The sequence below is a fragment of the Duganella paludis genome, assembly GCF_054461335.1.
Genome location: NZ_CM136922.1, coordinates 3,455,507 through 3,513,177, shown reverse-complemented (window position 1 = coordinate 3,513,177; position 57,671 = coordinate 3,455,507). Strand labels below are relative to the sequence as shown.

Genomic DNA, 57,671 nt, shown 5'->3' with positions numbered 1-57,671 from the left:
CGGCAGGCTGAAGTCGCCGGCGACACTGTGGCCACCCTTGAACATCAGCACCTGGTGGATGCCGCGATAGCGCCGCTCGGCATTGATGCGGCCGGCGATCCGCAGCTCATTCGGGAACACCAGCTTGCGATGCGCGACGGTGCGCAGCTTGTCGCCGTCACGGATTTCCTCGGTGTAGGGCAGCACCAGCACCGGGCCGATCACGGTTTGCTCGCGCACGGAGTCGGCGGCGATGCTTTCCACGGCCTGCTGGTGAAAGCGCATGCGCTCGTTGATGGTGCCGTCGATCATGATCAACGGCACCCCGATCAGCAGCATCAGCGCGACGATGATCAGGCATTTATAGAGCAGCTTCTTTTGCATGGCGATTCCTCTGGTTGAAAGTGCAACCAGTCTAGAAAAGCAATGTGTGTTCTTGATGCGTTCTGTGTGAAGTCAAAGAATCAATGGCAATGGCAGGCGCAGTTCGGCGCGGCAGCCTCCCTGCTCCGCATTGCCGACGCTGACCGTGCCGCCATGCAGCGCGGCCACTTCGCGCACGAACGGCAAGCCCAGGCCGGTGCTCTTGCTGCCGCCGGGACGCGGCAGTGAATAGAAGCGCTCGAACAGGCGCTCCTGTGCATAGACGGGAATACCTGGGCCGCGATCGGTCAGGCTCACCACCGCGCAGCCGTCAGCGACCTGCAGCGCCAGCAGCAACTCGCTACCCAGCGGCGCGAAGCCGATGGCGTTGTCGAGCAGGTTGCCGAGCGCCTGGCGCAGTAACAGCGCGTCGCCGCGCACCTGCACCGGCGCCTCCGGCACATCGATCCGCACCGATAGGGAGCGCGCTCCGAGCGGGCCGGCGGCGTCGGCCACCACCAGCTTGAGCAGCGCGCCCAGCGTCACCGTCTCGGCCGCCTCCAGGCCCTGCTGCTGCTCGACGCGCACCAGCGCCAGCAGCTTGTCGATCAGCTGCTTCTGACGCGCGTTCTGGCTCAGGATGTTACCGAGGAAGTGACGGAACTCCTGCGGCGGCATATCCTCGGACAGCAGCTCGGCCGAACCCTGGATGGCGGCGATCGGGCTTTTCAGTTCATGCGCCAATGTGTGCATCAGCTGCTCGGCGTATTCCTTGCCTTCGAGCCGCGTGCGCATGGCGTGCAGCGCGCGCGCCAGCGTGCCGATCTCGTTGTTGCCGAGCGACGGCGGCACCGCCTTACGGCCGGCCTCCACTTCCGACACGTAGTGCATCAGTTGGCGCAGCGAGCGCGCCAGCCACCAGGCGAAGCCCAGCCCGATCAGCAGTGATAGCACCAGCAGCAGCACACCGGCGCGCAGGATGCTTTGCTGGCTGCGCTCGACGAAGGCCTGCACGCTGGCGTTGGGCTTGGCCACGGTCAGCACGCCGATCAGCTTGCCGTTGGCCAGGATAGGCGCCGCCACGTGCATGACGGTGCTGGCCTCGTCGTCCGGATTGGAGCGGGTGCTGCGCGCGCCGTACTTGCCGCGCAGGGTCAGGTAGACGTCGTTCCAGCGTGAGTAGTCCTTGCCGGCGTCGCGGCCGTCGCTGTCGAACAGCACGACGCCGTTGGCGTCGGTGATATAGAAGCGGTAGTCGAGCCGTTCGCGGTCGATGCCGCTGACGTTGGCGCGGATCGGGCCGCGCAAGGCCGCCTGCACACGCTCCAGCACGCCCGACGACAGCAAGGTGCCGGCCTGCATGTCGCCGGCCACCGCCGCCGCCAGCATGTGCGCAGTGCCGACCAGCGTGTCCTCCTGGGTGGCGCGCACGCCGGGCTTAACCTCCGCCATGAAGACGTTCAGCAGGAACCATGCGGCCAGGCCGACCACCAGGAAGTAGCCGAGCAGGATGCGCAGGCCGATCTTCATGCGGACAGGCTGTAACCCATGCCGCGATGGGTGAGGATGGGATCGGCATCGGCGTCGATCAGGCGCAGCTTGGCGCGCAGCGACTTGATGTGGGCGTCGACGGTGCGCTCCAGCGTGTCCGGGGCGTCGGTCCAGACGCGGTCCATCAACTGGGCGCGAGAGAGCACGTGGGCCGGATGTTCCAGGAGCGTCTTCAGCAACAGGTATTCGTAGCGCGTGAGGTCGAGCGGCTGGCCGCGGAACAGGATGCGGGCTTCCAGCGCGCGGTGCTCGAAGGCGGAAGCGGCGCCGGTGGCGGAGGCGGCAGGCGCACCGGCGATTGCGGCTGTTGCGCCTGTTGCGGCGGTATGCGGTAGGGCAGTTGCTGCGGCCGTGGCGGCCGGCGTCATGCGACGCAGGATCACGCGGATGCGCGCCACCAGTTCGCGCGGCGAGAACGGTTTGGTCACGTAATCGTCGGCGCCGATCTCCAGCCCGACGATGCGGTCGATCTCGTCGCTGCGCGCGGTCAGGAACATGATGGGCGCATCGGAAAACTGGCGCAGCCGGCGACACACTTCCAACCCGCTCATGTCCGGCAGGCCGACGTCCAGCACCACCAGCAACGGCGCCGGCACGGCGCGCATGGCCACCAGCGCCTGCTCGCCCAAGGTCACATGCAGCGGCGTGAAGCCGTCGGTGCGCAAGGCATAGGCGATGCTGTCGGCAATCGCCTGCTCGTCTTCAACAATGAGGATGGTCTTGGGAGGATTCTGCATCGGGCCATTGTAGCGTGTCCAAATGCAAACAGGGCCGGCCGACCGCATTGCTGCGGCGGGCCGGCCCCAAGGCTCAGCTAGTCAAACAGATCAGAACTTGTAGCTTGCGCCCAGGCCGATCGTGCGGAACTGCGGCTGGTAGCCATCACGCCACTGCACCGGTGCATCCTGCTCGAAGATGTTGTTGATGTACAGGTTCAGCTTGATGTGGTTGATGCCGCTGAAGGTCAGGTTGTAGTCGACGGTGGTGTTGCTGCCGGTGCGACCGCAAGTGTCCATGTAGGCGGCGGCCACTTTCTGCGTCACGCAGTAGTTCGGCGAACCTTCGTCGTTGTTGCTGTAGCCGCTGCGGTAGTTGACCGTCGCACCGTGGTCCCACGCGCCGTTCTTGAGCGACATGCGGAACTTGGCGTTCAGGCGCGACTGGCCCAGGTAGCCACTGGAGAAGGTGTTGTTACCGGCAGCGTACATACCTGCGGTGTTCGGGCCGTAGGCGCCGTCCGCGACCGAGTAGGTCTGGTATTTCCACAGGTAAGCGCCTTCCAGTTTCAAGCGCACTTGGCCCAGCTCGGTGTTGAAGCGGCCCGATGCGTCGAAGTCGAAGCCCGACACGCGGGTGCGGCCGCTGTTGACGTACGGGTTGTACGCCAGGCCCAGTTTGCCCACGCCGCCGAAGTTGGTGGTGGTGCCAGGCGCGTACTTGTTGGCCAATGCGATGAACTCGGCGTCGGTTGCGGCGTTGTCCACGCGCACCAGCTGACCGGCCGGCAAGCTGGCTTCGCCCTTGAGGATGTCGGTGGTGGCGCGGGTGCCGATTTCGTTGCGGCGCTCGATGAAGAAGTAGTCGATCGCGGCGGTCCAGTTCTTGACTGGCTCGATCACGAAGCCGGCGGTCAGCGAACGCGAGGTTTCCGGCTTCAGGTCCGGGTTGGACGCGACGAAGCTAGGCAGCGAACCGACGCAATCGCTGAGGCGGTAGTTGTTGGCCAGCACCTTGTCGCCTGCGGTAGCGGTCGGCGAGTTCTGCACCACGTTGTTCAGCTGGTTGGCGATCGGGCAGCGGCGTGGATCTTCCACCGAGGTGGCGACCGAGCTGCGGCCCAGGCCGTTGCCGGACTCGACGATGTTCGGTGCGCGGAAACCGCCGGCGGCGGTGGCGCGCAGCAGCAGGCTGTCGGTCACGGTGTAGCGCAGACCGAGCTTCGGCGACATGTGGGCTTCGCTGCCGGTCGATTTGTCGGCGCGCAGCGCGGCGCTCAGTTCCACCTTCTTCACCACCGGAATGGTGGCTTCGGTGAACACGGCGTAGTGATCGACCGAGTCTTTCACCTGCAGGCCGAAGATGCCGACCAGCTCGCCGTTCAGCACGTTGTCCGAGCTCTTCATTTCATACGCTTCGCGGCGGATGTCGGTGCCGACGGCGATCGACAGCGGACCGGCCGGCAGTTGCATCAGTTCGCCCGACACGGTGACGTCGAAGAAGGTGACCTTCGATTTGCCATCGGTGGTGCGGACCGGGAACATTTTTTCCAGCAGCGCCGGATCGTTCTGCTGGCCGAACTTGTAGGCGCCGGTGACAATGGCGTTGGTGTAGCCGGTGGCGCTGACGGCGCGGGTGGCCTTGGAAGCGGTCGACTCCATGTGGCCGAAGGCCGATTTCCAGTCGAAGCCGGCGATTTCACCGGTCAGGTTCAGCATGGCGCGGTACTGGTCGGATTCGGTACGGTTGAAGTTGAAGCCGTTGCCGGTGTCCATCAGGCTGGCGCGGTATTCCACCGGCACCGAGTACGGATTGTTCGGGTGGCCGACCGGCAGCTTAGGATAGCTGAACGGGCCGACCATCTTGCCGGCGTAGACGTTGTACCAGATGCTGGTGGCGGCGGTGGTGCTGCCGTTGCTGGTGCGCAGCGGGGCCACCAGGTAATCGTTGGCGGCGCTGGCGTAGGTCAGCTCGAAGTTGGCGTCGATCGCCTTGCCGATGCGGAAGTGGGTATTGCTGGCCATGGCGTAACGCTTGGCGTCGGTGGTCTGGCCGGCGTACGGCAGCAGATCGGCCTTGCATTGCTTGTCGGCCGGATCGATCGCACCGTCCGGGCAGCCCGGTGCGGCGACGAGATTGGTGGCGCTCAGGAAGTAGTTGCCGGTCGGCGAGAACGCGCTGCGGGCATCCCAGCTCGAACGGCCCGGGGTCAGGCGGTGCCAGTCCGGCACGTGGCTGCGCAGGTCGTCGGTGGTGTAGCCGTCGCTCTTGTAGGCTTCATAGGTCAGGTAGGTGTTGAAGCCGTTGTCGTCGATGTCGCCGTAGCCGACGATGCCGGAGACGCTGCGGTTGCGCAGGTCGCGGAAGCCGTCCGCTTCGCGGTAGTTGGTGCTCAGCTTGGCGCCCTGGAAGTCCTTCAGCAGGATGATGTTGATCACGCCGGCAATCGCGTCGGAACCGTAGATGGCCGAGGCGCCGTCTTTCAGGATCTCGATGCGGTCGATGGCGGCGGCCGGGATCGCGTCCAGGTTGGTGAAGCTTTGCTGGGCGCCGTCGGACAGGCCGTACTGCGCAATGCGGCGGCCGTTGACCAGCACCAGGGTGGCGACCTTGCTCAGGCCGCGCATCGAGGCGGCCGAGGAACCGGTGGCGAAGCTGCCCGAGCTGCTGTTGGACGAGCTGATGTCGGTGCCCATGGCGGCCGACGAGCTGAGGATGCCCAGCGCGGTGGTTTCACCGGTGCGCTCGATATCTTCGCGGCCCAGGACCTGGATCGAACCGGCGGCTTCAGCGGCGGTGCGCTTGATGCTGGAACCGGTGATTTCAACGCGTTGGATTTTTTCTTCTACCGCTTGCTGTGCGGAGGCTTGGTGGGCGAATGCCATGGCGAGCGCCAACGACAGCGCGCTCTTTTTAAAGAACTGCTCTTGTTTCAAAACTACTCCCTGATTGCTATTCCTGTAACTCGCTTCTTAGCGGGGCCATCTACGTGGAACCCTCACTTTTAACGCCGAGGCTGGAATTTCGCACAACATGGATAGTCACACAAAGGAAAAAGTCACGTTCTTTATTGCAATTACAACTTTATTTCGCATTTCTGTTGTTTTATGGCGAAAAAAAACAGGCCGCCGGAACGGCGCGGCCTGTGCAAGTGTCGGGGCGGCACGACCCGCCCCTCCCCCTCTCAGTACTGCAGAGACTGTAAAAACCTTGCGGCGGCGGCTAGCGGTTCAGCCGGTTCAGCAACTGGGCCCGCAGCATGCGCGCGCCGGCCTCGTCCAGCGGCGCCAGCACGCCGCGCGCGCCCGGCGCGATGTGTTGCGCCGCGCCGCCGTCGGCCTCGAACACGTAGTGGCGGAACAACTCCTGCCACGCCGCGCGCTGGGCCGGCGGCAGGTCGCGCATGGTCATCAGGCCCAGCAACAGCGCGTTGAACGGCGTATCCATCCAGGCCGGCGACTGCCGCCACCAGTAATTGATCAAAATATTGAACGCCTCCAGCCCCTCCACGTGGTGCCACCACATGCTGGGAATGAACAGCGCGTCGCCCGCTTCCAGCGTGGCCGACTGCGCATGCGCCAGCGCCTCGGCGAACAACGGGAAGCGCGCCAGGTCCGGCTGCGCCAGGTCGACCATGCTGACCGACTGGCCGGCCGGCGTGAAATCGAGCGGGCCGACATACAAATTCTTCAGCTGTTCCGGCGGGAACAGGGTAAAGCGCCGCCGCCCGGCCGCCACGCAGGCCAGGTTGTCCGGCACATCGTAATGGGCCGGGATGCGGGTGCGGTTGCCGATCCAGATGCTGGCCAGCGGGTCGCGCTCGCCGAAGTCGAGATCGTTCTCGGCGCGCATGCCGGGCAGGCAGGTGTCGACCGTGGTCGAACCCACATACAGGGTCGGCGGCTTCGGATCGTCGAGGTGCGCGGCCAGGGCATCGAGCACCTGGTCGAAGCGCACCATCTGCGAACTGAAATTGAAACCGCTCAGGTCATCGTTGTAAAAAATGCGGCCGTCCGTGCCGGGCGGGCTGTGGCTGGCCAGCACGGTGGCGTCGCGGTGGAAGCGGCGCAGATAGGCGTCGGCGTCGCGCGGCGAACGGCGCGCGGCGTGCACCAGGGGCCAGTGCGCCACCAGGCCGCGCAACACCAGCGGCACCGGCGAGGCCAGGATCTCGTCGGGCAGCGTCTGGCCGCTCTCGCACGTGATCTCTGCTATGGCTGCTACGTTCGGCGACATGAATTCTCTCAAGAAAACAGGCCGTCGCCTCGGCGACGGCCTGCGGTACTGCACCTTACATTACATTAGAACTTGTAGCGTGCACCGACCATGTAACGCGGACCGGCTTGCGTCACGTTCAGGGTCGAGCGCTCGGTACGACCGAACTGGCGCTGGGTCGAATTGGTCAAATTGATCGCCTCGACCTGGAAGCTCAGGTTAGGCGTGTAATTGTAACCAATGCTGACGTCGGTCTGACCATACTTGTCGGTGTACACCGGCGCCGCACGGCCGCCGCCATCCACCGTCGAGGCCAGGAAGCTGTCGCGCCAGTTGTAGGCCACGCGCACCGACCACTTGGCATCTTCATAGATACCCACCAAGTTGGCCGAATTGCTCAGGCCCAGAATGGCGAACTGGTCGTTGGTGTTGCCGTTGTCGTACTTGGTCGGCGAGCTCACGTAGGTGTAGTTGGCCTGGACGCCGAAACCGCTGCGGCCAAACATGTGCTGCACGTTGATCTCGGCGCCCTTGACGGTGGCAGCCTTCTGGTTGGCGTAGGTGGTGGTGACGAAGTCGACCAGCGGATCGGTCGGCAGGCCGGTGATGTTACCGTTCAGATTGCCGTCGGCCTTGACGCCGGTCTTCACGACGCCAGGCTGGCCGTCGAAGTTGCCCAGGATGTAGTTGCGGATGCAGTTGGTGTCAGCCACCGTGCAACCGGACGCCAGCGCCTTGTTGTAGTAGGCGCCGCCCTTCGGCGTGTGCAGGTTGTACAGGTTCTGCGTCACCAGCGTCTGGCCCGCGTAGTTGTCCATCTTCTTGTGGAAAGCGGCCAGCGAGAACACGCTTTGCTGGTCGTAATACCATTCCCACGACAAGTCCAGATTCTTCGACTTGACCGGTTTCAGCGCAGGATTGCCGACCGAAGCGGTGCCGCCGGTGAAGTAGTTGACGATGGTGCCGAGCGACAGGCCGCCCTGCAGCTGGTCGTAACGCGGACGGCCGATGGTCTCGCCGGCGCTGGCGCGCACCTTCATGTCCGGGCGGACGTCGAAGTCGAGGTTCAGGCTAGGCAACACGTTGTTGTAGGAGGCATCCTTGGTGCTGTACGAACTGCCGGCGAAGGTGATCGGCAATTCATTCTGCGAACCCCACACCACGGCGGTGCCCGGCAGTACCTGGGCCACCGAGGTGACCTTGGTGCGTTCGAAGCGCACGCCCACGGACGAGTGGAACGGAATCGCGGTGTCCCAGTCGGTACCGAAGGAAACGTAGCCGGAGGTCGATTTTTCTTTCAGCTCGCGGTCGGTGTCGGCGCTGGCGAAGTTCGGCAGGTAGGCCGCTTCGTTGCCGACGGCCTTGGCGGTCACGGCGCGCAGGGTGGCGAAGTCGAAGGTGTACAGCGAACCGAACAGTTCAGGCGCGTTGTGGCCGCCCAGTTCCTGGAAGTACGAACCCAGCGGATTCGCCTGGAAGATGTTCGCAGGATAGTCCGACGCTTTGGTGGCGCCGCCCCAAGTGTTGTTCTGCACGTTGGAGTAGGTCGAACGGCTGGTCGAGTCGGTGTAGCTGACGCCGAAGTTCAGGTCGGACGCTTCCAGCAGCTTCAGGCTACCTTTGGCCTGGGCCTGGTTGATGGTGGCTTTCTGCCAGCTGTTGTGGAACCACGAACCGGCGGCCTGGATCGGCTGCGCGGCCAGGTTGGCGGCCGGCATGCTCAGCACCGGCAGTTCCTTGGTGAAGTCGATCTTGGTGGTGCCGCGGCTGAAGCTGGCGTTGGACAGGTTGTTTTCGCTGCCGAACGGGCTGTCGGCGCCGGACTCGGCGGTCGAGTGGTGCAGGTCGAGCTCCAGGCGCAGGTCGGCCGAGGCTTTCCACACGGTGTTGAAGCCGATCGACTCGTTCTTGGTCTTGGTGGCGTAATCGCCGCCCACCACCGAGATGTCCTGCGGCGTTTGGTAGACTTCCTGATAGGTCAGCGGCGACTGCACGTGACCGCCCGGCCAGGTGCTGGTCGAGGTCGGGGTCTGGCCGAACCATACGCTCAGCTCATTGCGGCGGGTGTGGATCTTCTGTTCCGAGTAGGTCAGGTCCAGGGTGGTGGTCAGTTCCTTGACTGGACGGAATTGCAGCACCAGTTGGCCGTTGGTACGCTCACGCTCGATGGCGTTGACGCTGTAGCCGAAGTTCTGTGGAATCGAGTACAGATCGGTCGGACCAGGACGGTTGGTGATGTTTTGCGAACCAGCTTCGCCAGGCTGCGGCAGCGTTTCGCCGGCCTTGACTTGCGAACCCAGGTACGGACCCTGGTAGCCGTTGGCCAGGCCCGCGCGGTTGAAGCCGGAATCGCGTTTCTGGTGGCTGCCGCTGACGGCGACACCGAAGCGGCCGTCGGCGCTGGTGTTGCTGTAGATGCCAGAGATTTCAGGGGTGACGCTGTCGCCCTTGAGCATGCCTGGCAGGTGGTCGTTCGAGGTGTCTTTCAGCGCCTTGACGCCGACGCTGGCGCGCATGCCTGGATTGTCCAGTGGACGCGCGGTCATCACGTTGATGGTGGCGCCGATGCCGCCGGTCGGGCTGTCGGCACGGCCGGTCTTGTAGACCTGCAGCTGCGAGATCGCTTCCGACGCCAGGTTGGAGAAGTCGAACGAACGGCCGGACAGGTCGCTCAGGTCGGTGGTCGGCATCTGGCGGCCGTTCAGCAACACCAGGTTGAAGTCCGGGCCCAGGCCGCGCACGGTGACTTTTTGGCCTTCGCCGTTGCTGCGGTCGATCGACACGCCGGAAATACGCTGCAGGGACTCGGCCAGGTTGGTGTCCGGGAACTTACCGATATCGTCGGCTACGATACCGTCGACGATGCCGTCGGCATTGCGCTTCATGTTCAGCGTGGACTGCATACTGGCGCGGATACCGGTAACGACCACGGTTGGAGCGCTGGTGGTGCTATCGGTTGCACTGGCGGTGTCCTGGGCGTGGGCTGCACCGAATGCCGCGCAGGCGCCGGCCACTGCCAGACTGATCAGACGGCGCTGTCGTGGCGCCTTTGAAAACGTTTTCATAGAGGTACGCACTTAATCTCCTTATTTTATGATTTATTCCGGCGAGCGATTTGCCGGACGTGATTCCTACACAAACTGACTGCTGGGTAGTTCTGGTACTGGTGCCGCATAATACGGTGACGGTGTGATGCCCGTCTGGGATGCATGTTCGATCCGGTGCTATGACTGAATCGACAAGTTGAGGATATGAGAAACGTATCCATTCGTCAATCGGTCGAACAAACTACGCACCGATTCCGCGCATAGCTGTTGTAATGACGCACCACTACGGCCCAAACCACGCCGCTAAGTCATTGATAGTCGATGTGACAAGCTTCGTGTATGATCTTTGCACGCCCCATTTTGGAATTCCGGACCATGATCGTCGCTGGCGACCAGCAATTACTCAAGCAAATCAACCGCATGGCACTGGTACGCCAGCTCTGTAGCGAACCGGGCCTGTCGCGCGCAGCGCTGGCCGAGGCCGTCGGCCTGACCAAATCCACCGTCAGCCTGCTGGTACGCGAGCTGCTGGACGAGGGCTGGCTGGCGGAAAACGACATCCGAGTCACCGGCGCGCTGGGCCGCCGCGCCACGCCGCTGCAGCTCGACGGCGAGCGCCTGGCGCTGCTCGGGGCCGACCTCGGCATCGGCATGGCGCGCATCGTCGCCACCAACCTGCTGGGTGAGGTGCTGGCCGAGCAGGAACTGCCCTATCTCGACCCGGCCGACACGGCCGGCTGCATCGCCCTGATGGCGCAAGGCCTGGTCGAGCTGGCCGACTGTCCGGCGCTGGCCGGGCGCACGGTGCGCGGCGTCGGCGTCGGCCTGCACGGCGTGGTGGACGACGCCACCGGCGTGCTGCACCACGCGCCCCACCTGGGCTGGCGCAACGTCGACGTCGCCAGCCAGCTGCGCGCGCACTTCGACGGCACGCCGCTGGCCGAGCTGCCGCTGTTCATCCAGAACGAGGCGAACGTGGCGGCGCTGGCCGAGCTGGAGTTTTCCGGCGAGCACGGCGCCGATCCGCTGATCTACCTCAGTCTCAACTACGGCGTCGGCGCCGGCATCATCGTCAACGGCCGCCTGCTGACCGGCCTGTACGGCTTTGCCGGCGAAGTCGGGCACACCATCCTGCAACAGGGCGGACCGGTCTGCTCCTGCGGCCGGCGCGGCTGCGCCGACGCCCTGATCGGCCTGCAGGCCCTGCTCGACGAGGTCTACGGCCGGCAGCATCCGGCCACGCCCGAACAGCTGGAACAGCTGTTTTCCGAAGCCGAAGCGGGCGACGCCCATGCCGCACAGGCGGTGGAGACGGCCGGCCGCAACCTCGGCGTGCTGCTGAACAATCTGTGGGTGGCGTTCGACCCGATGTGCATCGTCATCGGCGGCGCCGCCTTGCGCCTGGGCGACCGCCTGATCGGGCCGGGCCGCCAGGTGCTCGACGACTGCGCGCGCGCCACGCAGCTGCAGGCGCCGACCGTGCGCACGCCGCGCTTCGGCCACAACGTCATCGCCATCGGCGGCGCCGCCATGGCGCGCCACTACCTGATGCGCCCCTTCGTCGACCAGGGTCCGGCGCGGCGCGGCAACGCCAAGCTGGCCGAACTGCCACCGGCGGTCACCGCCGGCCTGATGGCCTGGAATTAAAAAAGGGCCGGACGTTTGCACGTCCGGCCCCTCTTCAGCAGGCAGCCGAGGCTGCCAACTTAAAATTGATTACTGCAGTTTGATTTCGACATCAACGCCAGCTGGCAGGTCCAGCTTCATCAGTGCGTCAACGGTCTTGTCGGTTGGGTCGACGATGTCCATCAGGCGCTGGTGGGTGCGGATTTCGAACTGGTCGCGCGAGGTCTTGTTGACGTGTGGCGAACGCAGAACGTCGAAACGCTGGATGCGGGTTGGCAGTGGGACTGGGCCTTTGACAACGGCGCCGGTGCGCTTAGCGGTGTCAACGATTTCCAGTGCGGACTGGTCGATCAGCTTGTAATCGAAAGCTTTCAGACGGATGCGGATTTTCTGGTTTGGTGCGGACATGATAATTCCTCAAAAGAGCGAACTGGCAACTTTGTAGCGCCAGCAATTTTAAAAAGAACGAGTTTTGCAAAACAAGGCCGACATGGTATCACACCATATCGGCCCTGTTTCAATCCCAGCTAAAAATTAGGCCAGGATTTTTGCTACAACGCCGGCGCCGACGGTACGGCCGCCTTCGCGGATTGCGAAGCGCAGACCTTCTTCCATCGCGATCGGGTTGATCAGCTTAACGGTGATCGACACGTTGTCGCCTGGCATAACCATTTCTTTGTCCGCTGGCAGTTCGATCGAACCGGTCACGTCGGTGGTACGGAAGTAGAACTGTGGACGATAGTTGTTGAAGAACGGGGTGTGACGGCCGCCTTCATCTTTCGACAGAACATAGATCTCGCCGGTGAAGTGGTTGTGCGGCTTGATCGAGCCTGGCTTCGCCAGAACTTGACCACGTTGCACGTCTTCACGCTTGGTGCCGCGCAGCAGCAGACCAACGTTGTCGCCTGCTTGACCTTGGTCCAGCAGTTTGCGGAACATTTCCACGCCGGTGCAGGTGGTTTTGACGGTGTCGACGATACCAACGATCTCGATCTCTTCGCCAACTTTCACCACGCCACGCTCAACACGGCCGGTCACAACGGTACCGCGACCCGAGATCGAGAACACGTCTTCCACTGGCATCAGGAAGGCGCCGTCCACTGCGCGCTCTGGCGTAGGGATGTACGAATCCAGTGCGTCGGCCAGAGCCATGATGGCTTGCTCGCCCAGAGGACCGGTGTCGCCGTCCAGTGCTTTACGCGCCGAACCTTTGATGATAGGCAGGTCGTCGCCTGGGAATTCGTACTTCGACAACAACTCACGAACTTCCATTTCAACCAGTTCCAGCAGCTCTTCGTCGTCGACCAGGTCGCACTTGTTCAGGAACACAACGATGTATGGAACGCCAACTTGACGGGCCAGCAGGATGTGCTCGCGGGTCTGTGGCATTGGGCCGTCGGCTGCGGAGCAAACCAGGATCGCGCCGTCCATCTGCGCAGCACCGGTAATCATGTTTTTGATGTAGTCGGCGTGGCCTGGGCAGTCAACGTGGGCGTAGTGGCGGCCGGCGGTTTCGTACTCAACGTGGGCGGTGTTGATGGTAATACCGCGTGCTTTTTCTTCTGGTGCAGCATCGATCTGGTCGTAAGCTTTAGCTTCGCCGCCGAATTTCTTCGACAGAACGGTAGCGATTGCAGCGGTCAGGGTGGTTTTGCCGTGGTCGACGTGACCGATGGTGCCTACGTTGACGTGCGGTTTAGTCCGCTCGAACTTTTCTTTTGCCATTTTGATTCTTCCTTAGAACAATGTTTTAAATATGCGGCCGGATGATCTACCCGGCCGCAAAAATACCAGAATTACTTAGCTTTCGCGGTAACGATAGCGTCGATAACGTGCTTAGGCGCCTCGGAGTAGTGCTTGAACTCCATGGTGTAGGTCGCACGACCTTGCGTTGCGGAACGCAGGGTGGTCGAGTAACCAAACATTTCCGACAGCGGTACTTCGGCTTTGATGATCTTGCCGCCGCCGCCTGGGATTTCGTCCATGCCCTGCACCATGCCACGACGGGACGACAGATCGCCCATCACGGTACCGGCGTAGTCTTCCGGGGTTTCCACTTCCACAGCCATCATTGGTTCCAGGATGACTGGGCTGGCGCGTTTGCACGCTTCCTTGAATGCCATCGAACCGGCCATGCGGAATGCATTTTCGTTCGAGTCAACATCGTGGTACGAACCGAAGGTCAGGGTGACTTTAACGTCCACCACTGGGTAGCCCGCCAGAACACCGTTGCTCAGGGTTTCGCGCACACCTTTTTCAACCGCAGGGATGAATTCGCGTGGAATCACACCGCCCTTGATCGCGTCGATGAACTCGAAGCCTTTGCCTTGTTCCTGTGGTTCCAGGGTCACCACTGCGTGACCGTACTGACCACGACCGCCCGACTGCTTAACGAACTTGCCTTCCACATCGGAGACCGATTTGCGGACGGTTTCGCGGTATGCAACCTGTGGTTTGCCCACGGTCGCTTCCACGCCGAATTCGCGCTTCATGCGGTCAACGATAATTTCCAGGTGCAGCTCGCCCATACCACCGATGATGGTCTGGCCCGACTCTTCGTCGGTTTTCACGCGGAACGACGGATCTTCCTGAGCCAGACGGTTCAGTGCCAGACCCATTTTTTCCTGGTCGGCCTTGGTCTTTGGTTCCACAGCCTGCTGAATCACCGGCTCTGGGAACACCATGCGTTCCAGGATGATGATCGACGATGGATCGCACAGGGTTTCGCCGGTGGTCACGTCTTTCAGACCCACCGCGGCGGCGATGTCGCCGGCGCGCACTTCTTTGATCTCTTCGCGCTGGTTGGCGTGCATCTGCAGAATACGGCCCAGACGCTCTTTACGACCTTTGACCGAGTTGTACACGGTGTCGCCCGAATTGATGGCGCCCGAGTACACGCGGAAGAAGGCCAGTTGGCCGACGAACGGGTCGGTCATGATCTTGAATGCCAGCGCCGAGAATTTCTCGTCGTCGGCTGCCTTGCGGGTGGTCGGTGCTTCGTCTTCGTCGGTACCTTTAACGTCGGCGATGTCGATCGGCGATGGCAGGTATTCGATGACGGCGTCCAACATGGCCTGTACGCCCTTGTTCTTGAAGGCGGTACCGCACAGCATAGGAACGATTTCGGAAGCGATGGTGCGATCGCGCAGCGCTTTCTTGATCTCGGCTTCGGTCAGGTCGCCTTCTTCCAGGTACTTGTTCATCAGGTCTTCGTTCGCTTCAGCAGCGGCTTCAACCATCTTCTCGCGCCACTCGGCGGCCGAATCGGCCAGCTCTGCAGGGATATCGACGTAGTCGAATTTCATGCCTTGCGAGGCGTCGTCCCACAGGATCGCCTTCATCTTGACCAGATCGATCACGCCTTTGAAGTTGTCTTCGGCGCCGATCGGGATCTGGATCAGGACTGGGTTGGCCTTCAGGCGTGCGCGCATTTGCTCGTACACTTTGAAGAAGTTCGCGCCGGTGCGGTCCATCTTGTTGACGAAGGCCAGACGTGGCACTTTGTACTTGTTGGCCTGACGCCATACGGTTTCCGACTGTGGCTGCACGCCGCCGACTGCGCAGTACACCATGCAAGCGCCATCCAGCACGCGCATCGAGCGTTCAACTTCAATGGTGAAGTCAACGTGGCCCGGGGTGTCGATGATGTTGATGTGGTGTTCTGGGAAGTTGTTAGCCATACCTTTCCAGAAGCAGGTCGTCGCTGCCGAGGTAATGGTAATACCGCGCTCTTGTTCCTGTTCCATCCAGTCCATGGTGGCGGCGCCATCGTGAACTTCACCGATCTTGTGATTCACGCCCGTGTAGAACAGAACGCGTTCGGTGGTGGTGGTCTTACCTGCATCGATGTGAGCGGAGATACCGATATTGCGGTAGCGCTCGATGGGGGTCTTGCGGGCCATAATTATTCCTAAATCTTTTAATGGACAAAACCGAGCGCCATTTTTGCTGACAAAAATGAGCCCGGCCTCGAACAACAGATAACAGCCAGCGCACGCAGGCGCCGGCCGATTTGATTAGAAGCGGAAGTGCGAGAACGCCTTGTTCGCTTCAGCCATGCGGTGAACTTCGTCACGCTTCTTCATAGCACCGCCACGACCTTCAGCGGCTTCCAGCAGTTCGCCGGCCAGACGCTGTGGCATGGATTTTTCGCTGCGCTTGTTGGCAGCTTCACGCAGCCAACGCATGGACAGAGCCATACGACGCACTGGGCGGACTTCAACCGGCACCTGGTAGTTTGCACCACCAACGCGACGGGATTTCACTTCAACCAGCGGCTTGGCGTTGTTGATCGCGGTAGCGAACACTTCCAATGGATCTTTGCCCGATTTCTGGGTGATGTGCTCGAATGCACCGTAGATGATGTTTTCTGCGACCGATTTTTTACCGGACAGCATCAGAACGTTCACGAACTTGGCGACATCGGTGTTGCCGAATTTTGGATCCGGCAGGATCTCGCGCTTGGGTACTTCACGACGACGTGGCATGTCAATTCCTTCCTATCTTCAGTTGAGTGCCTTGCGGACACTCGCGGCGGCCATCATAGCCAACCACTTACTCGGTCTCGCGACCGGCTCAACTCAAATTAAATTAAATTACTTCTTAGCCTGTTTAGCACGCTTCGCGCCGTACTTCGAGCGAGCTTGCTTACGGTCTTTAACGCCCTGGGTATCCAGTGCACCGCGAACCATGTGGTAACGCACACCCGGCAAGTCTTTTACACGACCGCCGCGCAGCAGTACAACGCTGTGCTCTTGCAGGTTGTGGCCTTCACCGCCGATGTACGAGATTACCTCGAAACCGTTGGTCAGACGCACTTTGGCAACTTTACGCAGTGCCGAGTTAGGCTTCTTAGGAGTGGTGGTGTACACACGGGTGCACACGCCACGTTTTTGCGGGCTGTTTTCCAGCGCCGGCGATTTGCTTTTCACGACCAATTTGGTGCGTGGCTGGCGAATCAGTTGATTGATGGTTGGCATCGTTCTAAACCCAACTAAATAACAACATTAACAACCCGGACAGAGTGCCGGGGACAAAAAACCTTCTCTCATTCACAGCGACACCGGAGGCGCAAGCAGCCACTCGCTTGGAGCGGCCTGTTTCGGCGTATACGATGTGCAGAATAAATTGAGAACTCGCGAGTATAGACGTGATGACCAGTTCAGTCAATCAATTTCGCGGCAGAATGCGGCTTGCAGGGCCGCAGTGACGGGGGCCGTGCATTCCCTTAAAAGTTTCAGCATGGCGGGGAATCACTGGATAATAGCACCAATCACTATTTTGCTAGCCTCCATGAAATCCCTGCTGCGCCCCGCCCCACTGTTCGTGCTTGTCAGCTATGTGCTGTTGTCCCTGGTGCCGTGCGTGCCGCTATTGCTTGGAAGGCAAGTGCCGGAGCTCGGCCATGTGCTGGCGGTGACGGCGCTGACCTGGCTGGCCGTGTGGAGCGTGTTCGGCCGGCCGGCGTGGTTTCACTGGCTGCTGCTGCCGGCCTTCCTGGCGCTGCCGACCGAGCTATATCTGTTCCTCTATTATGGTCAGGGCATTTCCACCCACCACCTGGGCATCATTGCCGAGACCAGCCCCAAGGAGGCGATGGAGTTCCTCGGCCGCAAAGTCTGGCTGATGGCGGCGCTGCTGCTGGGCGTGGTGGCGTGGTGGATCGGCGTGCAGATCGCCGCCCGGCGCAGCCCGGCGCTGACCTGGCGCGGCAAGGCGCGCTGGGCCACGGTCGCGGTGCTCGCCGTGCTGGCCGCGCTGTGGGCCTATGGCCAGCAATTCGGCGTGCGCGCCAAGCCGGCGGTGGTGGCGGTGGCAAAGGCCAGCCGCCCGGCGCCCGCATCGTCGCCATCCGTGCCGGCCGATGCCGACGCCGCCTCGGACAGCGACGAATCGATCCCGGAAGCCGAATCGGTGGAAGCCAGCAATCCCGACCACGCCGCCATCGCCGGCGCCGGCCGTACCGACTGGCAGCTCGGCGCCCTGCCCTGGCGCATCCGTTCGCCGCTGAGCTTTGGCGAGCTGGCCTCATCCTGGCCGTTCGGGCTGACCGCGCGCGGCATCGACTTCTACAAGGAGCGCAAGTATCTGGCCGAGCTGGGCCAGCGCAGCAGCAGCTTCACCTTCAAGGCGCACCAGCAGGAACCGACCGACACGCCGGAAATCGTCATCATGGTGATCGGCGAATCGTCGCGCTACGACCGCTGGGGTATCAACGGCTACCAGCGCGACACCACGCCGCTGCTCAAGCAGGAAACCAACCTGGTCACGCTGCCCGATGTCATCACCTCGGTGTCGGCGACGCGACTGTCGGTGCCGGTCATCATCTCGCGCAAGCCGGCCACGCAGGCGCTCAAGGATGGCTTCTACGAAAAATCCTTCCTCACCGCGTACAAGGAAGCCGGCTTCAAAACCTTCTGGCTGTCGAACCAGATCTCCTTCGGCCAGTTCGACACGCCGGTGTCGGTGTTTGCGAAGGAAGCCAACGTGATCCAGTTCATGAACCTGGGCGGCTTCACCAACAACTCCAACTTCGACCAGATCCTGCTCGAACCGCTGCAGCACGCGATCGCCGACCCGGCGCAGAAAAAACTGATCGTGCTGCACACGCTGGGCAACCACTGGAACTACAGCCAGCGCCACCCCAAGGAATTCGACAAGTGGCAACCTTCGCTGTTCGGCGTCGACAAGCCGGTGTACACGGACCTGAAGATCAAGCCGCAGCTGAACAACAGCTACGACAACTCCATCCTGTACACCGACTGGTTCCTGTCGCAGGTGATCAAGCAGCTCAAGGACACGCAGCAGCTGACCTCCATGGTCTACGTGGCCGACCACGGCCAGACGCTGTACGACGGCAGCTGCACGCTGGCCTTCCACGGCCACAACACGCAGCATGAATTCCACGTCCCTGCCATGGTCTGGTACTCGGATGAATACAAGGAGCGCCATCCGGACAAGGTCAAGCAGCTGCTGCGCCACCGTAAGGCGCGACTGGCCACCGAGAACATGTTCCACACGCTGCTCGACCTGGGCGACATCCGCTACGCCGATCAAAAGCTGGAGTGGAGCTTCCTCAGCAAGCAGTTCAAGCAGCACAAGCGCTACGTCGACAGCTACGGCTGGGCCAACTACGACAACGCCAGCTTCAAGGGCGACTGCCGCGAAGTGGTGGACAAGGGCAAGCCAATCAAACAGGAGAAGTAATGGGCATACGCATCGCGGCGGCACAGGCGGCATCGGTGGCGGGCGACATCGCCGTCAATATTGAAACCCACCTGCGCTTCATCGCCGTCGCGCATGCCGAGGGCGTGCAGCTACTGCTATTCCCGGAGCTATCGCTGTGCGGCTATGAGTTGCCGCTCCTGCGCGCATGCGCGATGTCAGCGGACGATGAACGGCTGGCGCCACTACGCGCAGCGGCGATGGCCGCCAACATGACGGTGATGGTGGGCGCGCCCGTGATCGACGACGGCGCAGCGCTGCCGTGCATCGCCAGCATCAGCTTTGCGGCGGACGGCGGCATCAGCATCTACCGCAAGCAGCACCTGCACGGCGCCGAGAACGACTACGCACTGCCCGGTCAAGCAGGCGCCTGCGTGCGCGTGCTGCACGGCCGGCGTTACGCGGAAGCCATCTGCGCCGACACCACGCACGCCGAACACGCCAGCGCCGCAGCACAAGCCGGCGCCTCGCTCTACATCGCCGGCGTGCTGATCTCCGCAGGCGGCTACGACAACGACTCCAACCTGCTGCGCGGCTACGCGGAACAACACAACATGGGCGTGCTGATGGCGAATCACGCCGCTCCATCGGGCGGCTACGCAACGGCAGGCAAGAGCGCCTTCTGGGCGCCCGGCGGCGCGCTGCTGGCGCAGGCGCCGGGACCAGGCGACTACTTGGTCATCGCCGAAGACAGCGATGGCTGGAAGGGCCACGTCATGCCCGTCGCGGCAGCGTGAGGCAACGTTAGCCCAGCAAGTTGCGCAGCGCGCCTTCAAGCCTTGGATAAGTAAACTCGAAGCGCTCATGCTGCAGCCGGGCCGGTGTTACGCGCTGGCCTTCCAGCAGCAAGTCCGATTGCTCGCCAAGTGCCAGCCGCATGGGCCAACCCGGCGTCGGCAGGCCATACGGGCGATGCAGCACCGTTGCCGCCACTCGGCTGAATTGCGCTTGCGAGATCGTCTCGGGCGCGGTGAAGTTGTAGCTGCCCGCGCCACCGTTGCGGCACAGGTGGGCGATGCCGCCGATCAGATCATCCACATGAATCCACGACAGCCACTGCTTGCCGCCGCCCAGCGGGCCGCCCAAGCCCAGCTTAATCGGAAGCAGCATCATCGGCAGCGCGCCTTGCGTGCCAAGCACCAGGCCAAAGCGCGTGCACGCAACGCGCACGCCATGCTTTTCAGCGGCGCGGGCGGCCTCCTCCCACTCGCGACACAGGTCCGACATGAACATCGGCTGCGGGCCGGCCTGCTCGGTCAACTCCGTGGCGTCGCCTTGCTGCTGAATGCCGTAGTAGCCGATTGCCGAGGCCGACAACAACATGGCCGGCTTATGTTCGGCAGCGGCGATCCAATCGACCAGCTTGCGCGTCAGGCCGATACGGCTTTGCCGCAAGACCGCGCGCCGGGCCGCGCTCCATCGCCAGCCGAGGATGCGCGCGCCAGCCAGATTGATCGCCACATCGATACGACGCGATGGCGGCAGCTCCGCCATGCTGGCGACGCACTCGACGCGGCCATCGAACAACCACGCCGCCTGCTTCACCTGCCTGGTCAGCACAGTGACGCGATGACCGTCCCGCAGCAACGCCCGCACCAGACGCTGGCCGATAAAGCCGGTGCCACCGGTGACAAGAAAGCTGCGTTCACCTTCGGCAAAGCGCACTTGTGGACGTGCCGCGTCCCGCTGCGCCGTGCGGCCGATGGCGCGCGCCGCCCACGCATCGCGCAAGCCAGACAAGCCGACACCAACACCGCTCAACGCCAGGAAAATACTCAGGCCACCCTGCGGCTGCCACACCAGGGCGGTCGGCAAGGCAAACAAGGACGGCGTGTCCAGCGCCAGCAGCGCGACGAAGGCGCCGCCATTCATCGCCAGCACCGTATGGGTAACGCGCTCAGTTGCGGGCAGCAGGCGCGTGCGGTCTTCCACGACGAAATCCCACAACGTCAGAACCACCTCGATCGTGAAGACCACCAACAGCGCCAGTGCCCACCAGCCCTGGAACGACCACGCCGACAGGCCGATAAACAAGACACTGTAGATCAGCGCCCGCACCGCATGGATCGACAGCTCGCGCCGCGCGGTGGGCCGCCCGGGAAGCGCCTCGGTCAGCTCGTGGTGATACACCGTATCGAACGCGCCGAGGCAGCCCTGCACCGCCATCAGCTGCAAAGCGATCAAGTGGGTATTCATAATGCGAGTGCCTTTTTATTTCTGATCGCAAGATCCAGTTTGCATAGCCAGAGTAAAGGCGGCAACATCAGCGTCACTGCGGCCATGTCTATCCATACATTGATCCGGCAGTGTGCGCGCGCTGAAATCAGCATGTCCTGCGGCGCCCACACGATCAGGCCGAGCATCAGCATGAGCCAGGCGAAGGCGTTTCTCTGCTTGTCGCCGATGACGACCAGGCCCGCCATCCATATCGCCGCAGCCTGCACGGTCGGGCCGAGCAGCGATATCCACCATACGTGCAATGCACGTCCGGCCTGCGATGCTTCTCCGGCGAAGAAGAAGTCTTCGATGCCGCGCCGGTAAGGGTCGGTAATTGCCATGCCTGCGACCAGTGGCAGCAGCACGCCCACCAGCAGATGCAGCGCCGTCACGACGTATAGCCAGCGGACCAGCAGTGTTCTCGTAGTCATGGTTTGCCCGCCATTTTGCAGACGCCATCGGCGCAGGCGGACAAGCGGTAGCGATTGCGCGCCAAGGTGCGGTACAGCGCCGCAAACAGTGGCCGCAAGATGCGCAACCTCAGGGGCGCGACCATCCAGCCACGGCCCACTGCCGAATATGCGGCCGCTACGGTATCGAGACCGGCCAGCATGCGGCCATCTGCGGTGCGGGCGTGGATCTCCGTGCTCAAGGCTTCCAGGCTCACGCCCGTGTCCTGCACCGCGAACTCCGGCGCGCGGATATCGGTGAAGGCCAGACGGCGGCCACGGTCCAGCGTTCGTAATCGCGACATCTGCGCGCGGCAGAGGCTGCAGTTTCCGTCGTAGTACAGCGTCAGGGCGGGCACGTTCATGTGGGCTACCTCCGTCTGTAATTTCTGTCAAACCAGAAATAATTGGTCAAATTTTTATTCGCTGCCGAGCAAGCGGGCGACTTTGCCGCCCATTTTCAGGAAGCGCTGCATGGTGGCGGGCGGGAGATGCTTGTAGTCGTCATAGGTGGTGCCCAGCATTTCCAGGAACGCCAGCACCTGCTCCATCTTGACCTTGGTGGCGTGCTCCAATTGCGGGTCGCTTTCCGCCTCCACGGCGCAGGCGCGCAAGACCGTCAACGTCGGATCGATCTCGCGCTTCTTGCGCTCCTCAACGATGACGCGGAAAATTTCCCACACGTCCTGCAGGGCGAGGAAATGGTCGCGACGGTCGCCGGCCACATGGCTGATGCGCACCAGCCCCCAGCTTTGCAGCTCCTTCAGGCTATTGCTGACATTGGAGCGCGCCACATTCAGCGTCTCGGCGATTTCCTCGGCGTGCAGAGGCTGGTTTGCCAGGAACAGCAAGGCATGAATCTGCGCCACGGTGCGATTAACACCCCAGCGCGCCCCCATCTCGCCCCAGTGGAGGATGTATTTCTGAACGGTCGGCGTGAGATCCATGAATTTCTCTAATTTCTGTCAATGCAGAAATCATGGACCGTCTTTTCGTTGCAGTCAACACTAAGATAAACGAACTCAATTGAGCGAAATCAGGGTGCGGTCCGCAGGATGGGCCAAGTAGTCGCTGAGCCAGGCGTGGATGCGGTCGGCTTTGGTGGTGATGGCGAGGGCGAAGCCGCGTTCGGTCAGGAGGGTGATGCCGTTGGTGTGTTGGAGCAGGCCGGGCGTGAGTTGCCATTGCCCGCCGGTGCGGCGCACGCACCACGGCTCCAGGCAGTCCGACAGCAGCGACGCCAGCACCAGATGGTGCGAGGCCACCGCCACCCGCCCTTGCTGCGCCAGCGTGTGCAGCACCGCCGCTGCCGCCGATACCGATTCCAGGTAATTCGTGCCACGGAAAATCTCGTCGATGATGAAGATGGCCGGCCGCTGCGCCGACAGCGCCAGCAACTCCTGCCCGCGCCGCAGCTCGGCCATGTAGAAGCTTTCGCCCGCCCCCAGCGCATCTTCGTTCTGCATGCTGGCATACACCGGCAGCAGCGGCGTCACCGCGCGCCTGGCGTAGCAAAAACCGAATGCCCGCGCCGTGACGAGGCTTAGCCCCACCGTACGCAGCAAGGTGCTCTTGCCGACGCCATTCTGGCCGGAGATGAACACGCCCTTGCGCGCCATGCGGAAGTCCAGCGCCGCCGCATCGGCCAGCAGCGGATGAACAACCTGCTCCAGCTCCACCGCATCGCCCTGCTCCGCCCAGCAATACACGTCGGCCTTCGCCAAGTGACGCGCCAACGCCAGGTCCGCATCCAGCATCGCCACGCGCTCGAAGCTGCCGCGCAGGAAGTCGATGTTCTCGCGCACCACGTCGCGGCTGCGGAAGTGGTGGCGCACATTGGCCAGCCATAACCAGTCGGCATACTCGCTCACGCCCGGCATGCGCGAGGCCAGCGAACGGCTGATGCGGCGATTGAGCTTGCCGGCTTGCGCGGCGTCGTCGGCAAAGCGCGGATCGATCTCGCCCAGCAGCGTATGTGCGCGCAGCATCAGCTGCATGCTGGCCAGAATACGCTCCCACGCCTGCACCGTCTCGTGATAGCGCGCCTGGATGCCGCACAGCGCCAGCCACGCGACCAGCGCCACGCCCCACAACGGCAGCCACCCCGCCATCAGCGCCACGCCGGCCGATGCCAGGAACACTACCGGCAACCACGCCAGCACCGGCAGCCAGCGCGGCGCGCGTGGCAGTTCAGGACCATACAAGGTTTCGCTGATTTCGCGGTCGGCCTGGCGCAGGTCCTTGGTGGCGGTTTGCAGCCGTTGGCGCGAGGCGTCATCCGCCATCAGGGTGCCCACGCGCGAAGCCGACACCGATGCATCGTCCTCCGCGTACAGCCGCCGGTGCAGCTCCTGCTGGCCGAAGATGCTGGTCTCGCGCGCCAGCTCGGCGCTGTACGCCGGCAGCAGCAGGTCGTCCCAGGTTTGTGCATCCATCACCTCCCCGGCGCCTGGCAGCATGCGGCGATACAGGTCAACGTCACTCGGCACAAAAGGGTAATCGGTCATCAGGTACTCGGGAAAAAGGAGCCAGGCACCCAAATGCGGTCACTTGCCAGATTATCAAGTGCTTGCCGGCGGCGCGATATCGTAGGAGATCCGACCCGCCGGCAGGAAGAACAGCGCGATCACCGCGCCGCCTTTCACCTCGGGATAGTGATGGCTGCCCGGCGCAGGCGCGGTCCAGCCGGCGCCGCACCAGCCGTTCGGTCCCGCCAGCATGGCGCCATCGTTCAGCGGTATCACCATATTGAATTCGCCGTAGGGGTGAGCGTGATAGTCGCCACGGAACACCTCTCCGGCATCGCGGCTGCAGCTGTCGATATACACGGCGGTGATGCTGAAGTAATGCGTCTCTGCGGACGGCGGACAGATACGGCTGCGGCGATAGCGCGTACCCTGAATCTCCACATTCGCCGCCCAGCCCTCCTCCAGCCCGGCCTTGATCAGCGCCGCCAACCCGTCGTACAGCGCGCTGCCCGGCCCACGTTGTTCATTGAGCCAGCGCTCGGCCTCCGTGCCGGCGGTGGTGTTCTTGATTTCATCCAGGAAGGCGATGCTCTGCCTGATCAGTTCTTCACGGTGGTTCATGGTCGTTCCTCGCAGCTTTCGATATTTTTATGGTGGCATGCGCAGAACGGCAGGGGAAGCGAAGGTTTTGCATGGTCGCCATGAATTCCGTGCATGTCCGGCTTGAACAATGGTCGCTTCCATGCCGCCCGGCGCCATGGCATGCTGTGCGATATCTTCCAACGCATGAGAGCCGCATGAACATCCAGCGCACCGACCTGAATCTGCTGCGCGTGTTCCTTTGCATTTACGAGGAACGCCACCTGCATCGCGCAGCGCAGCGCATGAACCTGAGCCAGTCCGCCATGAGCCACGCGCTGGCGCGCCTGCGCGAATCGGTGGGCGATGAACTGTTTGTGCGCAGCGCCGACGGCATGATGCCCACCGCCCGCGCCCTGGCCATGGCCGGCCCGCTGCGCGACGCGCTGCAGCAGATCGCCGGTGCGCTGAACAACGAGCCGTTCGTCGCCGCCACCGCGCGGCGCGAATTTGTGATCGCCGCCAGCGACTATGTCAGCCTGCTGCTGCTCGAACGGCTCAGCGCAAAGATGCAGGCGCTGGCGCCGCATGTGAACCTGGTCGTCCGCCCGGTCACGCGCATCGACCTCGCCGGACAGCTCGACCTCGGACGGATCGACCTGGCCATCGGCGTGTTCGCCGACATCCCGCCACGCCTCAACTCCATGCCGCTGTGGACCCAGAGCGATACTTTCGTTATGCGCGCCGGCCACCCGCTGGCCGGCGCCGCGCTGCGCATTGACGACGTGACGGCCTATCCGCTGGTGGCCGTCTCGCTCGGCGGCACGGAAGAAGGCGCGGTCGACGGCTTCCTGTCCGAGCGCGGGTTGGCGCGCGAGTCGGAAATGTTCGACCGCGCGGCGCTGCCGCCGACGGCGACCCTGCGCATCCTGCTGCCGCACGCCTTGGCGGTGCCGTCGCTGCTGCAATCGAGCGACATGCTGGCGATCCTGCCTTCATCGCTGGCGCAGTTGTTCGTGGCGCGGCACGGACTGGCCAGCGCTGCGCCGCCATACCCGGTACGCGAGCGGCAGATGCAAGCCGTCTGGCACACGCGCAACGACGACGATCCAGCCCAGGCCTGGCTGCGCGCGCTGCTGGCCTGAACCGGGCGGACAAAGGCGGACAGCCCGGACACACGGACGCTTGGCGGACAGCGGACGCGTAGGTTCAATCCCATATAAATCAACCATTTAGCGTGTGGCACGCTTTCTGCATAATGTTGCTCGTTTCCTCACAACCGAGCAACCCATGATCCGCGACACCTCCTCCCAAGACGCCGTTATCGCCGCGCCCAAAGGCCAGGCCACCAAGCGCCGCCTCATCATTGCCGCCGGCGCCGTCGCGCTGCTGGCCGCCGGCTGGTCGTTGATGCACACCTGGCGCGGCAGCGACCATTCGGTCAACGGCTCGCGCCTGCGCATCGCCGAAGTCGGACGCGGCACCCTGATCCGCGACGCCGCCGTCAACGGCCGCGTGGTGGCCGCCGTCAGCCCGACGCTGTACGCGCCGTCGCTGGCCACCGTCACCCTGAAAGCCCACGCCGGCGACACGGTCAAGAAAGGCGACATCCTGGCCGTGCTGGAATCGCCCGACCTGTCGGATGCCCTGAAGCGCGAACAAGCCGCCTACGCCCAGATCGAAGCCGACGTTTCGCGCCAGCGCATCCTGGCCCGCAAGCAAAAGCTGCTGGCCCAGCGCGACGCCGACACTGCCGAAATCGAACGCGTCTCGGCCCAGCGCACCATGGAGCGCTATGACGCCGTCGCCAACGAAGGTGCGGTCGCCAAGATCGAATACCAGCGCGCCAAGGACGCCGTCAACTCCGCCGTGATCCGTTCCAAGCACGCCAAGGAAGCGGCGGTGCTGGAGAACGACAACGTGGCGCTGGAGCTGGAATCGAAAATCAAGCAGCTGGACCAGCAACGCAGCACCCTCTCCAACGCCCAGCGCCGCGTCGACGAGCTGACAGTGCGCGCGCCGGTCGATGGCTTCATCGGCACGCTGTCCGTAGCCGACCGCAGCGTGGTCCCCGCCAACACGCCGCTCATGACGCTGGTCGACCTGTCGCGCCTCGAAGTCGAGCTGGAAGTCCCGGAAACCTACGTCTCCGACATCGGCCTGGGCATGACGGCGGAAGTCAACTACGGCACCGGCACCACCACCGCCAAGCTGTCGGCGCTGTCGCCGGAAGTGGTGAAGAACCAGGTGCTGGCGCGGGTGCGCTTCAACGGCGAGCAGCCGGCCGGCCTGCGCCAGAACCAGCGCGTCACCGCGCGCCTGCTGATCGACGAGAAGCCGAACGTGCTGATGGTGCAGCGCGGCCCCTTCGTCGAATCCGAAGGCGGACGCTTCGCCTACGTGGTCCGCGACGGCATCGCCATCCGCACCCCGATCAAGCTGGGCGCCACCAGCGTCTCCGCCGTGGAGATCCTGGGCGGCCTGAAACAAGGCGACAAGATCGTTGTCGCCGGTACCGAAACCTTTGAAAACGCCGAACGCGTTTCGATCAACAACTAACTTTACCCAAGAGGACCACCATGCTGCGCATGAAAAACCTGAGCAAAGTCTATCGCACCCACATGATCGAAACCCACGCGCTGCGCGGTTTCGAGATCGACGTCAAGCAAGGCGAATTCGTCACCGTCACCGGTCCTTCGGGTTCCGGCAAAACCAGCTTCCTCAACATCGCCGGCCTGCTGGAGGAGTTCACCGACGGCGAGTATGTCCTCGACGGCATCAACGTCAAGGGCATGGACGACAACGCCCGCTCGCGCCTGCGCAATGAAAAGCTGGGCTTCATCTTCCAGGGCTTCAACCTGATTCCCGACCTGTCGCTGTTCGACAACGTCGACGTGCCGCTGCGCTATCGCGGCTTCAACGCCGCCGAGCGCAAGGAGCGCATCGAGGACGCGCTGTCCAAGGTCGGCCTGGCCTCGCGCATGAAGCACTACCCGGCCGAACTGTCCGGCGGCCAGCAGCAGCGCGTGGCGATCGCGCGCGCGCTGGCCGGCTCGCCCAAGCTGCTGCTGGCCGATGAACCGACCGGCAACCTGGATACGCAAATGGCGCGCGGCGTGATGGAGCTGCTGGAGGAAATCAACGCCCAGGGCACCACCATCCTGATGGTCACCCACGATCCCGAACTGGCGGTGCGCACGCAGCGCAACGTCCACATCATCGACGGCCAGGTGTCGGACCTGGTGCGCAAGTCGCCGTCGCTGTCCAATGTCGCGTAAGGGGCGCAGCATGTTCCAATACTACTTCCTCCTCGGCCTGCGCAGCCTGCGCCGCAACCCGGCGCTGACCGCGCTGATGGTGCTGACGCTGGCCATCGGCGTGGCCGCCAGCGTGTCCACGCTGACCATCCTGCACGTGATGTCGGGCGACCCGATCCCGCACAAGAGCGACCGCCTGTTCGTGCCGCTGATCGACAACGGCTCGGCCGAGAACTACAAGCCGGGCGACGAACCGGACGACCGCCAGCTCAGCTACCGCGACGCCATGAACCTGGTCAACAGCAAGGCCGGCGAGCGCCGCACCATGATCTTCGGCGTCTCGCTGGCGCTGGAACCGGCGCGCAAGGACATCAGCGCCTTCAATGCGTCCGGCCTGGCCGCCTACGGCGATTTCTTCAACATGTTCGAAGCGCCTTTCCTGCACGGGCAGGGCTGGAGCCCGGCCGACGACAAGAGCGGCGCGGACGTGGTGGTGCTGAGCCGCAAACTGGCTTCCAAGCTGTATGGCGACACCGACCCGGTCGGACAGCGCATGACGCTGGCCGGCTTCCAATACCAGATCGTCGGCGTGATCGACAACTGGAAAGTGGTGCCGCGCTTCCACCGCATCATCGGCAGCGAAGGCCCGTTCAGCGAAGAGACGGAGATGTACATCCCGTTCAGCAACGCCGTGCGCCACGAGATGCAGCGCAACGGCAGCACCAGCTGCTACGAGGACATCCCACCCGGCTACCAAGCCTTCCTCGATTCGGAATGCACCTGGATCCAGGGCTGGATTGAAACCCGCACCGCCGCCGACCGCGCCGAACTGCAAAGCTTCGTCGACAGCTACGCCATCGAGCAGCGCAAGCTGGGCCGCCTGAAGCGCGCCGCGCCGAACAAGCTGTATGACGTGCGCGAATGGCTGGACTACATGAAGGTGGTCGGCAACGACAACAAGCTGTCGGCCTGGCTGGCGTTCGGCTTCCTGGCCCTGTGCCTGGTCAACACCATCGGCCTGCTGCTGGCAAAGTTCTCGGTGCGCGCCGCCGAAGTGGGCATCCGCCGCGCACTGGGCGCCTCGCGCCGCGAGATCTTCACCCAGTTCCTGATCGAGACCACGGTGGTCGGCCTGGTCGGCGGCGCACTTGGCCTGCTGCTGGCCTTCGGTGCGCTGGCGCTGATCGCCATGCAGTCCAAGGCGCTGACGCTGGTGGCGCACATGGACTGGGTGATGCTGCTGACCACCTTCGTGCTGGCCGTGCTGTCGGCCATCCTGGCCGGCCTGCTGCCGACCTGGCGTGCCTGCCAGGTGACGCCGGCGCTGCAACTCAAATCCCAATAAGCGAGCACCATCATGGAAATCCGTCCTATCCTGTCTGCGCTGCTGCGCAGTAAAACCGGCCCGGTGCTGGTGGCGATCCAGGTCGCCCTCAGCCTCGCCATCCTGGCCAACGCCCTGCACATCGTGCATGAGCGCCAGGCCGTATCGGCCCGTCCTTCGGGACTGGAGCGCGAAGAAGACGTGTTCGCGCTGTCGGTGCGCCACCTCAAGCAAGGCGGCCACGAAGACCAGTTGGCCACGCAGCGCCGGGACTCGGCCGCGCTGCGCGCCGTGCCCGGCGTGCTGGCGGTGTCGAACACCAGCCAAATGCCGCTGTCACGTTCCGGCAATTACACCGGCATGGCGTCCGACCGCAAGCAGACCCGCTCCACCGCGCAATCGACGCTGTACACGGTCGGCGATCCACTGGTGAAGACCTGGGGCCTGAAACTGGTGGAGGGGCGCGACTTCAATCCCGGCGAAATCCCGGAGATCGACACCAACACCAGCGAAGACTTCCCGAAAGTAGCGCTGGTCACGCGCACCCTGGCGGAGAAAATGTGGCCCGGCCAAACCAGCTGGGTCGGCAAGACGCTGTACTTCGGCACCGGCGACAAGGCGCGCAGCTCGCAGGTGATCGGCGTGGTGGAACGCCTGCAAACGCCGGGCGCACAAATCGGCGACAGCGGCGAATACTCGACCATCTCGCCGGCCCGCCTGACCGGTGAGGAAGTGGTCAGCTATACCATCCGCGCCGAGCCGGGACAATTGGACCGCGTGATGAAGGAAACGGCCGACGCCATCCGCGCCGCCTCGTCGATGCCGGTGGTCACCCGCGCCAGGAGCATGGTCGAATTCCGCACCGAGCGCTATCGCTCGGACAATGCGCTGGCGTGGATGCTGGTGACGGTGAGCGTGCTGCTGTTGCTGATCACCGCCAGCGGCATCGTCGGCATGGCCAGCTTGTGGGTCACGCAGCGCCGCAAGCAGATCGGCGTGCGCCGCGCCCTGGGTGCGCGCCGCATCGACATCCTGCGCTACTTCATCACCGAGAACTTCATGATCACCAGCGCCGGCGTCACGGCCGGCGTGCTGCTGGCGCTGGGCCTGAACCAGCTGTTGGTCAGCAAGCTGGAGATGCCGCGCCTGCCGCCCGAATACCTGATCGGCGGCGCCGGCATCTTCTGGGCACTGGGCATCCTGGCGGTGTACGGACCGGCATGGCGGGCCGCCAGCATCTCGCCGGCGACGGCCACGCGCAGCGCCTGATCCATCATGAATGCAGTCCCCGGCATGCCGCGACAATGTTATGCTTGCGGCATGCCTACCGTACTAATTATTGACGACAACGCGGCCGTGTCCGTGGCCCTCGACGTGCTGTTTTCGCTGCACGATATCGCCGCGCTGCGCGCCGCCTCGCCGGAAGCCGGACTGGCCATGCTGGAGCAGCACAGCGTGGACCTGGTGATCCAGGACATGAACTTCAGCGCCGACACCACCTCGGGCGAGGAAGGCACGGCGCTGTTCGGCGCCATCCGCGACCGCTATCCCGACCTGCCGGTGATTTTGCTCACCGCATGGACCCACCTGAACGCGGCCGTGGACCTGATCAAGGCCGGCGCCGCCGACTACCTGGCCAAGCCGTGGGACGACCACAAGCTGATCGCCACCGTCAACAACCTGATCGAACTGGGACAGGCCAAGCGCGCCTTGCAGCAGCGTGTGCAGGGCGAACTGCGCCAGCGCCGCGAACTGGAACGCGGCCACGACCTGCGCGGCATGGTGTTCCAGGACCCCGCCACCGAACGCGTGATCCACCTGGCCTGCCAGGTGGCGCGCGCCGATGTGCCGGTGCTGATCTCCGGTCCCAACGGCACCGGCAAGGAACGCATCGCGGAAATCATCCAGGCCAATTCGGCGGTGCGCAACGGCCCGTTCGTGGTGCTCAACTGCGGCGCGATTCCGTCCGAATTGATCGAGGCCGAATTGTTCGGCGCCGACGCCGGCGCCTACACCGGCGCCTCCAAGGCGCGCGAAGGAAAATTCGAAGCGGCCGATGGCGGCACGCTGTTCCTCGACGAAATCGGCAACCTGCCGCTGGCCGGTCAAATGAAGCTGCTGCGCGTGCTGGAGACGGGACGCTTCGAGCGGCTCGGTTCCAACCGCGAGCGGCAGGTCAAGGTGCGCGTGATCAGCGCCACCAACGCCGACCTGCAGGCCATGATCCGCGCCGGCACCTTCCGCGAGGATTTGTTCTATCGCCTGAACGTGATCGAACTGCGCCTGCCGCCGCTGGCGGCGCGGCCGATGGACATCATGCCGCTGGCGATGAACTTCCTCGGCCCGGACAAGCAGCTGCATCCGGACGCGCAGGCGGCGCTGCTGGCGCACCCGTGGCCCGGCAATGTGCGTGAACTGAAAAACGTCATGATGCGCGCCGGACTGCTGGCCAGCGGCGACATCATCAAGGTGAGCGACCTGGGTCTGCCCGCCGCGCCATCCGGCCATGGCGGCGGCTCTGGCGGCGCGGGCAACGGCGCCGAGGAAGCCAGCCGCGAACCGGACCGCGACGCCATTAGCCTGGCGCTGAGCCGCGCCGGCGGCGTGGTGGCGCAGGCGGCGGCGGAACTCGGCCTGTCGCGCCAGGCGCTGTACCGCCGCATGGAGCGGCTCGGCATCGTCCGTCCCTGATGAGCGACAGCCAGCGCCAGGAAGCCAAGCGGAATAAGGGCTTCCGCCTTTCCCTGCTCACGCGCTGGACGGCGCTGGTGGGCACGCTGCTCACCATCGGCATCCTGATCGCGCTGGCGATGGACCACTTCTTCCCGAAGAATCCCGGACTGGTGCTGGGCGTCTGTCTGCTGTGCGTGCTGCCGATCTCCATCATCACGATTCGCGCGGAGCTGGAGCGCATGCTGTCGCTGTTCCGCGCGCTGACCGGCACCGTCACCAGCTACAAGGACGGCGATTTTTCCTTCAGCCTGCACTGGCCGCAGAACGATGAGCTGAGCGATCTGGTCATCGCCCACAACGAGTTGGGCGACGTGCTGCGCCAGCAGCGCCTGGACTTGGTGCAGCGCGAGCTGCTGCTCGACACCATGGTGCAGAACACCCCGGTGGCGATGCTGCTGGTGAGCGAGTCCGGCCCCATCGTCTACGCCAACGTGGCGGCGCGCCAGCTGCTCAATCAGGGCCGCAAGCTGGAAGGCCACAAGCTGGACGACATCCTGCGCCACGCCTCGCCCGCCCTGCTGGAAGCGTTGGCGCGCGGCGGTGACGGCTTGTTCACCACTAAGGACAAGGACGACGAGGAAGAGGTCTATCACCTGGCACGCCGCAGCTTCAACCTCAATGGCCGCAAACACGAACTGCTGCTGCTGCGCCAGCTGACCATGGAGCTGCGCCGGCAGGAAGTGCAGACGTGGAAAAAAGTCATCCGCGTGATCAGCCACGAATTGAACAACTCCCTGGCGCCATTGACCTCGCTGGCGCATTCCGGCGCGGAGCTGGTGCGGCGCGGGCAAACCGAACGCCTGCCGCAAATCCTCGCTACCATCGAGGAGCGCACGCGCCATCTGGAGAGCTTTATCCTCGGCTACGCGCGCTTCGCCAAGCTGCCGACGCCGCGCCTGGAAGCGCAGCAGTGGCAAGCCTTCCTGTCGCAGTTGGGCGAGCAGGTCATCTTCAAGCAGATCGGCGAAGCGCCGGCCGAGTCCTGCGCCTTCGATCCGGCGCAATTGGAGCAGGCGCTATTGAACCTGCTGAAGAACGCCCATGAATCGGGCTCGCCGGCCGACCAGGTCAGCCTGGAAGTGCGGCGCCTGCACGAAGGCGTGCGCATCGACGTACAGGACCGTGGTCCAGGCATGAGCGACACGGTGCTGACCAACGCCCTGGTGCCGTTTTACTCGACAAAGCGCAGCGGCACAGGCCTGGGCCTGGCGCTGGCGCGCGAGATCGCCGAAGCCCACGGCGGTCGCATCACCCTCTCCAACCGCGAAGGCGGCGGACTGACCGTGACCATGATTTTGCCGCTGGCCTGATAAACTGGCGGCATGAGTACCTCCGCACCCACCCGTTTCGACCAGCCCGGCCATCCGCCCGCCACCATCACCGAATTCCAGGGCGTGCGCAGCCTGCACCTCGGCACCTCCTGGGTGCAGGGCGCCATGCGCATCGCCAAGCCCGACAACATCGAGCTCGAATACGTCCAGATGATGATGATGTGGATGCTGTTCCACGACCAGCCGCAGCACATCGTGCAACTGGGCCTGGGCAGCGCCGCGCTGACCAAATTCTGCTACCGCCGCCTGCCGCAATCGCGCGTGACGGCCATCGAACTCAATCCCAACGTGATCGCCATGTGCCAGGCGCAGTTCGGCCTGCCGTCCAACGACGAGCGCCTGAACGTGCGTGAAATGAACGCCATGGATTTCGTGCTCGACCCGGCCAACCGCAACACCGTCGATATCCTGCAGGTGGACCTGTACGACGAGGAAGCGCGCGGTCCGGTGCTGGACTCGCCCGAGTTCTACCAGGGCTGCGCCGACGTGCTGCGCGACGGCGGCATCATGACCACCAATGTCTTCGGCGACGATTTCAGCAACTACGACAAGAATTTGCAGACCATGGAGCTGGCGTTCGACGCGGTGGTCTGGTTACCGGAAGTACATGACGCCAACATCGTCGTCATCGCATTCAAGAACTCACCATCGCTCGATTTCAGCGTGCTGTATGAGCGCGCCGGCGAGATCAAAAAGACATTGAATCTTCCAGCGAAGAATTGGGTAAACGGCCTGAAAGGCTGGATGCGCGACCATCAATAGGCTGGTGCGTTTTTCGCATATCGATATGCGCTTGCATCATACCGATGCGTGCGCGCCACACTTTCGTGCGCCTTTGCACCATGACCGTTCCGGGCCGCCGGCCACTTTACGATACATTGGGTTACAAAGCACGAAATATTAACTTATGTGCACATTCCGCAACATTGTGGTGCATGCCGCGTTGTCGCTCTTCGCCCGCTACCCTTAGTATTTTCTCAACGGCCCTACCCCGCTGGCCGTCTTCACAATACCAAGAGAGAAAATCAATGCAAAGAGCACCTCAATTCAAACGCACCTTGCTGGCCAGCGCTATCCTGCTGTTGGCTGCGCAAAGCGCTTTTGCGCAATCGTCTACCGACAGCAGCGCCAAAGCCGAAGATCAACAAACCGTGGTGGTTCTGGGCTCGCGCTCGGTCGCCAAAACCGCGCTGGACACCTCGTCGCCGGTGGGCCTGATCGGCCTGAAAGACCTGCAGACCGCCGGCCCACTGGAGCTGGGCAAGCTGCTGCAAACGCTGGACCCGTCGTTCAACTTCTCCACCACCTTCATCAGCGACGGCACCGACTCGATCCGTCCGGCCACCCTGCGTTCGCTGGGCCCTGACCAGGTGCTGGTGCTGATCAACGGCAAGCGCCGTCACCAGCAGGCGCTGGTCAACGTGCAGCAGACCATTGGCCGCGGTTCGGCCGGTACCGACATCAACGCCATTCCGCTGGCCGCCATCCACCACATCGAAGTGCTGCGCGATGGCGCCGCCGCACAATACGGTTCCGATGCGATCGCCGGCGTGATCAACATCGTCCTGAAATCGAACATCGGCGAGACCTCCGTGAGCGGCCAGTACGGCACCACCTCGGAAGGCGACGGCGACCTGTATTCGGCCAGCGTCAATCGCGGCTTCGCCCTGGGCGAAAACGGCGGCTACCTGAACCTGACGGCCGAAGCCCGCAAGCGCGGCGAAACCAACCGCGCCGGCCCGGACTCGCTGCGCACCAATCCAGCGCGCGTGACCCAGCACATCGGCGACAGCAACACCCGCGACTCCTACCTGTGGTGGAACGGCGCGCTGCCGATCGACGCCAAGAGCGAGTTCTACGCCTTCGGCGGCGTCTCCAAGCGCAAGAGCGACTCCTTCGGCTTCTTCCGTTCGGCCGGCGACGACCGCACCGTGCCTGCCGTGTATCCGAACGGCTTCCTGCCGGCGATCCGCACCGACATCAAGGATGCCTCGTTCGCCTTCGGCTACCGCCGCGACCTGACCGACACCTGGAAGGCCGACATCAGCATCAACTACGGCGCCAGCGAACTGGCCTTCCACGAATCGGACAGCTTGAACGTCTCCTACTGGTATGAGCCGAAACCGGGTGGCGGCATCTACGCCGAATCGGCGCGCGAAGCCGACACCGGCACGCTGAAGTTCAACCAGCTGACCTTCAACGCCGACGTCAAAGGCCCGGTCCAACTGGGCGGCACCGAAGTGTCCCTGGCCACCGGCTTCGAATACCGTCAGGACAACTACCAGATCATCGCCGGCGATCCGATCTCCTACCAGTACGGCCGCACCAACAACCCGGCCATCATCATCAAGACGCCTAGCGGCGCAACCGCGAGCGCCGGTATCCAGGGCTTCCCTGGCTACACCCCCGGCACCGCCGTGGATTCGGGCCGCCACAACATCGCCCTGTTCCTCGATGCCGAAACCAAGCCTGTGCAGGAACTGACCCTGGCCGGCGCGGTACGCTACGAAAAATACTCGGACTTCGGCGACACCGTCACCGGCAAGCTGAGCGCCCGCTTCGACCCGACCAAGGAAGTAGGCTTCCGCGCCAGCGCCTCGACCGGCTTCCGCGCACCGAGCGTGCAGCAGGAGTTCTACAGCTCCGTGTCGACCAATCTGAATAACGGCGTGCTGACCGAAACCCTGACCGCGCGTCAGGGCAGCGCCGTGACCCAGGCCTTCGGCATCAAGCCGTTGAAGGAAGAAACCTCGACCAGCGCCAGCGCCGGCGTGGTGTTCCGCCCAGCGAAGAACGCCTCGCTGACCGTCGACGCCTACCAGATCAAGATCAAGGACCGCATCGTGTTCTCGAGCGAGATCGCACCGGAAGCAGGCGGCGGCCCGATCGCCAACATCCTGAAGCCGCTGGGCGTGGGCCAGGCGCAGTTCTTCACCAACGCGGTCGATACCCGTACCCGTGGCCTGGACATCGTCGCCGAGCACACCACCAAGTTCGATGCCTCCACCCTGGTGCTGTCGGGCCAACTGGGCTTCAACAAGACCGAAGTAACCAAGCGCCATTCGACTTCCTCGGTGCTGAGCGGCGAGAAGCTGTTCGACCAAGCCCAGGTAACTCTGATCGAACGCGGCCAGCCACGCAAGCACCACGTGGTGGCTGCCGACTACACCGTCGGCCCATGGAACCTGAACGCGCGCGCCAACTACCACGGCGAAGTGTATGCGGAGAGCTTCAGCCCTCTGCAGAAGTGGGATGCGCGCTGGTTGGTGGACACCACGGTACGCTATGCCTTCAGCAAGCGCACCTTCCTGGGCGTAGGCGTGAACAACCTGTTCAACCAGGTGCCTAACGAGTGGACCAACGGCGGCGACTTCCCGAAACTGGGCTTCACCCGCTGCTGGGAAACCTGCCCTATCGGCGTGAACGGCCGCTCGTTCTACGTGCGTGCTGATACGGCGTTTTAATCAGGCCTGAACGGTTGGCGGCGTAGGCCGCAAGGTGGATCAGCGCCGCCAACTGTTTGACCAGTTCCTCCATCTGCTCGGCCGGCACTTGTGCGTAGCCGAGCATCAGTCCCTTCCATCCCGAATCCCCTTGTGTATCGTGCGTGCTGAGCGCGTTGACGGCGATGTCGCGCTCCTGCGCCTGCCGCACAATCGCCGTGTCATCGATGCGCGCGTCGTTGAAGCGCAGCGACAGGTGCATGCCTGCCGAACCGCCGTGCACCGTCGCTATTGATCCCAGATGCGTTTGCAGCGCCGCCACCAGCGCGTCGCGCCGTTGTCGGTACAGGCGACGCATGCGGCGCAGGTGCAGCAGGAATTGCCCGCTTTGCAGGAACTCCGCCAACGCCAGTTGCTCGGCCACGCGGCCGCGCGGGAAAGACTGTTCGCGCATCTGTGCAAACGGTTCAGCCAGCGCGGCCGGCACCACCACGAAGCCAATGCGCAGCGAGGGGAACATGGTCTTGCTGAAGGTGCCCAGGTAGACCACCGGTGCGTCGGGCGCCAGGCCCTGCATGGCGTGCAGGGGTGCGCCGTCGTGGCGGAATTCGCTGTCGTAATCGTCTTCGATAATCAATGCGCCGGCGTTGCGCGCGTCTTCGATCAGCGCCAGGCGGCGGCGCAGGCTCAGAACGCTGCCTACGGGGTATTGGTGCGAGGGCGTGGTGTAGATCAAGCGTGGCGGGCGTAGCAGCCAGTCGGCCGGCTGCGGCGCCATGCCGTCGTCGTCGACGTCGATGCCGGAGACCAGCAGGCCGGTGCCGCGTGCTGCGGCCATGGCGCCGCCGTAGCCGGGATTCTCGATCCAGATGGTGTCGCCCTCGTCCGCCAGGGCGCGCATGCAGAGATCCAGGCTGCTCTGCGTGCCGTCGGTGATGAAGACCTGGCCGGCCTCGCAGGCGACGCCGCGCGAGGCGCGCAGATGGTCGGCAATCGCGGTGCGCAGCTGCGGCTCGCCGGCGGTGTCGCCGTAGTTGAGCTGGACCACCGTCATGGCCCGCAAGGCACGCTCCATCATGCGGCGCCACAGCGTCATCGGAAAGTGCTCCAGCGCCGGCACGCCGGGCACGAAGGCGCCCATGCGGTCGGCCGGTCCCGGCAACGGCCGCAGATTGCTCATGCGCTGCGAGAGGCCCACCGTCGGCGCGGCAGTGCGCAGCGCCGTAGAGCGCGCCGACGCGTCAGGCGTAGCGCCACGCACCGCAGCCGCAGCCGCATTCACGCGCGTGCTTGCCGCATTCGCGGCTATCGCCACCATCGGCGCGACCACGGTGCCGCGCCGGTCGGTGATCACGAATCCTTCTCCTGCCAGCTGCTCGTACGCGTACAACACCGTATTGCGCGCCACGCCCAGTTCCTCGGCCAGCGCGCGCGAAGCCGCCAGGCGCGTGCCCGCCGCCAGCGTGCCGTTGCGGATCGCCGCGCGCAAGCACTCGTGCAGCATGCGCTGACGCGGCCAACCATGATGGCCATGCTGTTCCGCATAGCCGTCGATCAACACCGAAAAGTCCATTCGTGGCTCCATGAAATTAGCAATCCGTGGATCTATTGATAGAACCAGCATTTCATTATATTGCGCTTTTACGAAAGGAATCCATGTCCCCCACCGACCGCACCCGCGTCCGCCGCGTCGCCACCAATGCACGCTACGACGCCGCCACCCTGCACGCCATCGTCGACGACGCCTACCTGTGCCACATCGCCTTCAGCGACAGCAAGGGCGCGCACTGCATACCAACCGTCTGCTGGCGCGAAGGCGATCACTTGTACATCCACGGCTCCAACGGCAGCCGCATGGTCAAGCACTTGCTGGAGAACGAATGCTGCGTGACGATCACGCACGTGGACGGCCTGGTGCTGGCGCGGTCGGCGTTCAACCATTCCATGAACTACCGCTCGGCCATGATCTACGGCCGCTTCGCAGCAGTCGAAGGCGACGCCGCACGCAGCGCGATGGAAGCGCTCATGGAAAAACTGGCGCCCGGCCGCCAGGCCGAGATCCGTCCCGGCTCCGACAAGGAATACGCCGCCGCCACCGTGCTGCGCATCCCGCTGGCCGAAGCGGCCTGCAAGATCCGCTCCGGCGGCGTCGAGGACGACGAGGAAGACCTGTCCTGGCCGGTGTGGGCCGGCGTCCTGCCATGGGCCCGCACACCTCTCCCAGCGCAGCCGGATGCGGCCTGCACGCTGCCGGCACCGGCATACGTGCTGGCCTGGTCAAAAATGTAGTTGAGCTACAGAACATTAATCTAGTCTGTAGTACAAATACAACTTTAATCATCGCCATAGCGCATCAAGGGCAAGTTTACCGGTTTTCACGTAACAAAACCGTAAACTTTGTTTGACTGGCATTCTAGTTTTAATACAAGATGAGTCTCAAGCGTCGCAAGAGCGCCTAAACCGACTACACCCTGGAGACTACAATGCAGCTCAATCAACAAGAGCGCGGCCTGCGTGCCGCGCTCCCGCTCAGCCCTGTCGCCGCCGCCTGCGCGGTACTGATTTCCGCCCTGTCCGCGCCGGTCCACGCGCAAACGGCCAGCGCTCCGCAAGCCGCCGATGCACCAACCACCGTGGTGGTGGCCGGCATCCGTCGCGGTATCGAAGACGCGATCTCGGTCAAGAAGGATGCGACCTCCATCGTTGAAACCATCTCCGCCGAAGACATCGGCAAACTGCCGGACGTCTCGATCGCCGAATCGATCGCGCGCTTGCCTGGCCTGGCCGCGCAACGCGTCGCCGGCCGCGCACAAGTGATCTCGATTCGCGGCCTGTCGCCGGACTTCGCCACCACGCTGCTGAACGGCCGCGAACAGGTCAGCACCGGCGACAACCGCAGCGTCGAATTCGACCAGTATCCGTCCGAGCTGCTGAGCGCCGTCACCATCTACAAAACGCCGGACGCGGGCCTGATCGGCCAAGGCCTGTCCGGCACCATCGACATGCAGACCGTGCGTCCGCTGGCCTTCAGCGGCCGTAACTTCTCGCTGAACGTGCGCGGTGAGAAAAACTCGCTCGGCAAAATCGCCAACGCCAAGGACACCGGCCACCGCGTCAGCGCCAGCTACATCGACCAGTTTGCGAATCGCACGGTCGGCATCGCGCTGGGCGTGGCCCACCTCGAATCGCCTATCCTCGACAACGAGACCGGCACCTATGAGCCATTCAACCAGAGCGCCGTATCGGGCGTACCGGCCGGCACCTACGTCACCGCCGGCGTCAAGTCGCTGGCGAAGAGCGGCGTGTTGAAACGCACTGGCCTGATCGGTGTACTGGAATATCGTCCATCGAAAATGTGGACCAGCACCATCGACGTCTTCGCGTCGGAATTCAAGCAGGTCGACACCAACAACCAGTTCGAAGTAAACCTGGGCGGCTACAACGGCAGCAACAACCCGATCGGCTTCAACTACAGCAGCGTCAACATCGCCAACGGCACGCTGCTGGGCGGCACCGCCACCGGCGCCTACCCGCTGGTGCGCGGCCAGTACAACAACCGCAAGGACCAGATCCGCACCGCCGGCTGGGCCAACCGCTTCAACTTCGGCAGCTGGTCGCTGCTGGCCGACGCCAACTACTCGCAGGCCAAGCGCGACGAGACCTACCTCGAAAACAACCTGCAGCTGCAAACCGCCACCGGCGGCGCCTTCAACGACACGCTGATGACCGTCGGCTGGAAACCAGGCGACTTCGCCACCATCGCCGGCAAACTGAATTACAGCGATCCGACCAAACTGTTCACCGGTAACTCGATCTACGGCTACGGCAGCACCTATGCACCGCACCTGGTCGATACCATGAAGAGCTTCAAGCTGGTGGCCACCCTGCCGCTGCCGGATGCGATGGAGAGCTACCTGCACAGCCTCGATGTCGGCGTCAATCACAGCAACCGCACCAAGACCAAGCGCCAGCCTTCGGGCCAGCTGTTCGCCAAGGGTAATCCGACCATCTCCAGCGATCTGCTGTACGCGCCGGTGGACCTGGGCTTCGCCGGTTCGGGCGTGGTCCCATCGTGGAACGTTCCTGCGGTGATCGCCAAGTACTTCGATCCGATCAACTACGACCTGGCCAACAATGCCGGCACCATCAGCCGCGCATGGGACGTGACCGAGAAGATCACCACCAGCTTCGCCCGCGCCAATATCGACTCCGACCTGGGCGGCGTGACGCTGCGCGGTAACGTCGGCGCACAACTGGTGCACACCGACCAGTCGTCCGATTCGCTGTATGCGGATGCCGGCGGCGTGGCCCATCCTACCCACGACGGCAAGAGCTACAACGATGTGCTGCCTAGTTTGAATCTGGCCTTCGGGCTGGCGAACGACCAGACGCTGCGCGTATCGCTGGCCAAGCAGATCGCCCGTCCGCGCGTCGACCAGCTGAACGCCGGCTTCAACTTCACCGTCGACAGCGGCACCCGCCTTCCTAGCGGCAGCGGCGGCAACACCAGGCTCGATCCATGGCGCGCCAAGGCCTTCGACGTATCGTGGGAAAAGTACTTCGCCAAGAAGGGCTACGTAGCGCTGGCTGGCTTCTATAAAAAGCTCGACACCTACATCTACACCTTCTCGGAAACACGCGACTTCTCGCAGTTCACGGCCGGCACCAACGCCATCACCAACATGGGCCAGTACACCACTTCGTACAACGGCAAGGGCGGCACGCTGAAGGGCGCGGAGCTGTCGGTATCGGTGCCGTTTGACATGCTGACGCCTGCGCTGAGCGGCTTCGGCGTGTTGGCCAGCACCTCGTACACCGAGAGCGCGATCGACATCAAGGAAGTCAATTCGACCATCGGCAAGATCCAGCTGCCAGGCTTGTCGCGCAACGTCACCAACGTGACGCTGTACTACGAGAAGTCGGGCTTCTCGACCCGCGTGAGCGCCCGCAAGCGTTCGGACTACGTGGGCGAGATCGGCAACTTCGCCGGCGACCGCCAGCTGCGTTATGTGGTGGGCGATCAGCCGATCGACTTCCAGATCGGTTACACCTTCAACGAAGGCGCATACAAAGGTCTGGGCGTGCTGCTGCAGGTGAACAACCTGACCAACGAAGCGTATGAAACCTATGCGAACAGCAAGGATCGTCAGCTGGAGTATGCGAAGTATGGACGCACTGTCCTGTTTGGGCTGAACTACAAGTTCTAAAGTCCGGCCAAGGACGCCGGCACGAAGTCTGGGCCGGCTTTAGCCCTGCAACTGGCTTGCAGGGCTTTTTTCAGCGCCTTGTTCACGATACCAGAGGCCCAGCATGCAGAAGGCAAACAGCAGCGCGAACGGAGTGGCCGGTATCGGCCGCTCCGCTGCAGCGGCCTCGCCGTCCGCCTTTGTGCCTGCCGCTGCCGTCACCGGTACCGCACGTGCCGCGTACTGCGCCGTAGCCTCAAGCCGTAAGGCGCGCTGCCACGCAGGCCAGTCGTTCGCCGCGTAGACATACTCCATCGCCGGCGCCATCCCTTCGGCCGTCAGCTTCATCCATCCAGCCTTCTGCGGCCAGAACGCCGCGCACACCGCATCCGCCTTGTCCGCGCGCGCCTGCATGAACAGCGGCGACTGCCCTTCCACCGTCAGCGCGGCACCGGTCTTCACGCCCTGCGCGCAAACTTCGGTGCGCAATCCCGGCACCGGCATCGGATCGTTCAGCTTCCACGCCGTTTTTAATTCGCTGTCCAACGCAATGCGGTCCATGGCGGCCTGCCACCACAGCGCGAGCTGCTGCGGTTCGCTGATGGCATGCTTGTGCCAGTCGGCCACGCCGATCCACACCACGCGGCCCTGTCCAACGATGCGCTGCCACATCCACGGGCGCTTCCTGCTGTCGCTGGCCAGCACGGACCATGGACCGCCGGCGCTATCGGCCGGATTCAAACCGGCGGGCGGCATGGCCATGCTGGTACCGAACTGCCGCATGTCCTCTTTCTCGGTGGTCGGCGACTGCTGATGCAGCGACAAACCGAAGTCACGTTGCCACACGCCCGTATCCGCCGCACTGGCGCCAAGGACCACCAGCGGTACGCCACGCCCGGCCTGCGCCATTAGGGCGCTGCGGGCGGACGGGCTCAGATGCTCCACGTAGGCCGCATCCACAAACATCGCATTCGGTGCGGACAACGGTTCGCGCGCGGTCTCGCTACGGGTGATGGCCTTGCCCAGCGTGACATTCCAGTCCAGGATCGCGCCGCCATCGGACAACAGCTGATTCAAGGTGCGCGCATCGAACGACGGTGCATCGAAGCGACCCTGTATCTGCAAGGGAACAGGCTCGTTCACTTGTAGCGGCACCGGACCTTGTGCGATGGTCTTGCCGGCGGCGTCCAGCAAGCGCGCCTGCAGCACCATGGCCTCCGCCACTGGCGGCAACCACTGCACCGACAGCTGCGCGGCCGACGACGGTCCGGATTCGGCCAGTACCTGCTTGTTCTCCGCCAGCAGCTGCAAGCGCCAGCCAGCCAGCGCCTGCCCCGCTACCGGCGCATGCGAGCGCCGCACGGAGAGCGTGAAGATGCGGCCGAGCGACATCGTGCGCGGGAAGTCCAGCCACAGCAAATCCGCAGCGGCCGGTTGCCATTGCAGCGGACGCGCGGGCAGATCGCGCCACTCGACCTCGCGCGCGCCGTCGCCGCTCAGGGCGATGGCGGTAGCGGCGGGAATCGCCATGCGTTCGGCGTCGCCAATGCGGCCGGTTGCGGTGTTCACGGCCAGCGGGCCGGCATCAGGTGCGGGCATGCGGATGTCGGCGATGGCCAGCGCCAGGCTAGCGCCGGCCGCGCCGACCAACGCCGCGTTGAGCCATTTCTTCTTGCGTCCGTAGAACGCCGCGCTGACGGCGCCCGTCGCCACCGCCGCTGCGGCCATCGCTGCGAAGGGTGGCGCGATGGCCGCGAAGTCGGTGGATATCATCATTTAGCCTGCTCCTTGCCATTCCATGCGCGGCCGAATGGCGTATCCGCCGAAGGGTGCGCCTGCAGCAGCACCGGCGCATCCGCCAGCGTGCCGCGCAACCAGGCACGCAACTCGCCACGGCATGGCACGCAGCCGTCCAGCACATCCTGTACCGCGCGCTGCGCGCCGAGTTTCTGTTCCTGGTCGCTGATGCGCGCGCCGATGGTGTCGCGTGCGGCCTTGCTCCACAACGCCGGCAACGGACCGTCATTCGACAGCGCCTGCACCAGTTCGCGCACTTCGGCCGGCACCGTGTCGCTGGCCGCGCCTTGCGCGCGCTTGTAGCTCATGGCGCCGACGATATCGCCGGTCATGCGCTTCTCTTCCTTCAGCGCAGGCGGCACGAAGGCCGTGCGGTGCAGGTAGACGCGTTCCGCCGATTGCAGTTCCTTGATCGCTTCCAGCGCTTTGTATTCGGGCGGCAGCGCGGGCTTGGGCGAGATGGCGCGCAGGGATTTTTCCGCGTCCCACATGGCGGACAAGGCGCGTTTCAATATGGCCTTTGTCTGCGGGTCGAAGATGGTGGCGTTGTCTTCCATGTCGTGCGCGTGGCCGAAGGCTTTCATGACGGAGATTTCGCTGCCCGGCCTTTCGGCGGCGCCGTGGTTTTCTTCGTGGCCGTGTTCTTCTTCGCCGAACAGGCTCGATTCCTCGCCAAGGAACTGGCCGTAGCGCAGGCGCAGCTTGGCCTGGTCGGAGGCGATGATTTCGCTGCGGTTGCGCAGCGTGGCTTGTGGCATGTCAGGGTGCGCTTTCAGGTCGGCCACCAGCTGTTCGGTGTCGATGATGATCTGGCGCTGGCTACGCAGGTTTTCCGGCTTGGCCATGGTTGGCAGCGCGGTCGACTCCAGGCTTTCGGCTTCGGCGCCGGGCAGGCGTAGCGTGTAGGTTGGCGATTGAGCGGTGTGCGGGCTCGGTGCGTTGTCGGTAGCGCGGACGAAGAAGTAGAGCTCATCGCCGGGCTCCATGCCGAGTTCCGCCAGCGTCCACTGCTTTTTCCAGTTGCGCGATTTGGGATCGGTCGATTGCGGTAGTGGCACTTCCTTGTCGCTGAAGCGGATGTTCTCGCCGCTGCCGCGCGCGAGCGTCATGTGCAGGCTGGCGCGCACGATGGCGTAGTCGTCTTTTGCGCTGACGGAGAGCTGCACGGTCTTGGCGTCTTTGGCCAGCATGTGGATCAGTTCCGTCGGTTCGACGATGGTGACTTGCGGCGCCTGGTCTGGCGTGACGCGGATGTTGTAGCGGCTGGAGGCTGTGCCGCGTGCGCGCCAGAACAGCGAGTCTTCAACGCGGAGTTTCGCGCAGTCTGCGGTGACGGGGAGCATTTGGCCGTCGCCCAGCTCCACGGCGGCCTGCGCGCCTTGCGGGTTGTTGATGCACCAGCGGACTTCCGAGTATTGCGGGATCTGGATGTCGCGAGCGCCGGTTTCGAATGGTGCTACGCCAGTGTAGATCGGTGGCGTGACGCGCAGGTGGATTTCGCCGTCGACGATCGGTTTGTTGGTTTGTGCGGCTGGCGGAGGTGCGGCGGGTGCGGCTTGCTTGCCTTGCCAGGCGGCGGCGCTGCTGGCGGTCAGCAGGCTGAGTGCCAGTGGCAGGATGGCGAATCGCGCGCGGTTGCGGGCGATGCTGTTGTAGTCGGCGTCGCTCAGTACTTCGGCTAGGCGGGTTTGCAGGCGTTGTTGCTGGAGTTTGGCGATCGGCGTGTGGGCTTCTGCGGCCAGCAGGGTGCTGCTGTCTTCCAGTTGCGGAATGGCGGCGTTCAGCCAGGAAGTCCATTGCTGGGCGATGCGGTGGTGCCAGCGGAAGGCGTCTGCAATGATCCAGGCGGCGCTGATGGCGATGGCTGCGGCCAGGGCCGGGCGGGCGGCGGGCAGCAGGTAGGTGGCCAGCGCCAGCGGCGCGATGACGGCCAGCCAATGCGGTGCGCGGCGGCGCAGGATGGCGCTCCAGAGGCGGCCGCGCAGATGGTCAGTGGCGGCGGGCATGGGTGAGTATCCGTTCGATCATGAAGAGGGCCAGCAAGGCCAGGGCGAGCCAGGTGGCGGGCTTGGCGTCGGTGATGGCGGGCGGCGTGTTGCGGGCGGCGGCGAAGGTTTGCGATGGCGGGGCGTAGGCTGGTGCGGGGGCGGCTGCCAGCAGTTGCCAGGCTTCGTAGAACGCGCGGGCGGTATCGGCGTCGCGCGGCGGGAAGGCGTCCGAGGTCCAGAGGCGGCCGCGCGGGGAGTCGGCGTATTTCAGCGTGATGCCGTTGATGGTCAGCGTTGAGGCTTTCGCCAGTTCGGGGAAGGCGGCTGGCGTGGCGGCGATCCACCAGTGCGGTGCGCGCCAGTTCGCGGGCGGCGCGGTGTCCTGCGTGTCCCAGACGATCAGCGTGGTGCCGGCGTTCGGCTCGGCGGCGAGCGTGTAGCGGACGGCGCTAGTGCCGGCGCTGTCGAAAGCAGCGAACAACGAACGCCACGCGCCACTGCGCGCAGCCGGCACGCCCAGCACGACCGGCGCGACCTGCGGCCCGACGGGCGAAGCTTGCTGTGCGGCCGGGCCGGGGCGTGAGCCGGGCGGCGACGCGTTCTGCGTAATGCGCGCAGCGGCAGGCCGCTGGGTGCGGAGTTCTAATTGGTGGCTGAATTGGGGCACGCGGGGCGGCATGGCTATTTGGTCGGCGCGGGCGATGATCAGCAGTTTGGCGGCCGGGCGCCAATCGCGTTCGTTCTGGCGCAGCCATTGCAGCGCGTCCGCCGGCAAGTCCATGCGGCTGGCCGCGCCGAAGCCGGCGGCGGCGATTTCTTTTTCTGCCCACGCCTTGTCGGCGCCGGCATCCACCAGCACCGTGTCGCCGCGCCAGGGGAAGATGGTGGCTGCCAGCCAGGCGATCAGCGCCACCAGCATCAGGCAGCGCAGCACCAGCAGCACCTTGTCGCGCCATTGCCAGACGCGCAGCTGCTCCGGCGTCGCCGACGGCAGGAAGCGCGCCGTCGCCAGCGGCTCGGCTTTCAGGCGTTGGCGCTTCTGGCGATGCCACCACACAGGCAGCAGCAGCACCGGCAACGCCAACCACCACAAAGGATAGGAACTCAAGATCATTTTGCCCGCGCTCCCACCAGCTGCAGCCAGCTGCGCAAGACGCCGCTCAAAGGCTGCTCGATGCGCGCCTCGTAGTGGACGATGTTGTTTTGACGGCAGCTGCCCACCACGCCATCAAAGTGCGCGCGGCTTTGCTGCTTGTAGATTTCGCGGTCCGCATTGCTCATGCGGTGCAGACCGTCGGCTTGTTCCGGATCGCGATACGCGGAACCGGATTTGAAACTGGCGTCCACTTCCGCCTGCGTGCGCAACGTCAGCAAACGCACGTCGTGGCGCATATTGCGCAGCCGTAGCAGGGCCTCGCTCAACGGCGACGGCCAGTCGAGAAAATCGCTGGCGGCGAAGATCATGCTGGGCGAACGGGCGAAGTGCAGATTGGCGCGCAGTACATCGGCGGCTGGCAGCTCGCCTCGCGGTTCTGCTTTCGACAGGGCGGCCAGCACGCGCTGCAACTGGCGCGGCCCGCGCGACGCCTGAGTGAAATCGACTTTGCCATCGCTGCACACCACCAGGCCGAAGGCATCGCCCTGGCGCTGCGCGATGGCGGCCACACAGGCCAGCACCGTGCGCGCGAACCAGAGCTTGTCGACGCCATTGATCTCGCGGCTTGGTTCGGCCATCGACGCGGTGGCGTCCAGCACCAGCCAGGTCGCCACATGGCTGTCGCGCTCCGCCTCGCGGACGAAGTAGCGGTCGGCGCGGGCCAACAGCTTCCAGTCCACGCGGCGCCATTCATCGCCGGGCGAATAGGCGCGGTATTCCGAGAACTCGACGCCGGCGCCGCGCTCTCGGCCCGCATGGATGCCATGACCCAGGCCCGCCAGCACATGGCGGATCACCAGCTCCAGATCCTTGGTCCGGGCCATCATGGCCGTCATGGCGCCGGCCGGCGACACGCCATTGGACGCACCAGCGGCCTCGTCTTTGGGCGACTTTGCGGTAGTCTGCATCGGCTGCTTATTCAGGGCGGATATGCTCGCGCAGCGCCTGCAGGATGTCGGCAATCGCCACGCCATCCGCTTCCGCCTCGAAGTTGCGCAGCACGCGGTGCGCCAGCACCGGCAGCAGCATCTCGCCGATATCCTCGCGCGTGACGGCCAAGCGGCCCTTCATCAGCGCACGCGCCTTGGACGCCAGCACCAGCGCCTGGCCGGCGCGCGGACCCGCACCCCAGCCGATATGCTTGGTCACCGCCGGCACCGTGGTCAGCGCCGGACGCGTGGCGCGCACCAGGCGCGTGGCATACGCCACCAGATGATCGCCGATCTCGATATCGCGTACCAGCTGCTGCAGGCGCAGCAGCGTCGCCACATCCATCACCGGCTCGGCATCCTTCAGGCCCGCGTTGGTGGTGGCGGACACCATGGCGATCTCCTCTTCCTCGCTCGGATACACCACGTCGATGCGCAGCAGGAAGCGGTCCAGCTGCGCTTCCGGCAGCGGATACGTGCCCGCCTGCTCGATCGGATTCTGCGTCGCCAGCACAAAGAAAGGCTTGGGCAGCTTGTGGGTCTGGCCGGCGAACGTCACCGAACGTTCCTGCATCGCCTCCAGCAAGGCCGACTGCGTCTTCGGCGGCGCGCGGTTGATCTCGTCGGCCAGCAGCACCTGCGTGAACACCGGCCCTTGCTGGAAGCGGAACTCGCGCTTGCGCGTCGCATGGTCTTCTTCCAGGATTTCGGTGCCGACGATATCGGACGGCATCAGGTCCGGCGTGAACTGCACGCGATGGAAGTCCAGCTCCGTGGCCTGCGACAGCGACTTCACCAGCAGCGTCTTGCCCAGTCCCGGCACGCCTTCCACCAGCGCGTGGCCGCCGGCCAGCAGGCAGATGATCAGCGAATCGATCACATTCTCCTGACCGATAATCACGCGCGACATGCTGGCCTTCAGCGCCTTCACCTTGGCCGTCAACGCACCGATTTCTTGTTCGCTCCAGGCGATTGCACCATCAGCCATAATAACTACGCTCCCAACGCATATTGAATGATATTGACCGCAAAGCGGGTATTGTCGACCGCGAGAAAACGCTTGTTGCGAAAGTCATAGTCCCACTCGCAGCCGTAGTCCTTGTTGCTGTACAAAAGCCGCACGCGGCCACCCACCTCGACCGCCTTCAGGTAGTCGTGCACCAGGTCGTCGCCCCAGCCGTTCAGCTCCACGCCGGTATTCGGCGGTCCGTCCTCGAACTTGAAGAAGCTCGAATAAATCGGATGGTTGTTGGGGATCTTGTGCAGCGCCTTCGGCCCGAAGATACGGGCGATTTCAGCCTCGAACGATTTCGCGAACAGCCCGTCGATGTCGTGATTGCAGTCGTCCACGAACAAGAAGCCGCCGCCCTTGATGTAGCGCTCCAGGTTCTTGCGTTCGGCCGCCGTGAACTGCACCAGCTTGTGGCCGGCGAAATAGCAGAACGGCGCCTCCAGCATCTTCGGATCGGACAGCGCGACGATGCGCTCAACGGGATCGACCCGCAAGGTCGTGTATTCGACCAGCGAATTGAGCACGTTGCTGGGCATGCGGACATCCACATCCCAGTCGCCCGACTCGTAAGTCAGGCGCGTGAAATAGAAATCGTATGAGGCCACGCGGTTACCTTAATCCTTATACCGCGTCCGACAGCGACGTGAAGTTGAAGTCGCGCACCTTCATCGCCGGAATCAGCATCTGGTAGCGCACCTCATCGCCGCCGATGCGCACCGGCTTGCCCAGTTCATCGATATTGTTCAGCATCGTCACCGGGCTTTCGTTGAAGCGGAAGTTCTTCACCGGATGCTTGATCTTGCCGTTCTCGATATAGAAAGTGCCGTCACGCGTCAGGCCGGTGAGCAGCAGCGATTGCGGGTCCACCATGCGGATGTACCAGGTGCGCGTCACCAGGATGCCCTTCTTGGTCGAAGCGATCAGCTCCTCGGTGCTCTTGCCGCCGCCGGCCATGATCATATTGCCGTGCCGGCCCGTGGCGCGCTGGCCCTGCTTCTCGGCCCAGAAGCGCGTGTAATCGAGCGAGGCTACCTTGCCGCCCTTGATCACGTCCTGGCGCTCGCGCGCCAGCATGGCCTGGTTATCCCACGGCAGCACCGGCACTTCCTCGTTCCACGGATCGGCCCAGATATTGACCTGCTCATCGAACAGCTTCTCGCCCAGGCGATTGCCGCCGCCCTTCTTCGACAGGAAGCTGCGGCCCTCGTCGGCCTGGCGAGCATCGAAGGCGCCGAACATGCGGCCGATGATCTCCGACGTCGCCGCCGGCTCCAGGATCACGGTGTAGCGGCCCGGTTCCAGTGCCTTGGCCTCGACCGATTTCACCGCCTTCTCGATGGCGATCTCGGACGCTTCGCGCGCATCGAACTTGCGCGCATCGTTGGCGGAACGGGTTACCCAGCCGGAGCCGCGACCATCTTCGGTGCGGGTGGTGACGGTGAAACCGAGATTGCTCAAGGTCTGGTAGCCGAACACGCCGTTCGAATTCGCCACGGTTTCAAAACCGGTGGTGTCGCTGAAGAAGCCCGCAGCGATCAAGCCCTGCTTCTTGGCCGAGTTGATACTGGCCGCAGCCACTTCCGCGCGGTACTCGGGATCGATGGCGGCGGTGGCCGCGCTGTAGGTGTTGGACGGCTTGAAATCCTGCTTCTTGATCGCCGCCAGGAACTCCGGATTCTCCGGCGCCAGGCGGGCCACGTCTTCCGCGCGGCGTACCACATTTTCCAGCGACTTCTCATCGAACTCATTGATGGTTGCCGTGCCCTGCTTCTTGCCGAAAGCGACGCTCACGGTCAGCTGGGTGTTCTCGATCATGCCCGCCGTGGAGACCTCGTTGCGCGCATAGCGGATATTGCCATTGCGGCTGCCGTTGATCTGTACCCGGCACTCGTCGGCCTTGGACAGCGACATCACCTTGTCGCAAATCCGCTTGGCTTCTTCCTGTGACAGCATCTTCATGTTTTATCCAATCTTGCGGGCAGTGTTGATCACGTTGATGCCGCTGAAGCGCGTCGTCGGCGAACCGTGCGACACCGCGCTGACCTGGCTAGGCTGGCCCTTGCCGTCGAAGAAGGAGCCGCCCATGCGCCAGTCGCGTTCATCGCACAGCGCCGTGCAGGCGTTCCAGAATTCCTGGGTGTTCGACTGATAGGCCACGTCTTCCAGCTGGTTGACGATCTTGCCGTTCTTGATTTCGAAGTACAGCTGGCCGCCGAACTGGAAGTTGTAGCGCTGCTGGTCGATCGAGTACGAACCGCGACCCAGGATGTAGATGCCCTTCTTGATGTCCTTGACCATCTCGTCCGGCGTCAGCTTCTTCTTGCCCGCTTCCAGCGACACGTTGGGCATGCGCTGGAACTGCACGCTGCTCCAGCTGTCCGCATACGAGCAACCGTGCGATTCCTTCTCGCCAATCATGGCCGCCTGGTCGCGCGTGGCCTGGTAGTTGACCAGAATGCCGTTGCGGATCAGATCCCAGCGCTTGGCGGCCACGCCTTCATCGTCGTAGGCCACCAGGCCGAGCGAGGCCGGCGTGGTCTTGTCGGCGACGATGTTGACCAGGTCCGAACCGTATTTGAAATTCTTGGTCTTCCACTTGTCCAGCGTGGCGAAGCTGGTGCCGGCGTAATTGGCCTCGTAACCCAGCACGCGATCGAGTTCGGTGGCGTGGCCGACCGACTCGTGGATGGTCAGGAACAGGTGTTCCGGCGACAGCACCAGATCGTACTTGCCCGGTTCGACCGTTTTCGCGGTCAGCTTCTCGCGCGACTGGCGGCCCGCCGCGCGCGCATCTTCGATCAGATCGTAGGCGCCCTTGTACAGCGTGGTCACGCCGCCTGCCGCCTTGACGCGGTTCTCCGGTTTGCAGTCGAAGAATTCATAGCCCATGCTGGCCGGCGACGACAAACCATCGCGCGTGCGGAACTTGCCGCTGGCCTTGTCCACCGCCGTGGCGGTGAACGGCGACCACAGACGATGGATGTCCTGGTCGATGTAGGAACCGTCGGTGGAGGCGAAGTACTTCTGCTGGTTCACCTGGAACAGCATGGAGCGCATGAAGTTCGCACCCGCATCCATGCCGGCCTTGTTGGCGGCGATCAGCAGCTCGGCCTTCTCGGCGATCGGCACGGCGCGCCAGTCCTTCTTGAACGGCGTGGCCCATGCCACTTCGCCCACGCCCTTCACCGGCGCCAGCACCACCGGCTCGCCCTGCAGGCGGGCGTTGGCCTTGGCGATGGCCACCGCCTGGCGCGCGGCGTCCGCCACCGAGTCCAGGGTCATGACGTTGGTCGAGCAGAAACCGTAGGCGCCGCCGGCGATCACGCGCACGCCCACGCCCGACGATTCGGTATTGACGATATCTTCCACGTTCAAATCACGCGTGGTGATGAACTGGTTCAGGTAGCGGCCGATGCGCACGTCGCAATACGTGGCACCGGCCTTGGTGGCCGCGTTCATGGCGGCGTCGGCCAGCGACTTCTTGAACTGCACAGCCATGGGGTTGAGCAGCTCTTCAGCTGCGATGGCGTTGCCGAAGACCGGCACCAGCAGGCTGCTGCCATACATGGCGCCTACTTTTAGAAATGAACGACGTTCCACTTTTAACTCCTGAAAAAAACGTTTACACCGCGTCCGACAACGACGTGAAGTTGAAGTCGCGGACCTTCATGGCCGGCACCAGCAACTGGAACTGCGACTCGTCACCCGACAGAATTTCCGGCTTGCCGATTTCGTCGATATTGTTCAACATCGTCACCGGGCTTTCGTTGAAGCGGAAGTTCTTGATCGGATGCTTGATCTTGCCGTTCTCGATGTAGAAGGTGCCGTCGCGGGTCAAGCCGGTGAGCAGCAGCGATTGCGGGTCCACCATGCGGATATACCAGGTGCGGGTGACCAGGATGCCCTTCTTGGTGTTGGCGATCAGCTCTTCGGTCGACTTGTTGGTGCCGGCCATGATGATGTTGCCCGGCGAGCCGATGGCGCGCTGGTTCATCTTCTTGGCCCAGTATGGCGAGTAGCCGAGCGACGCGATCTTGCCGTTCTTGATGATGTCCTGGCGTTCGCGCGCCAGCATGGTTTGCGCATCGAACGGCAGCACCGCCACATCCTTGTCCCATGGGTCGGTCCAGATGTTGACCTGCTCGTCGAACAGCTTCTCGCCCATGCGATTGCCGCCGCCTTTTTTCGACAGGAAGCTGCGGCCTTCATCGGCCGAACGCGCGTCGAAGGCGTTGAACATATACGCCAGCACGTCCGAGGTGGCGGCCGGCTCCAGGATCACGGTGTAGCGGCCCGGCTCCAGCGCTTTCGCATCGACCGAACGCAGCGCCTTCTCGATGGCGATATCGGATGCGGCGCGCGCATCGAACTTGCCGGCGTCGCCCACGCTGCGCTTGACCCAGCCCGAACCACGGCCGTCTTCGGTGCGCACGGTCAGCGTGAAGTCCAGGCCCGTATCCTTCTGGTAGCCGAACACGCCGTTCGAGTTGGCGATCGAGGTGAACGAGGTGCCGTCGGTGAAGAAGCCTGCCGCCACCAGCTTGTTCTTCTTGCTGTTCTCGATGCTGTAGGCCGCCACCTGGGCGCGGAATTCAGGATCGATGTCGGCGGTCTTCTGGAAGAAGGTCTCGGTGGACTTGTACTCTTGCTTGGTCGGCGTCGGCATGAACTCCGGATTTTCCGGCGCCAGGCGGGCCAGGTCTTCCGCGCGGCGCACGGCTTTTTCCAGCGACTTCTCGTCGAACTCATTGACCGTGGCGGTGCCCTGCTTTTTACCGAAAGCGACGGAGACCACCAGCTGCGTATCTTCGATCAAGCCGGCGGTCGACACGGCGTTGCGCGCATAGCGGATATTGCCCTTGCGGCTACCGTTGATGGTGACTTCGCACTGGTCGGCCTTGGTCAGCGCCAGCACTTTATCGCTGATGCGCTTGGTCTCTTCTTGACTCAGGAATTTCATCTTTTCTCTCTCCAGGGCTTAGCCGATTTTGCGGGCGGTGTTGATAACGTTGATGCCGTTGAAGCGCGTGGTGGACGCGCCGTGCGACACGATGGACACTTGCGGCGGCTGGCCTTTACCGTCGAAGAAGGAACCGCCCATGCGCCAATCGCGCTCATCGCAAATACCCACGCAGGCGTTCCAGAACTCCTGGGTGTTGGACTGGTAAGCCACGTCCTCCAGCTGCTGGCCGATCTTGCCGTTCTTGATTTCGTAGAACAGCTGGCCGCCGAACTGGAAGTTGTAGCGTTGCTGGTCGATCGAGAAGGAACCGTCGCCGACGATGTAGATACCCTTCTTGACGTCCTTGATCATTTCGTCCGGCGTCATCTTCTTCTTGCCGGCCTTGAGCGAAACGTTCGGCATACGCTGGAACTGCACATTGGCCCAGTTGTCCGCATACGAGCAGCCGTGCGATTCCTTCTCGCCGATGATGTGGGCCTGGTCGCGCGTGGCCTGGTAGTTGACCAGGATGCCGTCCTTGATGATGTCCCAGTTCTTGCACTTGACGCCTTCGTCGTCGTAGCCGACCGCGCCCAGCGAACCGGGACGGGTCTTGTCGGCTTCGATGTTGACCAGGTCCGAGCCGTACTTGAACTTCTTGGTCTGCCATTTATCGAGCGTGGCGAAGCTGGTGCCGGCGTAGTTGGCCTCGTAGCCCAGCACGCGATCGAGTTCGGTCGGGTGGCCGACGGATTCGTGAATGGTCAGCCACAGGTGTTCCGGCGTCAGCACCAGGTCGTACTTGCCCGGTTCGACCGACTTGGCTTTCAGCTTGGCCTTGGCCTGCTTGCCGGCCAGGCGCGCATCTTCGATCAAATCGTAGGACTTGGTGTACAGCGTGGTCACGCCGCCGGCCGCCTGCAGCTTGTGCTCGGGACGCGCGTCGAGATATTCGTAACCCATGCCGACCGGCGCCGACAGGCCCTGGCGGGTGCGGAACTTGTTCTCTTTCTGGTCCACGGCGGTGGCGAAGAACGGCATCCACAGGCGATGGATGTCCTGGTCGATGTAGGAGCCGTCGGTGGAAGCGAAGTACTTCTGCTGGTTGACCTGGAACAGCAAGGACTGCATGAAGCTGGCGCCGCCGTCCATGCCGGCCTTGTTGGCGGCGATCAGCAGCTCGGCCTTTTCCTTGATGGCGACGGTGCGCCAGTCCTTGGTGATCGGCGTGGCCCACGAGACTTCGCCCACGCCTTTGACCGGCGCCAGGATCAGCGGTTCGGTTTGCAGCTTGGCGTTGGCCTTGGCGATGGCGACGGCCTGGCGCGCGGCGCCGGCCACGCCGTCCGGCGTCATGTCGTTGGTGGCGGCAAAGCCGTAGGCGCCGCCGGCGATCACGCGCACGCCGACACCGGCCGATTCCGTGTTGACCACGTTCTCAACGTTGAGGTCGCGCGTGGTGAGGAACTGGTTCAGGTAGCGGCCGATGCGCACGTCGCAGTACGACGCGCCGGCCTGGGTGGCGGCCGACATGGCGGTGTCCGCCAGGGCCTTCTTGAACTTTACATCCACCGGCTTGAGCAGTTCTTCGGCGGCGATTGCGCGCCCGAACGAGGGCAGCAGCATCGTGCCCATAGCCAGACTACTGATATTGAGGAATGCACGTCGTTCCATATTCTCTCCAACGTTGTTGTGGGCCAGCCGCCCAGGTGGTTCTGCTTTTTATTTGCTTTTATTGCTCTATCTAAAATGATAATGCTTGTTACTTTACGTTACATCAGAATAATTTTTGCCGCTTCGTGCTGATTGCAAAATGTATGCCATCTACTAACGTTGTGCAAGTGTCTGTTTTAAGTGCCCAAAGTGTCCGATCCGGTGTCCGCCGAGTGTCCGCAGGGCGTCCGCGCACTGCATGGGTGCGCGGACTTTCATTTCACTTGACCTGTTGACAAGCTTGCCCGATGATCGCGCAGGGCGCGCGGATGCGTCGCTCCGATCCAACACTCAGGAGACTGTGCATGAAACGATACGTACTGGCCGCACTGGCCACCACGATGCTGTTCGGCGCGACCGGCGCCGCACTGGCCGACGATGCGCTGAAAGCGGCTATCGCCGCGCCTGGCCGCACGCCGGACAATGTGAAACGCGACGTCTATCGTCACCCGTATGAAACGCTGAACTTCTTCGGCATCAAGCCGAACATGACGGTGGTGGAACTGGCGCCGGGCGGCGGCTGGTACACGGAGATCCTGGCGCCCTACCTGCGCAACAACGGCAAGCTGATTACCGGCGGCAGCGACCTGGCCTCGCCGAACGAGAACGAACGCAAGTCGGCCGAGCGCTGGCTGGCGCGCCTGAGCGCCAAGCCTGAGGTGTACAACAAGGTGGCGATCGGCGTGTTCTCGCCGGGCCGCAAATATGAGATGGCGCCGCCGAACAGCGTCGACATGGTGGTCACCTTCCGCAATATCCACAACTGGATTCCGCTGGGTCCGGAGAAGATGAAGGAATTGTTCGGCAGCCTGTACACGGTGCTGAAACCGGGCGGCGTGCTGGGCATCGAAGAGCACCGCCTGCCGGCGTCGAAGACGCAGGATGCGGAGGCCAGCAGCGGCTATATGCACGAGCAGTATGTGATCAAGCTGGCCGAGGCGGCGGGCTTCAAGCTGGCCGCGAAGTCGGAGGTGAACGCCAACCCGAAGGACACGGCAGATCACAAGAACGGCGTGTGGGCACTGCCGCCGACCTTGACCAACAAGGATGAGGACAAGGCGAAGTATCAGGCGATCGGCGAGAGCGACCGCATGACGCTCAAATTCGTCAAACCCTGAACCCGCACTTCGGTCCGTCGCGGGGTCGGACCCCGTGCGGGGTCCGCCCCCTCTGTCGTAGTGCGGGTTAGAAGCGCGTAAATTTGGTTTCGTCCGGAGTTCCCTCCGCGATCAACCCGAGATTGCGCGCCGCGCGGCCGCCGGCGCCGGGGTGTGGCGCCGACGACCGTCGCGCCACCACCCTCGGCCCCTCCTCCACCACATACTGCTTGAACACCGCCATCAAGCGCCGCAGCTGCTCGGCCTGCGCACTCATCTCTTCCGCCGTCGCCGCCAACTCTTCCGAACTGGCCGCATTCACCTGCGTGGTCTCGCTTAGCTGCACCACCGCGCTATTAATCTGCCGCACGCCGGAACTCTGCTCCTCCGACGCCGCCGTGATCTCCTGCACCAGCTCCGACGTCTTGCGTATATTCGGCGCCAATTGATCGAACATCGCGCCGGCCTGCTCCGCCAGCTTCACGCTGTCGGCCGCCACTTCACTGATCTCCTGCGCCGCCACCTGGCTGCGCTCGGCCAGCTTGCGCACCTCGGCCGCCACCACCGCGAAACCCTTGCCATGCTCGCCCGCGCGCGCCGCTTCGATCGCCGCGTTCAAGGCCAACAAGTTGGTCTGGTAAGCGATATCGTCGATGATGCCGATCTTGCCGGCGATCTGCTTCATGGCCGTCGCCGTCGCCTTCACCACCTCGCCGCCGCGCGCCGCCTCCAGCGCCGCCTGGGTGGCGATGCCGTCGGTGATCTTGGCGTTCTCGGTGTTCTGCGCGATCGACGCCGTCATCTGCTCGATCGAGGCGCTGGTTTCTTCCACGCCGGCCGCCTGCTCGCTCGACGCCTGCGACAGCGACTGCGCCGTGGCGCTCACTTCCTGCGAGGCGCCCGACAGGCTGCCCACCACCATCTGCACTTCGCGCACGATGCCCGACAGGCTGCGCGCCAGCCAGAACGCCAGCACACAGCCGAATAGCGCGATCACCAGGTCCACCGCCAGTATCATGCGCTTGGCGGAGTCGGTCACCTCGGTCATGGCGGCCGACTCGCGCTGCGTTTCGTCCGCGTTCACCTTCAGCAGCTTGCGGAATGCGGAGGCGATGGCTTCGTCGGCGCCCTTGATGTTCTTGTCCATCTCCAGCGCCGTCATGCCCTTCTCGCGCATGCCCTCCAGCTCGGACATGCTGTGGTCATAGCTTTTGACGCCGGCCTGCACTTCGGCCAGCAGCGCCTGCTCCGAAGCCGTCAGCGGCCCGGCGTCGCGGTACGCCGCCATCTCCTTCTCGATCAGCGCCAGTTCGGCGCGGAACTGCACG

The 57,671-nt window shown here is 63.7% G+C and carries 44 protein-coding genes (2 of these 44 running past the window's edge); 15 read left to right on the top strand and 29 right to left on the bottom strand.

The features are described from left to right. The 6 genes from creD to ACXZ1M_RS15555 form a co-directional block, all read right to left on the bottom strand. Positions 1-363, bottom strand: partial view of a cell envelope integrity protein CreD gene (gene creD / locus ACXZ1M_RS15580; protein WP_459048601.1) — the start only. 981 nt of this gene lie to the left of the window's left edge; only the first 363 of its 1,344 coding nucleotides appear in the window; its start codon is at positions 361-363; its stop codon lies off the left edge, out of view. 72 nt (positions 364-435) lie between these two features. Further along, positions 436-1,872 (bottom strand): two-component system sensor histidine kinase CreC, encoded by a 1,437-nt coding sequence (gene creC / locus ACXZ1M_RS15575; RefSeq protein WP_459048600.1) that lies wholly within the window; start codon positions 1,870-1,872, stop codon positions 436-438. Continuing rightward, positions 1,869-2,630 carry a two-component system response regulator CreB gene (gene creB, locus ACXZ1M_RS15570; protein WP_459048599.1) on the bottom strand — a complete coding sequence of 254 codons (762 nt, stop codon included), beginning with the start codon at positions 2,628-2,630 and terminating at the stop codon, positions 1,869-1,871. Before creB ends, creC begins: the two co-directional genes overlap by 4 nt. Before the next feature lie 90 nt (positions 2,631-2,720). Continuing rightward, on the bottom strand, positions 2,721-5,495 hold the full coding sequence (locus ACXZ1M_RS15565; protein WP_459048598.1) for a TonB-dependent receptor plug domain-containing protein: 2,775 nt from the start codon (positions 5,493-5,495) through the stop codon (positions 2,721-2,723). 337 nt (positions 5,496-5,832) lie between these two features. Beyond that, on the bottom strand, positions 5,833-6,846 hold the full coding sequence (locus tag ACXZ1M_RS15560) for a cupin-like domain-containing protein (protein ID WP_459048597.1): 1,014 nt from the start codon (positions 6,844-6,846) through the stop codon (positions 5,833-5,835). Between the two features lie 65 nt (positions 6,847-6,911). Then, entirely contained in the window at positions 6,912-9,890 is a 2,979-nt protein-coding gene (locus ACXZ1M_RS15555) for a TonB-dependent receptor (RefSeq protein ID WP_459048596.1), read from the bottom strand. A gap of 357 nt (positions 9,891-10,247) precedes the next feature. Between ACXZ1M_RS15555 and ACXZ1M_RS15550 the strand changes: the two genes are divergently transcribed. Then, positions 10,248-11,519 (top strand): ROK family transcriptional regulator, encoded by a 1,272-nt coding sequence (locus ACXZ1M_RS15550; RefSeq protein WP_459048595.1) that lies wholly within the window; start codon positions 10,248-10,250, stop codon positions 11,517-11,519. A 69-nt stretch (positions 11,520-11,588) separates the two neighbouring features. Here the strand turns inward: ACXZ1M_RS15550 and rpsJ are convergent, their stop codons facing one another. From rpsJ to rpsL, 5 genes are all read right to left on the bottom strand, one after another. Then, entirely contained in the window at positions 11,589-11,906 is a 318-nt protein-coding gene (gene rpsJ, locus ACXZ1M_RS15545) for a 30S ribosomal protein S10 (RefSeq protein ID WP_005663509.1), read from the bottom strand. 126 nt (positions 11,907-12,032) lie between these two features. Continuing rightward, a complete protein-coding gene (gene tuf / locus ACXZ1M_RS15540; RefSeq protein ID WP_459048594.1) occupies positions 12,033-13,223 on the bottom strand; it encodes an elongation factor Tu in 1,191 nt (396 codons plus the stop codon). A gap of 71 nt (positions 13,224-13,294) precedes the next feature. Continuing rightward, positions 13,295-15,400 carry an elongation factor G gene (gene fusA / locus ACXZ1M_RS15535; RefSeq protein WP_459048593.1) on the bottom strand — a complete coding sequence of 702 codons (2,106 nt, stop codon included), beginning with the start codon at positions 15,398-15,400 and terminating at the stop codon, positions 13,295-13,297. A 114-nt stretch (positions 15,401-15,514) separates the two neighbouring features. Beyond that, entirely contained in the window at positions 15,515-15,985 is a 471-nt protein-coding gene (gene rpsG, locus ACXZ1M_RS15530; RefSeq protein WP_161005000.1) for a 30S ribosomal protein S7, read from the bottom strand. 108 nt (positions 15,986-16,093) lie between these two features. Continuing rightward, the gene (gene rpsL / locus ACXZ1M_RS15525; RefSeq protein ID WP_092281397.1) at positions 16,094-16,477 is read right to left on the bottom strand and encodes a 30S ribosomal protein S12; all 384 of its coding nucleotides are present in this window, start codon (positions 16,475-16,477) and stop codon (positions 16,094-16,096) included. Positions 16,478-16,790: 313 nt separating this feature from the next. On the opposite strand from rpsL, the gene ACXZ1M_RS15520 reads away from it, so the two are divergent. Beyond that, the gene (locus ACXZ1M_RS15520) at positions 16,791-18,704 is read left to right on the top strand and encodes a phosphoethanolamine transferase (RefSeq protein ID WP_459048592.1); all 1,914 of its coding nucleotides are present in this window, start codon (positions 16,791-16,793) and stop codon (positions 18,702-18,704) included. Beyond that, the gene (locus ACXZ1M_RS15515; protein ID WP_459048591.1) at positions 18,704-19,459 is read left to right on the top strand and encodes a carbon-nitrogen hydrolase family protein; all 756 of its coding nucleotides are present in this window, start codon (positions 18,704-18,706) and stop codon (positions 19,457-19,459) included. The genes ACXZ1M_RS15520 and ACXZ1M_RS15515 overlap by 1 nt, the downstream gene beginning before the upstream one ends. A 7-nt stretch (positions 19,460-19,466) precedes the next feature. On the opposite strand, the gene ACXZ1M_RS15510 is transcribed toward ACXZ1M_RS15515, so the two are convergent. From ACXZ1M_RS15510 to ACXZ1M_RS15485, 6 genes are all read right to left on the bottom strand, one after another. After that, positions 19,467-20,918, bottom strand: a complete 1,452-nt coding sequence (locus ACXZ1M_RS15510; protein ID WP_459048590.1) for a TIGR01777 family oxidoreductase — start codon at positions 20,916-20,918, stop codon at positions 19,467-19,469. Beyond that, the gene (locus ACXZ1M_RS15505) at positions 20,915-21,370 is read right to left on the bottom strand and encodes a cell division protein (RefSeq protein ID WP_459048589.1); all 456 of its coding nucleotides are present in this window, start codon (positions 21,368-21,370) and stop codon (positions 20,915-20,917) included. Before ACXZ1M_RS15505 ends, ACXZ1M_RS15510 begins: the two co-directional genes overlap by 4 nt. After that, complete coding sequence (locus ACXZ1M_RS15500; protein ID WP_459048588.1) at positions 21,367-21,753, bottom strand: thiol-disulfide oxidoreductase DCC family protein; 387 nt, start codon at positions 21,751-21,753, stop codon at positions 21,367-21,369. The genes ACXZ1M_RS15505 and ACXZ1M_RS15500 overlap by 4 nt, the downstream gene beginning before the upstream one ends. A 54-nt stretch (positions 21,754-21,807) precedes the next feature. Then, positions 21,808-22,335, bottom strand: a complete 528-nt coding sequence (locus ACXZ1M_RS15495; protein WP_459048587.1) for a GbsR/MarR family transcriptional regulator — start codon at positions 22,333-22,335, stop codon at positions 21,808-21,810. Between the two features lie 75 nt (positions 22,336-22,410). Then, positions 22,411-23,895, bottom strand: a complete 1,485-nt coding sequence (locus ACXZ1M_RS15490; RefSeq protein ID WP_459048586.1) for a MutS-related protein — start codon at positions 23,893-23,895, stop codon at positions 22,411-22,413. A gap of 54 nt (positions 23,896-23,949) precedes the next feature. Beyond that, on the bottom strand, positions 23,950-24,477 hold the full coding sequence (locus tag ACXZ1M_RS15485; RefSeq protein ID WP_459048585.1) for a 4-hydroxylaminobenzoate lyase: 528 nt from the start codon (positions 24,475-24,477) through the stop codon (positions 23,950-23,952). 176 nt (positions 24,478-24,653) lie between these two features. On the opposite strand from ACXZ1M_RS15485, the gene ACXZ1M_RS15480 reads away from it, so the two are divergent. From ACXZ1M_RS15480 to ACXZ1M_RS15440, 9 genes are all read left to right on the top strand, one after another. After that, positions 24,654-25,580, top strand: coding sequence for a LysR family transcriptional regulator (locus ACXZ1M_RS15480; RefSeq protein ID WP_459048584.1), 927 nt, complete (start codon positions 24,654-24,656; stop codon positions 25,578-25,580). A gap of 145 nt (positions 25,581-25,725) precedes the next feature. Then, on the top strand, positions 25,726-26,994 hold the full coding sequence (locus ACXZ1M_RS15475) for an efflux RND transporter periplasmic adaptor subunit (RefSeq protein ID WP_459048583.1): 1,269 nt from the start codon (positions 25,726-25,728) through the stop codon (positions 26,992-26,994). A gap of 20 nt (positions 26,995-27,014) precedes the next feature. After that, complete coding sequence (locus ACXZ1M_RS15470; RefSeq protein WP_092281417.1) at positions 27,015-27,713, top strand: ABC transporter ATP-binding protein; 699 nt, start codon at positions 27,015-27,017, stop codon at positions 27,711-27,713. 10 nt (positions 27,714-27,723) lie between these two features. After that, positions 27,724-29,037, top strand: coding sequence for an ABC transporter permease (locus ACXZ1M_RS15465; protein ID WP_459048582.1), 1,314 nt, complete (start codon positions 27,724-27,726; stop codon positions 29,035-29,037). A 12-nt stretch (positions 29,038-29,049) separates the two neighbouring features. Next, the gene (locus ACXZ1M_RS15460; protein ID WP_459048581.1) at positions 29,050-30,285 is read left to right on the top strand and encodes an ABC transporter permease; all 1,236 of its coding nucleotides are present in this window, start codon (positions 29,050-29,052) and stop codon (positions 30,283-30,285) included. A gap of 51 nt (positions 30,286-30,336) precedes the next feature. Further along, a complete protein-coding gene (locus ACXZ1M_RS15455) occupies positions 30,337-31,707 on the top strand; it encodes a sigma-54-dependent transcriptional regulator (protein ID WP_459048580.1) in 1,371 nt (456 codons plus the stop codon). Beyond that, positions 31,707-33,059 (top strand): sensor histidine kinase, encoded by a 1,353-nt coding sequence (locus tag ACXZ1M_RS15450; protein ID WP_459048579.1) that lies wholly within the window; start codon positions 31,707-31,709, stop codon positions 33,057-33,059. Before ACXZ1M_RS15455 ends, ACXZ1M_RS15450 begins: the two co-directional genes overlap by 1 nt. Before the next feature lie 12 nt (positions 33,060-33,071). Then, the gene (locus ACXZ1M_RS15445) at positions 33,072-33,842 is read left to right on the top strand and encodes a spermine/spermidine synthase domain-containing protein (protein ID WP_459048578.1); all 771 of its coding nucleotides are present in this window, start codon (positions 33,072-33,074) and stop codon (positions 33,840-33,842) included. Between the two features lie 266 nt (positions 33,843-34,108). Next, complete coding sequence (locus tag ACXZ1M_RS15440; RefSeq protein WP_459048577.1) at positions 34,109-36,544, top strand: TonB-dependent receptor plug domain-containing protein; 2,436 nt, start codon at positions 34,109-34,111, stop codon at positions 36,542-36,544. On the opposite strand, the gene pdxR is transcribed toward ACXZ1M_RS15440, so the two are convergent. Beyond that, on the bottom strand, positions 36,492-38,096 hold the full coding sequence (gene pdxR, locus ACXZ1M_RS15435; protein ID WP_459048576.1) for a MocR-like pyridoxine biosynthesis transcription factor PdxR: 1,605 nt from the start codon (positions 38,094-38,096) through the stop codon (positions 36,492-36,494). The two genes, ACXZ1M_RS15440 and pdxR, sit on opposite strands and share 53 nt — an antisense overlap. Positions 38,097-38,179: 83 nt before the next feature. On the opposite strand from pdxR, the gene ACXZ1M_RS15430 reads away from it, so the two are divergent. Beyond that, positions 38,180-38,812 (top strand): pyridoxamine 5'-phosphate oxidase family protein, encoded by a 633-nt coding sequence (locus ACXZ1M_RS15430; RefSeq protein ID WP_459048575.1) that lies wholly within the window; start codon positions 38,180-38,182, stop codon positions 38,810-38,812. A 194-nt stretch (positions 38,813-39,006) separates the two neighbouring features. Continuing rightward, complete coding sequence (locus tag ACXZ1M_RS15425) at positions 39,007-41,730, top strand: TonB-dependent receptor (RefSeq protein ID WP_459048574.1); 2,724 nt, start codon at positions 39,007-39,009, stop codon at positions 41,728-41,730. Between the two features lie 39 nt (positions 41,731-41,769). On the opposite strand, the gene ACXZ1M_RS15420 is transcribed toward ACXZ1M_RS15425, so the two are convergent. Genes ACXZ1M_RS15420 through ACXZ1M_RS15375 form a run of 10 tightly spaced genes read right to left on the bottom strand, consistent with a single transcriptional unit; the run spans position 41,770 to position 55,207 of the window. Then, entirely contained in the window at positions 41,770-43,485 is a 1,716-nt protein-coding gene (locus ACXZ1M_RS15420) for a hypothetical protein (protein ID WP_459048573.1), read from the bottom strand. After that, positions 43,482-45,512, bottom strand: coding sequence for a DUF4175 family protein (locus ACXZ1M_RS15415; protein WP_459048572.1), 2,031 nt, complete (start codon positions 45,510-45,512; stop codon positions 43,482-43,484). Before ACXZ1M_RS15415 ends, ACXZ1M_RS15420 begins: the two co-directional genes overlap by 4 nt. After that, positions 45,496-46,608, bottom strand: a complete 1,113-nt coding sequence (locus tag ACXZ1M_RS15410) for a BatA domain-containing protein (RefSeq protein ID WP_459048571.1) — start codon at positions 46,606-46,608, stop codon at positions 45,496-45,498. The genes ACXZ1M_RS15415 and ACXZ1M_RS15410 overlap by 17 nt, the downstream gene beginning before the upstream one ends. Then, positions 46,605-47,558: a DUF58 domain-containing protein gene (locus ACXZ1M_RS15405; protein ID WP_459048570.1), complete on the bottom strand. Its 954-nt coding sequence runs from the start codon at positions 47,556-47,558 to the stop codon at positions 46,605-46,607. Before ACXZ1M_RS15405 ends, ACXZ1M_RS15410 begins: the two co-directional genes overlap by 4 nt. Positions 47,559-47,565: 7 nt before the next feature. After that, a complete protein-coding gene (locus ACXZ1M_RS15400) occupies positions 47,566-48,567 on the bottom strand; it encodes an AAA family ATPase (protein WP_459048569.1) in 1,002 nt (333 codons plus the stop codon). A 5-nt stretch (positions 48,568-48,572) separates the two neighbouring features. Further along, positions 48,573-49,196, bottom strand: coding sequence for a DUF4159 domain-containing protein (locus tag ACXZ1M_RS15395; protein WP_373990099.1), 624 nt, complete (start codon positions 49,194-49,196; stop codon positions 48,573-48,575). A gap of 16 nt (positions 49,197-49,212) precedes the next feature. Then, positions 49,213-50,550: a TldD/PmbA family protein gene (locus ACXZ1M_RS15390; RefSeq protein WP_459048568.1), complete on the bottom strand. Its 1,338-nt coding sequence runs from the start codon at positions 50,548-50,550 to the stop codon at positions 49,213-49,215. A gap of 3 nt (positions 50,551-50,553) precedes the next feature. Next, positions 50,554-52,191, bottom strand: coding sequence for a TldD/PmbA family protein (locus ACXZ1M_RS15385; protein WP_459048567.1), 1,638 nt, complete (start codon positions 52,189-52,191; stop codon positions 50,554-50,556). 22 nt (positions 52,192-52,213) lie between these two features. Beyond that, positions 52,214-53,551: a TldD/PmbA family protein gene (locus ACXZ1M_RS15380; protein ID WP_459048566.1), complete on the bottom strand. Its 1,338-nt coding sequence runs from the start codon at positions 53,549-53,551 to the stop codon at positions 52,214-52,216. 18 nt (positions 53,552-53,569) lie between these two features. Beyond that, positions 53,570-55,207 carry a TldD/PmbA family protein gene (locus ACXZ1M_RS15375; RefSeq protein WP_459048565.1) on the bottom strand — a complete coding sequence of 546 codons (1,638 nt, stop codon included), beginning with the start codon at positions 55,205-55,207 and terminating at the stop codon, positions 53,570-53,572. 344 nt (positions 55,208-55,551) lie between these two features. On the opposite strand from ACXZ1M_RS15375, the gene ACXZ1M_RS15370 reads away from it, so the two are divergent. Then, on the top strand, positions 55,552-56,364 hold the full coding sequence (locus tag ACXZ1M_RS15370; RefSeq protein WP_459048564.1) for a class I SAM-dependent methyltransferase: 813 nt from the start codon (positions 55,552-55,554) through the stop codon (positions 56,362-56,364). Positions 56,365-56,431: 67 nt separating this feature from the next. On the opposite strand, the gene ACXZ1M_RS15365 is transcribed toward ACXZ1M_RS15370, so the two are convergent. After that, positions 56,432-57,671: the 3' portion of a methyl-accepting chemotaxis protein gene (locus ACXZ1M_RS15365; protein ID WP_459048563.1), read on the bottom strand. The gene runs 236 nt beyond the window's last position; 1,240 of the gene's 1,476 nt are visible here — the last part of the coding sequence; its start codon lies off the right edge, out of view; it ends in the stop codon at positions 56,432-56,434.

Excerpts from the sequence above, each read along its gene's own strand:
- ACXZ1M_RS15445 (WP_459048578.1), top strand. The coding sequence starts at position 33,072 with ATGAGTACCTCCGCACCCACCCGTTTCGACCAGCCCGGCCATCCGCCC.
- ACXZ1M_RS15550 (WP_459048595.1), top strand. The coding sequence starts at position 10,248 with ATGATCGTCGCTGGCGACCAGCAATTACTCAAGCAAATCAACCGCATG.
- ACXZ1M_RS15430 (WP_459048575.1), top strand. The coding sequence starts at position 38,180 with ATGTCCCCCACCGACCGCACCCGCGTCCGCCGCGTCGCCACCAATGCA.
- ACXZ1M_RS15450 (WP_459048579.1), top strand. The coding sequence starts at position 31,707 with ATGAGCGACAGCCAGCGCCAGGAAGCCAAGCGGAATAAGGGCTTCCGC.
- ACXZ1M_RS15565 (WP_459048598.1), bottom strand. The coding sequence starts at position 5,495 with ATGGCATTCGCCCACCAAGCCTCCGCACAGCAAGCGGTAGAAGAAAAA.
- ACXZ1M_RS15475 (WP_459048583.1), top strand. The coding sequence starts at position 25,726 with ATGATCCGCGACACCTCCTCCCAAGACGCCGTTATCGCCGCGCCCAAA.
- rpsL (WP_092281397.1), bottom strand. The coding sequence starts at position 16,477 with ATGCCAACCATCAATCAACTGATTCGCCAGCCACGCACCAAATTGGTC.
- ACXZ1M_RS15370 (WP_459048564.1), top strand. The coding sequence starts at position 55,552 with ATGAAACGATACGTACTGGCCGCACTGGCCACCACGATGCTGTTCGGC.
- ACXZ1M_RS15425 (WP_459048574.1), top strand. The coding sequence starts at position 39,007 with ATGCAGCTCAATCAACAAGAGCGCGGCCTGCGTGCCGCGCTCCCGCTC.
- ACXZ1M_RS15400 (WP_459048569.1), bottom strand. The coding sequence starts at position 48,567 with ATGGCTGATGGTGCAATCGCCTGGAGCGAACAAGAAATCGGTGCGTTG.
- ACXZ1M_RS15490 (WP_459048586.1), bottom strand. The coding sequence starts at position 23,895 with ATGACCGATTACCCTTTTGTGCCGAGTGACGTTGACCTGTATCGCCGC.
- creC (WP_459048600.1), bottom strand. The coding sequence starts at position 1,872 with ATGAAGATCGGCCTGCGCATCCTGCTCGGCTACTTCCTGGTGGTCGGC.
- pdxR (WP_459048576.1), bottom strand. The coding sequence starts at position 38,096 with ATGGACTTTTCGGTGTTGATCGACGGCTATGCGGAACAGCATGGCCAT.
- ACXZ1M_RS15405 (WP_459048570.1), bottom strand. The coding sequence starts at position 47,558 with ATGCAGACTACCGCAAAGTCGCCCAAAGACGAGGCCGCTGGTGCGTCC.
- ACXZ1M_RS15485 (WP_459048585.1), bottom strand. The coding sequence starts at position 24,477 with ATGAACCACCGTGAAGAACTGATCAGGCAGAGCATCGCCTTCCTGGAT.
- ACXZ1M_RS15510 (WP_459048590.1), bottom strand. The coding sequence starts at position 20,918 with ATGAATACCCACTTGATCGCTTTGCAGCTGATGGCGGTGCAGGGCTGC.
- ACXZ1M_RS15460 (WP_459048581.1), top strand. The coding sequence starts at position 29,050 with ATGGAAATCCGTCCTATCCTGTCTGCGCTGCTGCGCAGTAAAACCGGC.
- ACXZ1M_RS15520 (WP_459048592.1), top strand. The coding sequence starts at position 16,791 with ATGAAATCCCTGCTGCGCCCCGCCCCACTGTTCGTGCTTGTCAGCTAT.
- ACXZ1M_RS15410 (WP_459048571.1), bottom strand. The coding sequence starts at position 46,608 with ATGATCTTGAGTTCCTATCCTTTGTGGTGGTTGGCGTTGCCGGTGCTG.
- tuf (WP_459048594.1), bottom strand. The coding sequence starts at position 13,223 with ATGGCAAAAGAAAAGTTCGAGCGGACTAAACCGCACGTCAACGTAGGC.
- ACXZ1M_RS15455 (WP_459048580.1), top strand. The coding sequence starts at position 30,337 with ATGCCTACCGTACTAATTATTGACGACAACGCGGCCGTGTCCGTGGCC.
- rpsG (WP_161005000.1), bottom strand. The coding sequence starts at position 15,985 with ATGCCACGTCGTCGTGAAGTACCCAAGCGCGAGATCCTGCCGGATCCA.
- ACXZ1M_RS15560 (WP_459048597.1), bottom strand. The coding sequence starts at position 6,846 with ATGTCGCCGAACGTAGCAGCCATAGCAGAGATCACGTGCGAGAGCGGC.
- ACXZ1M_RS15440 (WP_459048577.1), top strand. The coding sequence starts at position 34,109 with ATGCAAAGAGCACCTCAATTCAAACGCACCTTGCTGGCCAGCGCTATC.
- rpsJ (WP_005663509.1), bottom strand. The coding sequence starts at position 11,906 with ATGTCCGCACCAAACCAGAAAATCCGCATCCGTCTGAAAGCTTTCGAT.
- ACXZ1M_RS15420 (WP_459048573.1), bottom strand. The coding sequence starts at position 43,485 with ATGATGATATCCACCGACTTCGCGGCCATCGCGCCACCCTTCGCAGCG.
- ACXZ1M_RS15470 (WP_092281417.1), top strand. The coding sequence starts at position 27,015 with ATGCTGCGCATGAAAAACCTGAGCAAAGTCTATCGCACCCACATGATC.
- ACXZ1M_RS15500 (WP_459048588.1), bottom strand. The coding sequence starts at position 21,753 with ATGAACGTGCCCGCCCTGACGCTGTACTACGACGGAAACTGCAGCCTC.
- creB (WP_459048599.1), bottom strand. The coding sequence starts at position 2,630 with ATGCAGAATCCTCCCAAGACCATCCTCATTGTTGAAGACGAGCAGGCG.
- ACXZ1M_RS15380 (WP_459048566.1), bottom strand. The coding sequence starts at position 53,551 with ATGAAATTCCTGAGTCAAGAAGAGACCAAGCGCATCAGCGATAAAGTG.
- ACXZ1M_RS15555 (WP_459048596.1), bottom strand. The coding sequence starts at position 9,890 with ATGAAAACGTTTTCAAAGGCGCCACGACAGCGCCGTCTGATCAGTCTG.
- ACXZ1M_RS15480 (WP_459048584.1), top strand. The coding sequence starts at position 24,654 with ATGAACATCCAGCGCACCGACCTGAATCTGCTGCGCGTGTTCCTTTGC.
- ACXZ1M_RS15505 (WP_459048589.1), bottom strand. The coding sequence starts at position 21,370 with ATGACTACGAGAACACTGCTGGTCCGCTGGCTATACGTCGTGACGGCG.
- ACXZ1M_RS15390 (WP_459048568.1), bottom strand. The coding sequence starts at position 50,550 with ATGAAGATGCTGTCACAGGAAGAAGCCAAGCGGATTTGCGACAAGGTG.
- ACXZ1M_RS15495 (WP_459048587.1), bottom strand. The coding sequence starts at position 22,335 with ATGGATCTCACGCCGACCGTTCAGAAATACATCCTCCACTGGGGCGAG.
- ACXZ1M_RS15515 (WP_459048591.1), top strand. The coding sequence starts at position 18,704 with ATGGGCATACGCATCGCGGCGGCACAGGCGGCATCGGTGGCGGGCGAC.
- fusA (WP_459048593.1), bottom strand. The coding sequence starts at position 15,400 with ATGGCCCGCAAGACCCCCATCGAGCGCTACCGCAATATCGGTATCTCC.
- ACXZ1M_RS15415 (WP_459048572.1), bottom strand. The coding sequence starts at position 45,512 with ATGCCCGCCGCCACTGACCATCTGCGCGGCCGCCTCTGGAGCGCCATC.
- ACXZ1M_RS15465 (WP_459048582.1), top strand. The coding sequence starts at position 27,724 with ATGTTCCAATACTACTTCCTCCTCGGCCTGCGCAGCCTGCGCCGCAAC.
- ACXZ1M_RS15375 (WP_459048565.1), bottom strand. The coding sequence starts at position 55,207 with ATGGAACGACGTGCATTCCTCAATATCAGTAGTCTGGCTATGGGCACG.